Source organism: Victivallaceae bacterium (assembly GCA_036659455.1).
In the GTDB taxonomy this organism is placed as follows: domain Bacteria; phylum Chlamydiota; class Chlamydiia; order Chlamydiales; family Chlamydiaceae; genus JAVXCN01.
Genome location: JAVXCN010000001.1, coordinates 1 through 57,671 on the forward strand (window position 1 = coordinate 1; position 57,671 = coordinate 57,671).

The window sequence follows — 57,671 nt, forward strand, 5'->3', positions numbered from 1 at the left end:
CATCCAATAGCGATTCATGAGACGCATCAAATCTTCATCTCCGATCTGATTTTGTTCAGTTTTTTTTGACTCATTGATTCCTCTCAATGTTTCCGTTATTGTTAGTCCCGGTTAGGGAATGGGTGTGAAGTTCTTAGAATTTCTACAAATTATTTTAATTATCCATATAGCTCCTTCACAAGATATCTTCCATTTTCCGGAATCATCCTTAAAGATCAATGGTCCCATGCCTCCGTAGGCCTGAGCTATAATGACGAATAAAGCATAGTGAGGGTCTGCTTCCGTAGCCGTCGCTGCTCCCGTAACGCCGCTTAAAGATCCTGTGGTTCTTTTGATGCCTTCGGGACTTGACATCCAACGAGTATCCAATACCGCCCCGACTTCCATCCCGCTGATAACCACATTGTTATTGGGGTAGTTGGCAGACGCAATGAATGAAGGGATTTTTTGCAGATCATAAGATAAAATGTCGGGATGTCCCAGTACCCAGTAAGTAGGCTGACGAGCGTTATCGGGTATATGGGACTTTGCGATCTGAATGTCTTTCTCTGTTAAATATCCTGGAGCGGCGGCCGACGCAGTCTCAACCCCTCCTGACGCATACAACACAACCAGAGGAGGCGTCTTCCACAGTTTGTCCAGAGAAATACTATTTTCGGGAAAAATGGGGGTGCCTGATTTTCGGCAGTACTCTTCAAAAGACTTGTCATCCATATCCCAGACTGCTTCTCCCGTAAACTCACCCGATCTTCCTTCTCCTGCTACGGAAGAAAGATTCCCGGGAAGGGAAACATTATTAAGATAAGGTTCGGGAGAGGCTGTCGGAACCGAGGATTTCGCTTTATTCAACATCTGCCGGCTTTTCCCGATTTCATAGGCATATAAAGCCTTGTTGGGAACCCCTTCCAAAGCCGCAGCTAAAATAGGGGATTCTTCGAACGCCTCCTTGGCATATTTGGTGACTACTTCATCGTAATCAGAGTGACGGGCTTTCAGAATCTGTTCCTGAACATACATTTCTTTTTGAGCTAACTCCCTATTCCAATTTTGCCTATCGTACTCTCTGATTTTTTTCAAATCGGCAACGGTAACCATTTCGTGGTCTTCATATCCTTCTAAGGGGTCAGGCTTAATCATCTTTCCTTCAAGTTCTCTGTTTCTTTGTTTGAGAGCCTCGATGCTTTCTCTAGCGGCTCTCCAGTTTATTTCGGTTCCGATTTTATCCTTGTGACTATCGTACTCTCTGATTTTTTTCAAATCGGCAACGGTAACCATTTCGTGGTCTTCATATCCTTCTAAGGGGTCAGGCTTAATCATCTTTCCTTCAAGTTCTCTGTTTCTTTGTTTGAGAGCCTCGATGCTTTCTCTAGCGGCTCTCCAGTTTATTTCGGTTCCGATTTTATCCTTGTGACTGACGACGTCATTTACAGTCTCATCATTCATTTTTTATCCTTTTCGAATGGTTTTCATTGCCTTATCGATGTGAGTCACATCCTTGGCGGTAATAACGGTTTTTTGTTTATAAGGACGATGCTGAGGTGCTGCCTTCAAAGCGATTTCCTGCAATTTTTTTAGGAAATTATCAGTGAATTCTTCAGACTTTTCTTCTATCTCAACATTCATTGAAACCCTCCTTTTGGATGACATTTATAAATTTAGAAATTTTTTGTCAAGCAGATCAATTTATTTTTACGCTAGATTCCGTTTTTTTAATCCCGCAGATGAAAGATTGGTGAGTTGTTAATGTTTTTTGATGTTTGAAGCTAGATCGTTCAACCTTGGCCTTTATTCCAAGAAAAAGGTATCCCCTGCGTTTGGCTAAAGAATAATCATAATCACTTCCCTTTGCTCTGTAAGATTATTGCGATTCCGTTTCCACGAGTTCCTGGAATTCCTAAAAAAGTTCTGATTTTCTCTCCTACCTTAACATACAAGGTCGGATGCCACGTTATTATGACGTTTTTAGGAAAACCTTTTTCCAATTCGTGGCTTTATTTTTGATGGTTCTTTCATTAAAATGAAAACGGAAGAATTCCTTGACTGTTCTTGGACTATGGATAACTGTTTTTTTAAAAGCTCATCTTTCTTTTTAAAAAATTGGGGTTAGAGAGGTCGATCGTTATGTAGATTAAATCAGGATTGTTATGGAATGTTTTTAGATCTGGATTGTGAATATAAGGGACTTCTATATAGAATTTATATTATTAAAAGTTACTTCAAAATCGGATCCTTCCCGCCTGAAACACTTGAAATTTGCAAACCCTTTTTGTTGTAAGTAGAGGACAACTTGAATTTCTGCAAATATGTCTTCGATTGGATCGTCAGGGTTTAGTTGATTTAACACTTCTTTTTTTCGAAAAAAGAGGTTTCCATTTGCTCCGTTTTATTTTGGATTCAGGCGCTTTTTTGCGGTCTAGTGCGTAAAATTTGCTTGAATGATGAAAGCCGACCTGATATTTCTCAATCAAGAAATGTCCTATAAGTGCAGATAAAACCATTAATTTTATAATTAAAACTATGATGAGACCTACTTTTGCTTTGGGCTTTGACTTAGGATGGGAGATTTGTCCGTGAAATTTACTGTCTTTTGCTTTGGGCTTTGACTTAGGATGGGAGATTTGTCCGTGAAATTTACTGTCTTTTGCTTTGGGCTTTGACTTAGGGTGGGAGATTTGTCCATGAAATTTACTGTGGCAATCAGTGCAAAGTACGAACAATTCATGCATACAAGCATGTTCAAAACCATGTATCGCGTAATTTCTATGATGAACGGCTAAATTACAAGAGCTGTCGCATACCTGGCATCTGTATCCGGCTTTAAACTTAGAATAGGCGGTAATGGCTTTCCAGTAAGGTGTTTGCAAGAAATCTTGATACTCCATGCCTTTGATATGGTCCGACACAGTTTTCCAGTTTACGTTAGAGCATCTTATCCGGTTAATTCGCTCTTTTGGGGAGACCCATCTATCCCAATTCTTATTCGGATGCAGGTAGTTTTCAAGATAATAAGAGGTGTATTGTAGAACTTTTTGTCTCTCGGACTCTTCTTTAATTTTCTCGGATTCTTTATCAATCATAGGTTGATTTGCGCCTTGTGAAAAAATTCAAACGCAATATAAACAAAAATTCGATCTAGTCTTCCCGTGTCTTTAGTCCTGAACCGTTTCTTTATTTTTGAAAAAACAAAATTGGTTTCAAATACAATGCCAAGCATCAAGACGGTGCTGATGCTTGCCTTTGGATAATTAAGGAGGGAGCTCCATTGTGTATAAGGCAAAAGCATAACGAAACTATTAATACACAAGATACTATGATTCAATTTTTCTTTAAAAATTCATTTTAGATCCATTTATTTGCTTTTAGCATAAGGCTTCACATAGGTGTATCCCTTACTGGTTTTTTTGACATAACCTGAAATAATCTTCGTTTTAGGTTGTCCATTAAATTTACTTGGTTTTCCATAACCTTCATAAGGTACTTTCTTTACATAAGGCTTTTTTGTTGTAGCTTTGGTGGAGTATGATTTTTGAGTGTATGATTTCTTCGGTGCCGCACTCAATTTAGGTTGTCCATTAAATTTATTTGGTTTTCCATAACCTTCATAAGGTACTTTCTTTACATAAGGCTTTTTTGTTGTAGCTTTGGTGGAGTATGATTTTTGAGTGTATGATTTCTTCGGTGCCGCACTCAATTTAGGTTGTCCATTAAATTTACTTGGTTTTCCACAACCTTCATAAGGTGCTTTCTTTACGTAAGGCTTTTTTATTGTAGCTCTGGTGGAGTATGATTTTTGAGTGTATGATTTCTTCGGTGCCGCACTCAATTCTCCGACCGATAGAATAGTTATCGCTAAAATTGCTAAGCTAAACGCTCCATTTTTCAAATATTTAAACATTGTTTGTTTCCTTTTTAATTCATTTCGTAATAGTTGAATTCACCCGTAGCATAGTCATGGGTTTCTAATTCATTGCCGTAGAATCCTTAAACTTCTTCATAGTGATAGACTTCGATGTCTTTATATTTTTTTACGAGATTGCCTTTTTCGATATATTCATCTTCATTGTAATCGTAGCCGTCCCATCCAAACAAAAAAAGAACTTCCAAAAACCGGAAGCAAGAAAAATAAAATTATTTGTTCATGAATAAATATTCAAAGATAATATGAATCATGCCATAATAATGTAAAATAAAAAAAAGTTAAAATAATAGTTTGTTATTATTAAATAATTTAAACTATATTTAATGGTTAGCTAAGATGAAGTTGTTTTCTGGGAAAAGAATGGTTGAATTATTTACCTTCTTAGGCTTTTCTCCGTAACCGACGAAAGTATGTTTTAGGCCGTATTCATTCAATTTTAGGCTGGACAGTTATTGTTCTGAGGATCATCTTGCTATTGATGGGCGTAATATTTATTTCTTAGAGGCATTAACGCTAGAATCGATGGCATATTCAATGCTATTGTTTCTTTTTCTGTGACATCTCTGAACCATTTAGACTCAAAAAAATAGTACAGCTGTTCGAGGCGGTCGATATAAGTATCGGCTTTGCGGACAGCCGGATAGTGATTAGTTCTCTTTGATAAATCGGACAAATCAAAAGTTTCTTTTGTTTTGCTTAAGGCGTGTAAGTTTAAACGCTGTTTTTTATAAGATCGTATCTTTTTAATATAACGCTCTAGGACGTCTAAGATGTCTAGGGATACCTCCTATAATGATTCTTGTGTTTTGAGAAAAGGGATCAGGCGCATATAAAGCGAATAAGTAAGCGATTTGTCGAGTTCTGCGATAGATATTTTTCTTAGGATTGGAGTGTAGTTTAAGCTCCGGCATCAAGCGCAAAGGTATAGGAGAATTGAGGGGTGAAATCAAAAAGTCTTTACTGCAGGTTCATCTGGTCTAGTGCGTAATTGAGCTTTATGCAACCGAATCTTTCGGTCGGAAATATTGATTGTATGCCACTAAAAACAAAAAGCTTCGGTCTTAAAACCGAAGCCTTAATATGAATTGGAGGTGGAGAGAATCGAACTCTCGTCCTTGGGCAACTCCTTAATAACCTCTACATGCTTAGTTCCTGAAAAGAAATTCGCTCAATCTTAGTCAAGAACGGCTATAACCGAGCGATGCGTTTTTTTAATCTCGAATTCGACACATCAAACGCAAATTTGTCGAATCCTTATCGGATAATCGACGGTATTTTCAAAACCTCCGAAGGAATTTCGAAATACCGGGTCGTCGGTTTAACGCAACGACAGCTTAGTGAAACTAAGCAGCTTTCAATTGACTATCGCTAGTCAAATCGAAGAAGCTGATAACTTCACATTCGGCCTTAGGTTCGGCACTTAATGTTTTACCGGGTGTTTTAGGAGGCCAACCGGAGTCCTCCGCATGCCATTAATAATTCATTTCCAAGTCGAAACCTGTACACCCCCTTATAAATATAGGCGAAATTTTACCGGAATCGTCATAATCCGAACCATAAATTTATTTTTTATTATATGAAGTTTTAATCCGGTCAAGGAAGCCGTCATTGTTTATTGGATTTTTAATGCATTTAAACTAGTATTTTCTTTTGTCTTGTTAATTGTTTAAAGAGTTGTTCATGGTTCATAATAAAGAAAAATCGTCTCTCGCTATTCAAGAAGAAAAAATTTTAGTTTTTTGGAAAGAAAATAATATTTTTTTTAAATCCTTGAATAATCGAAAAGACGGTTCTCCGTTCTTTTTTTATGACGGACCTCCTTTTGCAACAGGGCTTCCGCATTACGGTCATATGTTGGCGGGTACAATAAAAGATACGATCGGTCGTTATAAAACCATGACCGGTTATTACGTTCCTCGTCGTTTCGGATGGGATTGTCATGGCGTTCCCGTGGAGTATGAAGTTGAAAAGGTCTTGAACATTCAGGGCAGCATTCTTGATTTCGGTATCGAGGCTTTTAACGAAAGGTGTCGAGAAGTCGTTTTACGTTACGAAAAAGAATGGGAGTCCCGAGTCGAAAGGATGGGACGGTGGGTCGATTTTCGTAAGACATGGAAAACGATGGATATTTCCTTTATGGAAAGCGTCTGGTGGGTATTTTCCGAACTTTATCGCAGAGGATTCGTTTATGAGGATGTTAAGGTTGTCCCTTTTTCACCGAAATTAAACACGCCTTTATCCAACTTTGAGGCCGGTCAGAATTACAAAGAAGTGGATGATCCTTCCGTAATCGTAAAAGTTGTCTTGAATGATGAATTGCCTCGGTTACTTGTGTGGACGACGACTCCTTGGACTTTGGTTTCCAATATGGCCATTGCGGTTGGTGAGGGTATCACCTATTTAACCGTTAGATCAAAAGAGACCGGGGAATGTTTTATTATCGGAGAAAACAGCGTGCTTCGATGGTTTTCGGAAGGAAGTTTCATTATAGAGAACAAGTGTTTAGGGAAGGATTTATCCGGAAAATCATACCGTCCTATTTTCGATTATTTCGAATCCAAGCAATCCGAAGGAGCTTTTCGGATTGTGTGCGCCGATTTCGTATCGGAAGAAGACGGTACGGGTCTGGTTCATATGGCTCCCGGATTTGGAGAATCGGATTTTTATGCTTGTCGTGAATTGGGAATTCCTTTGGTATGTCCCGTAGGAAGTTATGGAATGTTTACGGAAGCAATTCCCGAATATGTCGGACTTTTCGTCAAAGATGCGGATAAATCAATCATCTCTCGATTGAAAAATTCCGGAATGCTCTTTTTTAGGGGTTCCATTAGGCATAGGTACCCTTTCTGTTGGAGAACGGATACGCCTCTGATTTATAAAGCCGTTAATTCCTGGTTTATTTCCGTTGAATCGCTAAAGAGCGATCTTATTCGTGCTAATGAATCCATTTCTTGGGTTCCTGATCATATTCGATCGGGAAGATTCGGAAAGTGGCTAGCAGGAGCCAGAGATTGGGCAATTAGTAGGAATCGTTATTGGGGAACTCCTATTCCCGTTTGGAAGAATGAGCAAGGAGAATCTTATGTTATCGGTTCGATTAAGGAGTTGGAGGATTTGACGGGATGTGAAATAACTGATTTACATCGTCATCGAATAGACGATCTTACTTTTGTTAAAGACGGCTCCGTATATAAACGCATAGGGCCGATTTTCGATTGTTGGTTCGAGTCGGGAGCAATGCCTTACGGTCAAAGTCATTATCCCTTCGATCAGGAAGCATTTGCAGAACAGGGATTTCCTGCCGATTTCATCGCTGAAGGATTAGATCAGACAAGGGGATGGTTTTATACTCTCAATGTTCTTTCGGTAGCTTTATTTAATCAACCTGCTTTTAAAAATGCCGTTGTTAATGGCATTGTCCTCGCTGAAGACGGTAATAAAATGTCCAAGAGATTGAACAATTATCCGCTCATTGATGACATTATCGACACTTACGGTGCCGATGCCCTTCGGTTATACATGTTGGGTAGTCCTGCCGTTAGCGGAGAAGATTTGAAATTTTCCGTATCCGGAGTTGAGTCGGTCTTGAGACAGGTAATCATTCCTTTACGCAATGCTCTTTCCTTTTTCAAAATGTATGCCGATGTTTGCGGTGTCACGGGATTTGAGTATTCGGACGTTCAGTATACCGTAATAGATCGATGGATTCTTTCCCGATTAAATTCTTTAATCAAAGCCGTGGGAAATGCTATGGAAGCTTACTTTTTAAGTGATGCCGTCGAACCTTTGATTAAGTTTATCGATGATTTAACGAATTGGTACATAAGACGATCAAGGCGTCGTTTTTGGTCCGATATCGATTCGGCCGATAGGAGAGCGGCGTTTGCGACTTTAGCTCAAGTATTGATTACGTTTGGTAAAATAGTGGCTCCATTTATTCCGTTTACGGCTGAGGATCTTTATTTGAAATTGAGGACGTCTGCATCGGAAGAATCCGTTCATCTTACGGATTTTCCTTCTTCCGAAAGTCTTCAAGAGGATCTCGGTTTAGAAAATGTTATGAGAAATGTGCGCTCCGTGGTGGGTATGGGACATTCTCTAAGAAAGGAACATAGAATCAAGGTCAGGCAGCCTCTTCCTCGCTTTTATATAGTCGGTCGTAAGGAAGAGTTAGCGGAATTGTCCGATTTTGTTGACCTGATCTCCGATGAATTGAATGTAAAAGAGATGATTTTTTTGGAAGATAGTCCCGATTTTATTAAAACGACCGTAAAACCTAATTTTAGAATTCTAGGAAAAAAAGTAGGCTCTCTAATCCAAGAAATCGGCCTTATTTTAGAAAATTTGGATGAACAAGCGAAATTGGAACTCTATCAAGGTCGTGCGATTGAGATTGTTTGTCGAGAAACCGTCATCGCTATTTTTTCTGAGGATGTTCAAGTGATCAGAGAAGCTTGTTCCGGTTACATTGCGGATTCGGACGGAGCTTTTACCGTTATTTTAGATATTCGTCTAACGCCTGAATTGGAGTTGGAAGGAGATTTTCGTGAAATGGTCAGTAAGCTGAATAATTTAAGAAAACTTAAAGGGTTTGGAGTAACCGATAGAATAGAGGTTCTTATTCAAAATGTACCTAGAATTCGAGAAGTTTTTGAAAAATACGAAACCGATATCCGTAACGAGATCTTAGCAGTTAACATCGGTTTTTCTGATGATTTTCATGAAGAAGAGCTTGATATTAACGGGAGTCTTGTTTCGGTAAAACTGACTGTCGTTCATTGAGACCGATTCAGTCATTCCGGTAATATTATCAATAAGGTCCTTGAGGTAATTTTATTTATTATGAGTATTTCAGGAGAAAGTTTTCCGGCTATCGGTGTCAGGGATAATTATTCGGTTAATTCCAGATTTACTTTATATAGAAGGAAACCTCTTAGCGATTGCTTGAAATCTATCGGTGTCGTTTGTATCTTAATAGCACTGATCGGTTTAATCGTGTCTTTGGCTATCGGATTACATATTCCTCTAGTGATAGGCGCTGTTTCTTTAGTTGCGGTCGGTATTGTTTTTCTTATAGTTTCTCGTATTGTATTAAAAACAATCGTAACGGAAATCTCTCGACATGAACTCGAATTATTTGAAAAATCGAAGTCTTATGCAACTTCCGTATTAAGAAAATCTGAAGAGGATACTGATACGGAAGAACGCGAAGGAGTTCGTTTAATTGAAACATTAACTCCTCAGCCGGTGTCGGATTCGGAAACTTCGCAAGAGAATTTGATTGCCTCTTTGTCATACAATCTTTTACGTTTATATGATGTAGGGGTTTTTTTAAATCATCGTACTTTAAATGGTGAGCTAAATATTGCAGGTTTATGTGCATTTTTGAGTATGGCGAGTGCTTCTCAGCTTTTCGATTTGATGATATCCCAAACATTTGTTAAGGGCTTCTTAATTACTTCCCATAATGTGGATTATAAACCGCTTACTCAACTTTTATTGTCGAAAGTCTCTTTATTAGCAGAAGAAGAAAAACAAGCCTTGTTAGGCTCCGCAAGGCGGATGAGAAGTTTATATGGTCCTATGCTAGTCAGTGACAATAATGTTTTATTAAATGTTCTTTTTGTTTTGAACATTGATATAACCGATACAGTAGGTCCTGCAGGAAGCATATGGGATTATGTAGTTATGAACGAGAATTTGCACTTTTTGACTTTACTCCTCTCTAAACCGGATTATTTGTCCTGTTGCGATAAACAGAGGAATACCGTTTTGACTTCCCTGATTGAAAAAGGAAGATTTGATCTGTTTTCATTTGTTCTTAGTCGTAACGGTAACCTGGTTTTGGATAAAAAAAATCGTTTAGATATGGGACCCATTGCGACATTATTACACTATGCTCGGTTAAACAATTATGAAGATTCGCTAGTGATTCGTACTCTTACGGATCTTAATCAGTCTGAAAGTTCGGATCATGTATTAGATAAAAACGGGATGTTGGAATTGGCCGAAAGAGAAAATTTGTCTGAAACCGTTAAAGCCGCTTTGCGAGAGATTGGTTGTGTGACTTAATCCGGGCATTGATAAGGAACATACTATATTTTTTTCTAATCCGTTTCATTAGTTACCCCATAATTTTCAAAAAATTAAATATTAACTCGGGATTAAGGGGAATTATTTATTTTTTTTCAATCTACGATTCGTGAAAAATATTAATCCGCTAAGTGTCAAAATTCCTAAAATGGATAGCGTTAGTTTATTTGTAGGATAAGGTACTTGAGGAAGTTTTCCGATAGCATTCAAGGGCCAGAATCGATACAAGGGAGCACCTAATAAATTATCGATGGGAACGCATCCGAAATCTCGACTATCGGCACTCATGGGATAATTATCGCCCAAAACCAAAACGTGTCCTTCGGGTACTTTAAAACCGAAATTTTTGATAAACGATTCGATTTCTTTCGATGTCCCTTTAAATTTACGAGACATATCGGTAAAGCCGATATAAGGATATTCGTCAGAAGAGGTCGTTTCGTGTTTGATTTCATTTTTTACGAATTGCAGTAACCGTGAATCATCTTTTGAGAAAAGCGGCGCATTCATGACATATAAAGAACTGTTATTATAAAACGCGAATCGTTGAGGTAACGATAAACGATAGAATTCGTTTTTTTCGTGATAATTACTGAAATGAATTCCCATATTGAATAGTCGGATAATTTCTTGTTCATTTAATTTGTTTAACTGATGATCGGAGTCGACCGGTCTTCTTATTCCGGCAAAATAAATGCGATAGGGCACTCCGTTTTCGAACTCATAACAACCATCGGAAACGTTGGGTAATGAAATGGCATTTAACATTCTTTGAGAATTTTGATTTTCAAGTTGATATCGAAAAGCCTTGCCGGAGGATACGATGAATCTTGAAGTCGTTAAATGTCGTTTTAAAAGTTCTATGTGGTTATGGTCCAATCCGATAAACGTCGAATAGGGGTTTAGGGAAGGGGAAGTTTCAAAAGCGGTTTTCGATATCAGGGGTGAGGGGTATGTCAGATTAGCCGTATGATAAATTTTCAAATAAGCTATGGGAGAATTTCCGAAAGATTCCTTATAAGTGTTAGGTACTTTATCCGGCTGAACGATATGAACGACCGCATAGTTATTCATTCCCATAAGTTCGGCATAGCTTACAGGTTGATTACGGTTCGTTTTCATTAGGACCGGTTGATCTTCTTCCCAAGAATCTTGAAAGAAAAACCATCCTTTAGTTCGTAAACCCGTAGCCAAAAGCTTGCCCAGAGACTTATCCATCTGTTTAAAAAAAGTCGTTTGATTTCGTGTTTCCGTATTTCCGTCAAAACTAATGAACGGAACATGACGAATGTCTTCTATACGGTTTTTACCAAGATAATTTTCATTGCTTTGTTCGTTGACGAGTTCTCCTTGTCGATCGACAATGTATATATATCCTCCGTAAAAATAAACGGTATCTCCCGGTTTTGCCACGCATCTTTTAACGTAACGTTTTTTTCCGGGAAATATCCCGAAATATCTTGTGTCTGAGTTAGGAATAGACATTCCTTTAACCGTAAATACCACCAAACTGCCTCTTTGGATATCGTTTTCGGAAAAGAAAAAAGGCTTATTTGAAAAAGGTAATCGCAATCCGAAAGTTGTTTTGGATACGACGATTCTATCTTGTTCCCTGATTGTCGGTCTCATGGAACCGGTAGGTACTTCATAAAGCTCGAACCAAAATTGACGAATTAAAAATGCAACTGCAAAAGCAAAAAGAACGGTTTTAATCAATTCTTTGATTCCACAGGAACATTGACGTTGAGATTTTTTCATAAGTAATTTGAGACTATCGGAATAAATGGCTGCCTGTTCGGAATGTTTGGCTTTAATAGCCTTTTCAAGTTTATCCATCAAGGAAGCGATCTCTTTGGTCATATCGGAAGATAATTTGTGTTTTATCTTTTTTAACGCTTTTTGAGATTGAAGGAGAATTTTTTCGTAGGATTTAAAGGAACTGTTAGTATTCATTATTTATTTTCTTAAAAATAGGAACTCTTATAATTTCCGAAAATCTAGTTTATTAAGAAAACAACTGCAAGATAATTTTCCCCGTTTAATGTGGAAAACATGTTCATAGTTTGTTTATTTCTTGTTTCCGAGATGTTGAAGAATATTTGTTTTATCTTTGAATTTCATCAACTTAGGGTACTATGTAAATGTTTGAAAAAAATGTTCATAACTCGTTCTCGTTTTGAAGTTTTCATAGGGCATCGAGACATGAATGATGAATGTCGTAATCCGTTGAAAAGTATTCATGATTTAAAAAATACCTGTAATTCCGGAAATGGCCTGCAAGGATAAAGTCGTCTTTATCGAAGAAAACGAGCCGTTGATGAATGGATTTTCGGATTGAGGCAATCGACTGTGAAGACAGAGTCCTAAGAAGAAATGGTTTAATTGAAAATTGAGATTCATTGAAAGCTTGATCGATATTTGTATCTGCCGCAGCTTTCCGTGGAATTCGGAATGATTTATTTTGAAGATTCTTTTACGGTTTCGACGGAGAGATCGTGATTATATTCTTCAGCGGTTGTGCTTTGATCGTTGTCCATTTGAAATTTATATTGAAAAGGAGTAATCAATTTTTTACCTATTCCAAGAGATCTTATCTTTAGTTGTTCCCCAATTTCTATCCATACCGGGAAAGGTGAGATGTCAGTAGCAGTCAGACGAATTTCAATGCGTTTTTCCGAAAGAAAAGAGTTATCTCTAGGCCAGTAGGCTTCGAGAGCTTCGATATCGCCGGGTTCGAGGTTTTCTTCGGAAATGATTTTAGGATGCCAAATCGAACCGGAACCGCCGTTGATTCGTCTTAATTTGTCTTCAGGAATTTTATCAAAATCTAAAGTTAATAAAGTTGCAAATAGAGGAGAAGAGTTTATTTTTTTCAAGTCACACAATTTTTCACTTAACGAAAAACACTCAACAAGGTCTTTAGATACTCTGAAAATACGTATTTTAGGATGGCCTTTTTTTGAATTTACGATGTTTTTCCAATTTTGAGGAGGACGAAAAGGAGATGTGTATCGAATTTCTTCCACTATTGCAGATTGATTATCCGTCTCTTTTACGACAAAAATAACTTGATTGCCGTTATAGGAAAGTACGGCATAGTCTCCTGCGGAAGATCGTAATAGGATATCCGCAAGACGGGTTTTTGCAAACAAGGGGTGGCACATCGACAGTAACAAAACGGTTAATAATAATATTTTTTTTTTCATTCGTAGGATTATCTCAAGGGTTTCGTGTTTAAAAACAAAAAATATAAGGAAATATTACATTCAAGAAATTTTTATTTGTAGGATAACCTTGTTATTTTTTCAGCATGAGATAAATATTATTGACTTTGTGTTCAAAATCTTTAAAATCTCCTTCTTGAGTTGAGTTCTTTCCCTGTTGCTTTCCGTTCTTGGAAGCGTGCCTTTTTCGGATTGGACAGCGCAAATATTTTGTTTCGGAGGTTAATTATGAAGAAAGATATACATCCTGAGTATCGTCAAGTTCTTTTCGTCGATTCTTCGACGGGATATAAGTTCGTTTGCGGCTCTACGTTGCGCTCGAATAAAACGGAGATTTTTGAAGGACAAGAGTATCCGGTTTGTTATGTCACCGTTTCTTCTTCGTCTCATCCTTTCTTCACGGGAAGCAAGCAGTTTATCGACACCGAAGGGCGAGTCGATAAATTCCTAAAACGATACGGTCCTAAGAAAACCGTTGCCAAACCCGAAGAGGAGAGTGTTGGTGCCGGTTCCCCTGATTCGAAAAAAACCGTCGGTAAATCTAAGAAGAAGAAATAGTTTATAAGTCCGTCTCATGACGGATTGGTAGCATTGTTCCATGGAAGATAAGGTTATTCGATGTTTAGAGAGATTAAAAGATGTGGAAAATCTTTTAGCCTCTCCCGGTGTTTTTGATGATGCAACCGAATATCGACGTTTGACTAAGGAACATTCTTATCTTTCCGACATCCGTACCGTTTATCAGAATTTGCTTTCGATTCGTAGGATTAGGGAGGATGACGTTAAGGCGTTATCCACCGAAAAAGATCCTGAGATCGTTGTTATGCTCGAAGAAGAGATTAAGAAAAACGAGCGTCTTTACGAATCTTGTGAAAAAACTTTGCTTTCTTTGCTTGTTCCTCCGGATCCTGACGATGATCTCGGAGTTATTATGGAGTTGAGAGCAGGAACAGGAGGAGACGAAGCTGCGCTTTTCGTAGCCGATTGTGTGCGTATGTATCAATTATTTGCCATGGTTAGAGGCTGGAAATGTGAAGTATTGGCGGTTCATGAGTCGGATCTTGGCGGGTTTCGTGAGTATATTATGGGATTTTCCGGGGATGGTGTTAAAAGATTTCTTCAATATGAAGGCGGAACTCATAGGGTTCAGCGTGTCCCGGAGACGGAGACGCAGGGACGGGTTCATACTTCCGCTATTACTATAGCTATACTTCCGGAACCTTCTGAAGAAGAAGACGTTAAGATAGACGAAAAAGATCTTCGAATCGATACCTATCGTTCGTCGGGAGCGGGTGGTCAGCACGTTAACGTAACCGATTCTGCGGTCCGTATTACCCATTTACCGACCGGAGCCGTAGCCGCTTGTCAAGAAGAGCGTAGTCAGCATAAAAATAAAGAGAAAGCCATGAGGATTCTCAAAGCAAAAATTCGAGAGGCTGAAGCTAAAAAGCGATCTGAGATTGAATCCGCGTTAAGGTCGAATCAAGTGGGTTCCGGTGATCGTTCCGAAAGAATTCGTACTTATAACTTTCCCCAAAACCGATTGACGGATCACCGCATTAATTTGACTTTATATTCGTTGGATAAAGTTTTGGAAGGAGATCTTGAGCCGATAGTCAGTGCTCTTGTCAGACATTTTTATCAACTCAAGTTAGCTTCGTGACGATTCGTAGTTTAATTGAAGAAGGGAGTCGTTTTTTGGAAAAACAAGGAGTTCCTTTTCCCCGTCGAGAGGCTCGTTATCTTTTAATTGATATTTTAGGAATCGATACGGTTTCGGCATTACTTTCGAAAAATTTGATGCCGGATGAAGAAAGTGTTTCGCAGTACCATGAACGAATTTTCCAAAGAGGTCGTCGCCGACCTTCTCAATACATTGAAGGACGCGTATTGTTTTATGGGCTTCAATTAATGGTTGAAGAGGGTGTTTTGATTCCCCGGCAGGAGACCGAAATTTTAGCATCTTTGGTTAGTGACTTTTTTAACAATAAGAATATTCGTGAAGGGATTCTTTGGGATCTTTGTTGCGGTAGCGGATGCTTAGGTTTATCTTTGAAGAAAAAACACCTGGGTTTAGAGGTCTCTTTGTTCGATATTTCCGATAAAGCGACGACTTTAAGTGCCGAAAATGCTGCTCATAACGGTCTTGACGTTTCAATAAGTAAAGCGAATGTTTTTTGTTCTTTCGACGGTTCTTCAACGTGTGATTATTTGATTTGTAATCCACCCTATTTATCTTTTCGTGAAATTTTGAATACCGCTCCTGAGGTTCGTTGTTTCGAGCCTTGGTTGGCTCTTTACGGTGGAGCTGGGGGATTGGAGTTTTATGTTTTTTTAGCCGAAAATCTTATGTCGTTTTTAAAACCCAAGGGAAAATTATGGCTTGAATTAGGTTTTCGACAGGGCATTGAAGTAAAAGCGATTTTTGAAAAAAATAATTATTTCGGTGAATGTATTAAGGATTTCTCAGGTGTGGATCGGTTTTTTTTCCTTGAAATGGATAAGTAGGATAGTGTATTCTGCCGCCCTGGTATTTTGTTTCGTAGACCGATGTTTGCTTCATTAACGAAAAGATTGGTAGGGGTTGCCGGCTCTCTTGCGAGGGTTTATCGGGTTAGCGAAAAAGACGTTTCCGATGCGATTAGGGAAGTCAGGCTTTCTTTATTGGATGCAGATGTTAACTACACCGTGGTTAAAGAGTTTATCTCTGAGGTCAAGGAAAAGGCTCTTGTTATCGGTGGAATCAAAGGTGTGTCGGCGGGAGATCGGTTTATTGAGATTCTTCATGAAGAGCTTGTTTCTCTTATGACGACGGAAGGAGGTGATTTGGCAATTGCCTCGAAGAAGCCTTCCGTGTATTTGTTATGCGGTTTACAGGGAAGCGGAAAGACTACTAGCTGTGCAAAGTTGGCTTTTTTTTTGAAGGAAGAGAAGCGAATCGAAAAAATTTTACTCGTTCCCTGTGATTTAAAACGTCCCGGTGCTGTTGAACAATTACGGATTTTATCCGAAAAGGCCGGTGTTTCTTTTTATAACCCGGATTCCGCTGATCCGGTTCTTGTATCGGAAAACGCCAAACGATATGCGATTCGTGAAGGGTTTGATGCCGTCCTGTTCGACACCGCCGGAAGACTTCACGCGGATGAGCCTTTAATGAACGAATTAAAAGGAATAAAATCTCGTGTAAATCCCGATGAAGTTTTGTTTGTTGCGAATGCCGCGTTAGGTCAGGATGCCGCTATTTCTTCCGAAGCTTTTGACCGGGGAATAGGCTTAACGGGATTCGTTTTGACGATGCTTGATGGTGACGCCAGGGCGGGGGCTTCTTTATCTATGATTAGACTGACGGGGAAGCCGATAAAATTGGAAGGCTCCGGAGAAAAAATTCAGGATTTGCGTTTGTTCAGTGCTGAATCTATGGCGGATCGTATTTTAGGAAAAGGAGATACGGTTAATTTCGTTAGGGAAGCGAAAAAATTGGTCAATGAAGAGGAAGCTAATGCGATGGCTGAGAAGATACGTCGGGCTTCTTTTGATTATAATGATTATTTGAAACAGATTGCCTTGTTTCGGAAGATGGGGCCGTTTAAAAAGTTAATGCGCATGCTGCCCGGTAACGAAGTATCCGACTTTGATCTTGAAGAGTCTGAAAAAAAATTTATGAGAACGGAAGCGATTATCTTTTCCATGACGCCTGATGAGCGGGTGGAAAAAGTGGATTTATGCATAAGTCGTATTAAGAGGATAGCTTCCGGAAGCGGTGCGTCCATCGGTGATATAAATAAGCTGAAAAAGCAGATGAAACAAGCTAAAGAGTTTTTCAAAGATATGAATAAGGAAAAAATGGAAAAGCTCGAAAAAAAAATGATGGGAGGAAACAGTAAGTGGCTTTGAAAATTCGTTTGAGGCAACAAGGTAGAAAGAATAGAGTCGTTTATCGTCTGGTTTTGACTGATGCCGGTTCTCCTAGGGATGGTAAATATCTCGAGATGTTGGGGTGGTATAATCCCCACGAACAGATTTCTCTCGATGTGAAAGGAGATCGTATTTTTTATTGGTTAAATCAAGGAGCTGAGATTACCGAAAAAGCTATTGCTTTGTTGAAGCAGGGAGCTCCGGGTGTTTATGAAGCTTATACTTCTAAAAAGGTTGCTAAAAGGGCTGTTTTGTGTCAAAAGAAGCGAGCTTATAGAAAGCGATTGAGTGAAAAAAGACAAAGTGCCATTGTCTCCGCTTAAAACGGTTTAGGGTAGTGAAGTTTGACGTTATTTCTTTGTTCCCTGATTATTTCGAAAGTCCTTTGAGTTTAAGTATTCTAAAAAAGGCTGTCGATAATGGATTATTGACGTTTAATTTTTTGGACTTGAGGAATTTCGGAAACGGTCGTTGGCTTAAGGTGGACGACGCGCCTTTCGGGGGTGGTGGAGGAATGGTGATCGGTCCGGAACCTGTGGCCGCGGCTATACGAAGTGTGAAAAAGCCTCAAGACGGAAGTCGCGTTATTTATCTTTCTCCTAGAGGAAGCGTTTTAAATGCTTCCAAATGTCGCGAGTTGGCTTTGTATGATCATTTGATTTTGATTTGCGGACATTATGAAGGGATTGATCAGCGGGTTATTGATCTGGAAGTTGATGAAGAAATAAGCATTGGCGATTATGTTTTGACGGCAGGCAGTGCAGCTGCTCTTGTATTGATGGATGCTGTCAGTCGTTTTGTGCCTGGAGTTTTAGGTAATCCTACCGGATCGGATACGGAGTCTTTTGAGAACGGTCTCTTAGAGTATCCTCAATATACACGACCGGAGAGTTTCGAAGGTTTATCAGTGCCTTCGGTTTTGCTGAGTGGTAATCACAAGGATATTCATTCTTGGAGACTTAAAGAGAGTCTGAAAAAAACCGAAGAAATTCGTCCGGACCTCTATTTGGATTACCTACTTTCTAATGAAAGGGGTAGCGAGGAGCATATCGGGACATCTCTGATATATCGAAACAGTGTTTTCGAAACGGTGATACCGGTTGAGGATATATCGGAAAGCTTGCGATTTTATTCCGGAGTTTTTGGGTTATTAAAACAAGACGTGGAAAGACATACCGGTGAAGAACAGTGTGGTGTGATTGCTCCTAATGCTTTCGGGCGTTTTCGATTGAAACGGGTTTCTTCAAAGAACGGTATGGTTTTCTTCATTTCTTTTGAAGAAGTCGAGTCTTTACAAAAAGCCATCAAAAGGTGGAATAAGTATTCGAAAATGATTGCTTTTCGGAGAGAAGAAAATAACGAAGATATATACGAGGCTCGTTTTGAAGATCTAAATGAGCATCATTGGGTTTTGTTCTTGAAAAATCAGGATAAATAGGAAAGGGTTTATGGGTAATTTAATTAAGAAGATGGAAAAGGAATTATGTCGTACGGACATTCCTAGTTTCGGTGTAGGTGATACCATAAGGGTCGCAACTAAGATTACTGAGGGTGGAAAAGAAAGAATACAGGTCTTTCAAGGAACCGTTATTGCTCGAAAAGGCAGTGGTTTAGGTGAAAGTATATCTTTACATAGGGTAGCCTACGGTGAAGGTATGGAAAAAACCGTTTTATTAAATAGTCCTAAAATAGCTTCTATTGAAATCGTCAAGAGAGGGAAAGTCGTCAGAGCTCGTTTATACTATCTTAGAGGAAAAACGGGTAAAGCAGCTAAGGTGAAGGAATATATTGGTTCGAGAAAACCGGTATCTGTTGCTTCTTAGTCAATTGTATTATTTCAAATGATTGTATCTGAAAACAACGATGATTTTTTGTTCCGAAAATTTTCGGCTATGAGTGTTTTTGAAACGGAGGCTTATAAAGCCGGCTATCGGTATGTGATTGGGATTGACGAAGCGGGCAGAGGGCCTTTGGCCGGTCCTGTATTGGCGGTGGCTTGTTATCTACCTCCCGGAAAATTTTTTCCCGGTGTTGACGATAGTAAAAAAATGACTTCTTCAGGAAGGAAAAAAATTAAGGATTTGTTGTTGTCTGATAAGGAAGTGTCTTTCGGAATCGGGCTTGTCGAAGCTCCGATCATTGATCGGATCAATATTTTACAAGCTACTAAACAAGCTATGAGGGAAGCTGTCGATTCCTGTCGTACGCCTACAGACTTTCTCTTAATTGACGGTATGAATTTTGATATTAACGGTCTGCCTTCCAGAGGAATTGTTAAAGGAGATGCTCTTTGTGTGTCTATTGCCGCTGCTTCCGTTTTGGCTAAGGAATTTCGTGATGAAATCATGTTAAGGTATCATAAAGAGTATCCTGAGTACGGTTTTGAAAGACACAAAGGTTATGGAACTGCGGTACACCTTGCCGCTCTGAAAAAATTCGGTCCGACTCCTATTCACAGAAAGAGTTTTTCTCCCGTAGCGAAATGTAAGTTTCAATCCCCTTCTTATTGCGAGGCATCGGTCTAAAGATGACGGAAATCTTCGAGAACCCGAATTCGATTATGAAACGTCCTTTGATTTTCGTAATCAGTGCTCCCTCAGGAACCGGTAAATCCACTGTTGCGGATCGTCTGGAAATGGATTTAAAGAACTTGTTAAAGAGAGCTCGTTCATGCACTACCAGAACAATAAGACACGGTGAGGTAGAAGGACGAGATTATTATTTCATTGATGAAGAACGGTTTCGAGCGTTGATTGATTCGAGCAGCTTTTTGGAATATGAAGAATTATTCGGGGCTTGTTACGGAATTCTGAAATCTGAAGTCGAAGGAATTTTGGCTTCGGGAAATCATGTGCTGCTCGTTTTGGACGTAAAAGGCGCTTTGAAGTTTCGTAATTTATTTCCTTCTTCGGTCGTAACGATTTTTTTGCTACCGCCGTCTCCGGAAGAGCAACTAAAAAGGTTGTCGAAAAGAGGTTCCGAGAATTCGGATAGTTTACATGAGCGTTTATCAAGAACGGTTGAAGAAGAACGGATGTCGGATTTTTTTGATTATAAAGTGATTAATCAGGATCTTAATGCTACCGCATTCATTCTTAAAAGCATTTTTATAGCGGAAGAACACAGAAGGAGGGATCATGAGTGATCATCATCTTACTAACGAGAATTTAAATAAGAAGTTTGATAGTCCTTTTAGTCTTGTTAACCATGCCATTAAGATAGCCAGATCGAGAATATTGAAAGGTGAGACTTATTCTTCAAACGTGGTTATCGATGTTTTGGAAGATTTAGAGTACGATGACGAGGAAATCGATTGCACCGGTGAAGAAGTTATTATCGTCGTAGAAGAAAAAATCACCGAATAATCCATGAATGAGCGTTTTATGAGTCGTAAAAAAATGCGGGAAAAGGTCTTGATTACGGCTGCCTTGCCGTATGCTAACGGACCGCTGCATTTCGGGCACATAGCGGGAGTCTATTTACCGGCAGATTGTTGCGCTCGTTTTCATAGGCTTATAGGTTCCGATGTAATTTACATTTGCGGTTCCGATGAGTACGGTATTGCTATAACGTTAAATGCCGAACATGCAGGTATTCCGTTTAAGGAGTACGTAGATTATTATCATAATTTGCATTTGGCTTCTTTCCGTGATTTAAACATCGTTTTCGATTATTTTTCCCGAACTACATCAGATTCTCATGCTCCTTTGGTTATCGATTTTTATAACGATTTAAAACGGGGCGGGTATATAGAAGAGAAAGAGACTGAGCAATTATTTTCGGAACAGGAAGATCGTTTCTTAGCCGATCGATACGTTACGGGTAAGTGCCCTTATTGTAAAGCTGACGGAGTCAGAGGAGACGAATGCGGTAGTTGCGGGGCCTCTTATGAAGCCACTGATTTGATTGATCCTCGTTCCAAAATCAACGGAAAATCTTTGGTTCTCAAAAAAACAAGACATGACTTTCTTAAACTGGAATTGTTTAAAGAATTTCTTGAGAAACGTCTTAAGGAAAGACCTTTTCGTCCTAACGTTCAAAAGTTTGTTCTTGAGTATTTAAAAAATCTTCGGTCTCGTGCCATTACCAGGGATCTTAATTGGGGAGTACCTGTTCCCGGAAAAGAGAGTAAGGTTTTTTATGTCTGGTTCGATGCTCCGATAGGATATGTGAGTGCTACTCTTGATTGGGCGGATAAGGTTAAAAATAATCGAGAGTTATGGAAAGATTATTGGTTAAAGGATGACGTTAAATATATCGAATTCATAGGAAAGGATAATATTGTATTTCATGCCGTTATTTTTCCTTCAATGGAAGAGGGGCAAAGCCTTCCTTATAAGCAAGTCGATGATTTGGTAGCTTCCGAGTTTTATACCTTGGAAGGTAAACAGTTGAGTAAGTCCGATGGACATTTTATTGATATCGATGATTTTTTAAGTAAATATTCGGTAGATACCGTTCGTTACTTTTTGGCTTCCGGTGCTCCGGAAACTTCGGACAGTAATTTTTCTTTTGAAGAATTCAAATCTCGTTGTAACGCTGATTTGGTAGGTAAGTACGGTAATTTTATCAATAGAGTATTATCTTTTGCAGATAAAAATGGTTTTAAAACAATCAAAGCGCATTCCCATTTATTGAATGATGAAAACATAGCTTTTATGGAAAGCGTCAAGAACGGGGCGAGAGAGGCTTATGATTGTTATACGGATTATAGCATTCGAAGAGCGACTCAAGCCGTTATGGAAGTTGCTACGTTAGGGAACGTTTATTTCAATAGTGCGGCACCATGGAAATTAATTAAAGACTCGTCTTGTAGGGAGAAAGTCGAAAACATTCTCTTCTGTTGTCTTTTCTGTCAGAAAATTTTGGCGTTGATTTCTTATCCTTTAATTCCTGAGACATCGATTAAGATTTTGAATGCGTTAGGAATCGTAAATAAAGAAAAGACGAATGGGGTGACATTTTCCGATGAATCGATTTTCGATTTATGGAATAAGGACTTTTTGGATTATCGTTCAACCGAATATGCCCCGGTTTGTCCGGACCTGTTGTTTTCGTTGATTGAGTGATCCGATAAAATCATCCGGAAATCGGTATTAATTCGTGATTAATTCGTGTCGCTTTAATCGCTTGTTCCAGTCCCGTAAACCGAGTATCAATTCTATTTGTATTTACCGATATGGCGATAGCTTTTATACTTCCGATTAAAACGACTAATTTTTTTCCTCTCGTAATGGCCGTGTAAAGTAAATTACGGTACAACATCATGTAGTGCGATGTATGTATCGGAATGATTATGCAGGGACTTTCGCTTCCTTGATATTTATGGACGGATATGGCGTAAGCGATAGTTAATTCGTTAAGTTCATTGAAAGTGTAATTTATATACTTGGCATCGAATAGAACGGTAACGGATTTATTCGAAAAATCAATCGATTGAATATAACCTATATCTCCGTTAAAGACCTCTTTCCCGTAATTGTTACGGGTTTGCATAACTTTGTCTCCCGCCGAGTATTTTTGTTGATTTTTCATAATAAAAAGTTGATTGGGGTTTAATTTTTTGCGGATTGACTCATTAAGCGTATGTGTTCCGAGTACTCCTTTTTTCATGGGAGATAAAACTTGAATGTCCTTAATCGATATATGAAATTTTCCGGGGATAACATCCGTTATCAAAGAAACGATTTGTTCCAAGGCTTCTTTGGGATCTTCTTTTCTGAAGAACAAAAAATCTTGTTTCCCGTTTTTTTTATATAATTCGGGAAAGATGCCTTGGTTAATGAGATGAGCATTGGTAATAATCCCTGAATCGTGTACCTGTCTGAATACTTCATTCAGTTCCGTTACTGAAATCAGATCCGATCTAATCATGTCTTTTAAAATATTACCGGGTCCAACGCTGGGTAATTGATGGATGTCCCCTATAAATAAAACAATGGCGGAATCAGGAAGTGCCTGAAGAAAATGTTTCAAAAGAATCGTATCGATCATTCCCGATTCATCGACGATAATAAGGTCACAATCGAGAGGATTTTTTTTATTAATTTTAAATGATCGGTTTTCTCGATCATATCTTAAGAGGCTATGAATAGTAACGGCTCGTTTTCTTGTGACTTCGGAAAGTCTTTTGGCTGCCTTTCCTGTCGGTGCCGCCAATATTATTTTATGCGTTAATTGTTGAAAAATGATAAGAATAGCCTCGGTTATTGTGGTTTTTCCGGTTCCGGGCCCTCCTGTGATGATGTGAATTTTCTTTCTTATCGATAAAGTCAGGGCCTCTTTCTGTTTTTCGGCGAGCGTGAAGCCTAGACGTTCTTCTGCCCAGGGAACGGAGGTTTCAGGTGAAATATTCCGTATATTTTTTGACGAAAAAAGAATGCGTTTAAGGTCGAAGGCAATTGAAAGCTCGTTTTGAAACAATTCTTTTTTCCAGATCATCGGTACGGCATTTAAGACATGTTTTATGAAAATTTCCGTTTTAATCAATATGGAAATTTGTTGGCTAATCTCTTCTTCGGTAACGATATGATCCGTTGATTCGTTATTTAATATTTTATCGGTGCGTTCGATAAGATGGGTAAGAGGTAAACAACAGTGACCGAGATCGGTACTTTCATTCATAATGAATTGAAGACTTGCTTTGATCCTGTATGCGGAATTTTTCGGTAATCCCAATTTTAATGCAATGAGGTCTGCCGTTTTAAATCCGATGCCGCGTATGTTTTTTGAAGCGAGAATAAAAGGATTCGTTCTAATTATGGAGATGGTGTTTTCTCCGAATTTGGCGAATAATTTTTTCGCAAAATAGACGGGTACGTCATATTCCTGTAGAAAAAGAACGGTATCTCGAAGTTGTTTTTGTTCTCCGAGTTGTTTAATGAGTTGATCGCTTTTTTTGTTTCCCAAGCCGGGGACTTCCCTTAATCGTTGAGGATCGTCATTGATGATGTTAAGAGTATTTTCGGAAAATGTTTCAATGATTTTTTTTGCGATTTTGGGTCCGATACCTTTAATATTTTTGGAAACCAAATAATTAAAAATACCTTTATTTCCGGAATTTTTTTCGTACTTGATCTCGGTTACGTTAAAAATTGTGCCGTAATAATGATCTTCCGACCAGTTACCGTAAACGCTGACTTCAGCATTCGGATTGCATTCGAAACGAGAGATGACGGTAATGGGTTTTTCTTGGTAAGGAGTTTTTAACGAGGCTATCGTCAAAGAGTCGGATCTATGAAGGATCTGATGAATTGTTCCGTGAATTCTTTCCATAAGAAGCCCTGACCTTAGGAGCGATTATTATTTCATGTATATGAAAATTCGAGGCAATTAAGGTTTACCCGTTTATTTATTCCCTATTGAAGAAGGACTAGCCTTATCTTTGTTTGCGGACTTTTTTCCGAAAAGAGCCAACCCATATAAGCTGCCTCCGAACATAAGAACAATGCCCAACCCTTCTACGCATGTCGGAAGAGAAGTCGTAATAAAGAAATACATCAAAAGTCCAAACAGAGATTCGAAAATAAGAAGAGAACCCAGAAGAGACGATGAGAGCCTCGTAGAGGCTTTATTCCAACATACGCCAGCTAAAGAAGAGCTGCAAATTCCTAGGATGAGAATTCCGATAATATAAGGAGATCCTCTGCCTTCTGGAGAGAATGAAAGTAAGGTTTTTATATCGATAACCTTACATAGATTCAATACAATGAAAGAGGGGGCTGTTACGAAAAAAGTCGAGACGCCTAAAATGTAACTCCATGCAAGTTCGTTCACTTCAGGATGTTCTTCCAAGAATTTGCCGTTTTTTATGATATAAAGTGTCCAGATAACCGTAGATAAGATAACCGTAGCGGTGCCGACAATGGATTTCCAAAACGACGTTGAAATGATGGGTTGTTCCAATATCGATAGATTAGTTAAAAGAACGCCTCCTATAACGACAACGGATATAATTGCAACGGTAACTTGAGGAACCTCTTTCGATTTTAAATTCGAGTAGAAAAGAACGGTTAGAGGAGTCAGTCCAGTCATTACGACCGTAATCGCAGGACCTGCATATCGTAAACCTATGACTATTCCGAGATAATAAACAGGGTTCGTCAATACTCCCCAAATAAACCCGGTGCGCCAGATCTTAAAAGAATACATTTTAAAGAAATTACGATTACTAATCAAAGCCCCTATTAAAGAGGCTAACCCAAATATCAAATAACGTCCTAAAACGATTTCTATATCCTTGTATTGACTCAAAAATTGGGGAACGACGAACACCAGTCCCCAAAGAAAACAAGCTCCGAGGGAGTATAAAACTCCTGAGAAAAAACAATGTTTATTAGTATTCCGATTTTTAGATATATGCATGAGATTCTAGGTTTTCTTTTCTTAGTAAGATGATGCCTTTAATAGATTGTTTTTTTCAATTTTTCTCTTAGGAACTTTTTTTTTATTTTAATTATGAACAATTATAATCTTGAGGTTCGGATCTTTATTATTTCAGGAGTGAAAATGTTCGAATGTTCTCTTACTTCTTCATTTAATGTAAAATTAAAATTTTTCTTTAAAGAATGGGTAATGGGTATCGATTATCGTTGCCTCTTTATTTTTGGGTCTTTTATCGCAGATCTCTTTGCCCATAGGTCCCGTGCCTCTCACTCTACAGACTTTCGGAATTTATTTGATCGGAGTCTTCTTAGGTGAGAAACGAGGACTTGCAGCTGTTGCCGCCTATCTTATCGAGGGATCCTTAGGATTGCCGGTTTTTGCCGGAGGAAGCTTTGGACTAGTTCATCTTTTCGGTTTGACTGGCGGCTATCTGCCGACTTTCCTTCCGGAATTATTCCTTTTATTATCCCCGAAATCGTCAAGATTGCAATGATTTTATGTATCGTTAAGGGATGTCGTAGATCCGGAGTATTCCGAATGCCATGGATATCCTGATTTATTCGGGAGCAGGTGTTTCCGGTTATTTATTGAGACATGTTTTCCGTTTTTTTTCTCGTTTTATTCTGGATGTAAATCGATACTCTATCAAGAGAGTACAAGCCGATTATTTGATTGGCGGCGGTTTGTTGGTATTTGTACAGGAGGTTATGTTTGTTGTGCCTCTGTCTATTTCGATATTCCGGGTATGATTATTAATGAATCGCGAGACTTGTACTTTTGTCGAGGACAAGCATATGTCCCTGTTTATGCGCGTACGGAGTTTTCTATACCGGATGGGGATTCGTGCCGTTCCTTTAGTAGCTGAACGTCCATTGGGTTTATTTATGTATTATGGGGGAGGGACTTTTTTGAATGTGAAAGATTCATTTCAAGGAGTTTCCGTAGAGGCTTATTATGCGGATTTGGAAAAAGAACCGGCTATATTAATGGCTTCATGCGGCAAGGGAAAAGCCTTATTATCCGGAGTTCACTATGAATATGATCCCGAATATTCCGGTCTTTTCGATCCTTATCTTAAACAGGTTGCTTGTTTGCTTAAAGAAATGAATAATAAAATGATGACGGAAAATTTTCTGAAGGGGTTGATGAAAAAATTGTTCAATGACTAAGCGGAATTGTTAATCGGATCGGCTTTTGATTTTAAAACCTTTTTTTAATTAATGGAAAACCGAAGTATATCCGCCGTCGAGAACTAAATTTATGCCGTTGATGAAATTCGCTTGATCGGAAAGAAGGAATCCGACCGCTTTAGTAAGGTCAAGAGTTTCGGCATGGCGATGAAGAGGGATGTTTTCCGTTTCTTTTCGCATTTGTTCTTCGTAAGATAAACCATTTTCGCCGGCTTGTCTTAAAATCCTTTCCTTATGAGCCTTCGTTAAAACGACTCCTGGAGAAAGAGCATTTACAGTGATGCCAAAAGCTCCTAACCGATAGGATAAAATTTTTGTTAACGTGGTCCATGTTCTGAAAACGACACAGGAAAACCCGTATTGAGGTTGTAATTGCACCGAAGTGGTTCCTGCGATTATAACGATCTTACTTGAAGGATAGAGATAAGGTATAATTGTTTTTAAGGTGTCTAGAGGGCCAGTAATATTAACACGAAATAAATTCAACCAAGCATCTTCGTTGGGTATTACCGATTCGGTATCATTGACCATAGGTCGGGGAGTTATAAGTACGACGCCTGATATGTGAGAAGCGTTATTTTTTAGGTAGTAACCGAAATCTGTTCTTGAAGTAGGATTCGAAAAATCCAGACTACGGATTTCATAACGACCTTGATAAGAATTCGTTAACTCCGACTTTAGATCCTTCAATTTCTTAAAATTTCTTCCTGTTAAGATCAAATCGTGATCGAAAGCCAACGAGCAGGCAACGGCTCTGCCCAAACTTCCCGATGCCGATGTCACAATGATGGTTTTACGTTTCGGAATTGTCAAATCCTGTGAGTGAGCATCTAAGACTAAGACCGAAGACAAACCTAGCACTAATAGGACAATCGATCTCATGAATCGAAGAACTCTTGATTAGGCATGAACTCCGGAGGATGGGTTCGAACCAACGACCAATGGATTAACAGTCCACTGCTCTACCGCTGAGCTACTCCGGAATAAACAATAATGTGCGAATTTTACGGTAGGTAATAAAATTTGTAAATGATTTTAATCAATTTATTTAAAGAAAAGATTTCTTAGAAATAGAGCGATATCTTCCGAATCGGCATTGGGATTAAAAACGATACTTTCAGAATATTTTTCGGAGATGTGTTTGGAATCGGATCGGAACAAAAAATGAGCTTGTTTAGCCAAACGTCCGGAATATTGCGGTTTTAGATTAACTTTGGATAATCCCGATTCAAATGTTAAGTAAATTAAAGAAGAAACGGATTGTAAAAAAGAAGGAACGGCAGCTGATATATTTTTAGAATGACATTCCAAAAAAGGCAATGAAATTAAGGGGAGTTCTTTGCCGTTAGGTTTAAATATTTTGAAACGAACACCCCTAAATAAGCAATTTTTAATCATAACGTCAAAACCAAAGGAATTTTCTCGATACGGTTTTTTAAAAAATTGAGACCAATTGCTTTCGTAATCGTTTTTATCAGAAAGAATGAGATTAAATAAAGGACCTTGTATGTCCAATAAGGTAATTTCCAAGCGTCTTGCAAAAATCAGTTTTGGTATAGATATCCTTGCAGTAATGAAATCCGTTTCTAGAGCATGGCTGTAATCATGATTAAAACGTGAAGGATTATGCAAACAAAGATGTCGAATTTTAATACCGTATTTTCGCATAGATACCTTTCCTATTGATACTTGATATCCAAGTCGATCGGACAGCCAATTTTCAAGGAGGCTTTCTTTGCGAAACCATAGAAAAAGCAAAATCAAAAGACCTGCGGAAAAAATGGTTTTAATTAATTTAAACATAGAAAAAAAATTTTACGGACGGTTTTGACGGCAGGATAATCAAATGAAAAAAAAATTTAAATAAAAAAGACCCTTTCTTTGAAGAAAGAGTCTTTTGACTTAACCGAAACGAAATCTTCGATTAATAATCCATCATTCCTGCTCCAGGCATAGCGGGAGCTGCCGGTTTATCCTCAGGGATATCGGCAATCAGAGCTTCGGTAGTCAACAGCATTCCGGCAACAGATGCGGCACTTTCCAAAGCGGATCTCGTTACTTTCATAGGATCCAAGATGCCTCTTTCAAACATATCGACGTATCTATCATGCAATGCATCATAGCCCTCGTTTGTAGGTAAGGAAGCTACTTTTTGACATATGATGGCGCCTTCTTTTCCTGCATTGATTGCAATTTGTTTCAGAGGAGCGCTCAAAGATTTGAGAATGATTCGAGCTCCGATTTTCTCATCTTCATTTTCGATGGAACCGATAGACTCTTCCAAAGCTGCGGCACATCTAATCAAAGCGGTTCCTCCTCCAGGAAGAATACCTTCTTCTACTGCTGCTATCGTTGCTTGTTGAGCATCGTCAACCCGATCTTTTTTCTCTTTCATTTCGATTTCAGTGGCGGCTCCGACCTTAATAACCCCCACACCTCCAGCTAATTTAGCAAGACGCTCTTGCAATTTTTCTTTATCGTAATCTGAAGTACTGTCTTCGATTTGTTTTCTGATTTGATCACATCGAGCTTGCAAATCTTCTTTGCGACCCAATCCTTCTACGATAGTCGTTTCTTCTTTTTTGACGATAATCTTCTTAGCACGTCCAAGCATATCCAAGGTAACGTTTTCCAACTTCATACCCAATTGCTCGCTAATTAATTGACCGCCGGTTAACACGGCAATATCTTCCAACATAGCTTGACGGCGATCACCGAATCCGGGTGCTTTTACGGCACAAACCTTGAATCCGGAACGCAATCTATTGACGACCAATGTAGCCAGAGCTTCTCCTTCGACATCTTCGGCAATAATCAAAAGAGGACGTCCGCTTTCCGCAACGCTTTGCAACACGGTTAAGAATTCCTTAATCCCAGTAATTTTCTTTTCATAAATCAAGATGAAAGCATCTTCAAGAATGCATTCTTGAGCTTCGGGATTCGTCATAAAATAAGCGGAAAGATAACCGCGATTGAAGTTCATACCTTCAACGACTTCCAAAATCGTCTCGAAACCTTTGGCTTCTTCAACGGTTATGGAACCGTTTTTGCCCACTTTTTCCATAGCTTCGGCAATCATGAGACCAATTTCTTCATCGTTATTCGCGGAAATTGTAGCAACTTGAGCAATTTCGGTTTGATTTTTTACGGGACGACTGATTTTTTTAAGTTCGGCGACTACTGTTTTAACCGCCTTTTCAATGCCTCTTTTCAAATCCATCGGATTAGCTCCGGCAGTCACGTTTCTCAATCCTTCGCCATAAATGGCTTCGGCAAGAACGGTTGCCGTCGTGGTTCCGTCTCCTGCACTGTCGGCCGTTTTACTGGCGACTTCCTTAACCATTTGGGCTCCCATATTTTCGTGCTTGTCTTCAAGCTCGATTTCTTTGGCAACCGTAACACCGTCTTTCGTGACCTGAGGAGAGCCGAACGATTTATCGATAACGACATGTCTTCCTTTAGGACCGAGAGTAACTTTTACTGCATCCGCTAATGTTTTAACGCCTTTAAAAATTTTTTGTCGGGCTTCTTCATTATATTTAATATTTTTCGCTGCCATAGCTAACTTTTCTCCATTTATTTCGTCAAATTAATTTAACTTATTTTACTATTGCCATAATCTCGTCGGCTCGCAAAATGACGTATTCTTCTCCGTCGATCGAAATTTCTTGCCCGGAATATTTGTCCATTAAAACGATATCGCCGTCCCGTACTTCAAAAGGAATAGCGGCTCCTTCTTTCGTTTGCTTGCCGGTGCCGAGAGCAATAACTACGGCTTTTTCTTGTTTTTTCTTTGCTGTATCGGGGAGAATGATACCGCCCTTAATCACGCTTTCTTGTTCAAGACGCTTAACAAGTACTCTATCTCCCAAAGGTTTTAATTTGGTTTTTACGGCTTGCTCAGTCATACGAATATCTCCCATGTTAATGACCATATTTAACTGATTTTTTACTTATTTTTCCTAAATCGCCTCGACGATTCTACCGGAAATCAAGGTGGAAAACATAGCAAATTTCCGGTTTTTCAATCAACATGATTTAGCAGTTTTTATTTTTAAATGCTAAAAATTAATTCTCGATTAATGTCTCTAACAGTTGGATTTGAGTTTCGATAAAACGCATAGTTTCGTTTAAGGCATCGGGTTGAGTCATATCCACTCCGGCTTTCTTAAGTATATCGATAGAGAAAGCCGAACCGCCGCTTTTAAGGAAAGTCAGATATCTATCTACGGCACCGGGTTCCTTATTGATGATTTTTTGAGAAAAACATAAGGCGGCACTGATGCCGGTCGCGTATTGATAAACGTAAAAATTGTAATAGAAATGAGGGATTCGCGCCCATTCCATAGTCGATTCGGGATTCGTAACGATGACGGAACCTAGGTATTTCTTGAGTGTTTGTTCATAAATTGAGGAAAGAGTCATTGCGGTAAGGGTTTCGTTTTTTTCGACTGCATTATGGATTTTCAACTCGAAATCGGCAAACATCGTCTGTCTGAATAAAGTCGAAAAAATCGTATCCAATTGCCTACTGATATAAGAAATTTTTTGTTTGATATCGGTTGAATGTTCCGTGAGATATTTGGAGTAAAAAATTTCATTGAAAGTTGAAGCGATTTCCGCCAGAAAAAGAGGATACCCGGCATCGTGACAAGATTGGTTATGTCGACTTAAATAAGAATGCATGCTGTGTCCCGCCTCGTGAGCTAAAATGGAACCGTCGTAAACGGAACCTTTAAAGTTCAGAAGAATGTAAGGGAGAGTATCGTAACTTCCCGAAGAATAAGCTCCGGATCGTTTGTTTTTATTTTCGTATTTATCTACCCAGCGGTCGGTCGTAATCCCTTTTTTGAGAATTTCCGTATATTCAGGCCCTAAAATACTTAAAGACTTAACTATGATATCTACGGCTTCGTCATAAGTTAAGGTTGCCGCATCTTCGGTCAAAACCAAAGGAGCGTATATGTCATAAGGTTTCATTTCGTCGATTTTCAGATACCTTTTTTTTAGGTTCATATATCGATCAAATAGATGAACGTGATTCTGACAAACGTCGATCAAATTATGATAAACGCTTTCAGGAATATTGTTTGCGAACAAAGATGCAGCAAGACAGGAAGGAAATTTTCGGGCCTGAGCCTTAAAAAAGTGAGCACTTATTTGTCCATAAAGTAATTGAGCGAAAGTGTCCTTATAATTTTGATATCTTGAAAGCATGGACAGATAACAATTTTTTCTTAATTCCCTATCCGGCGATTGCATATAAAGGGTAGCGAAACCGTGAGACATAGGAAGTTCTTCGTTCTTGGAATTTTTTACGATACCAAACGGAATTTCGGAGTCGTTAAGATTGGAAAAAGCACTTTCGAGCGCACTTAACGGGATTTGTGAGGAAGCCAATATTTTTTCTTCATTTTCGGTTCCCGTATGAAGGGCCGTTCTAAAAATCTTTTCGAGAAAAAAGGAATAAGTTTTTAATTGATCCGAATTTTTTAGATGAGTGATTGTTTCTTTCGATAAAGCCGTCAACGCAGGTTTAATCCAGGAAGTTTCCTTAGTGAAATTATTGTGCAGGACTGATATTTCTTGGAAAACCTCTGTATTGACTGAGTTAGTAAGATCTTGATCATGAAGAAGATGAGCGTATATATAAAGTTTATCTAATGTTCTGTCGATCGAAAAAAGTTTTTCGAGCAAGCCTAGAACGGAATCGGGATCGGTTACGTCATAGCATTCCGATTTTAAGGAGGGCCAATAGGGCTCTCTTTTCGATTCCTTAATTTCATCGAAAGCTTTTTTCCATTCGGATAAATTATCGTACAGTACCTCAATGTTCCAGGTATTCGAAGATGAGACCTCATCCCTCGTAATGATTTGATCGATTGCAATTGTCATAGGTTGTGTCTCTCGGAATATCAAAAAGGAAATTCTAACGAAAAAACATTTTCCAATCAATTCAAGGCGGCTCGATTAATCTTCGTAGGGGATTGTTTTTTCGAAAACGTCACTGACGCAATAGATAGGAACATCATATATTAGGGAAAGAATAATACCGTCGCTGGGTCTTGCATCCGTATCGGTCGTATGTAAGATTCCATCTTTGATCTGCTCAACGAAGAGACGTGAAAAAAACACCTTATTTTCGTAATTATTGATAATTAACTGAACGACCTTAGCATCGAGACCGTTTAAAAGATAGTTAATCAAAGTGTGAGTTGAAGGACGTTTTTCTTCGGCAGGTAAGGATTGAATAAGTTGTCCGGCTAAAGGATTAACGTAAATTGCAAATTTTTTGGAATCATTGCCGAGTATAATGCCGGCATGGTTCCGAAACCGGACGAGTTTATGAAAAGCAACCGGAATCAGGATTTTATTTTGCACACTTTCCAAATCGTTAAACATATTCATATCAGACCGATTCAATTTTTAAAATTAAAAGTGCCATCGAAAAAACCGATTAATATATCGGCTTTTTCCAAGAAAAATCCCGTTTCGATGACTCCGCTAACGGTTTTCAGAATAATATCGTCTTCGCCGGGAGAAGGGAAATAGGAAGGAAAATTTACGTCGAATATAAAATTTCCGTTATCGGTTATGAAAGGCCTTCCTGAAGAATGCATACGTTGTTTCCCTTGATAACCTCGTTTGAGCAATTCGTTTACGGTAGCGGCAAATCCAAAAGGCAAAACCTCTAAAGGAAGACCGTTTTTTTCTCCCAATCGTTCGACTTCTTTGGATTCATCGGCGATGATAAGTCTTCGTTTAGCCGAACGGAGGACGACTTTTTCTCGAGTAAATGCTCCCCCCCCTCCTTTAATCAGGTGTCCGTCAGGATCGATTTCATCTGCTCCATCTACTGAAAAGTCTATGTTTACGAATGCATTGTCATCTAAAATTTCAAGTCCTCCGGAAAGAGCCTTCATTTTGGAGTCCTCCGACGATGCAACCGTCTTGAAACATAAACCTTCTTCACGTTTTTTTTCGATTAAGGCCGTAATAAAATATGCACAAGTGGAACCCGTCCCCAGACCTACGATCATACCGTCGGAAACAAAATTTGCGGCTGTTTGACCTAGCTTTCGTTTTATCTCTTGAGTTGTCTCAACACTGCGTTTCAATCGGCACCATAGTAAATATTATCGGACATAACGGAAAAGACGTTCGCAAGGCGAAGTGTAACCGTTTTTTTTCATCGGTTCAACAATTTTTCTATTTAAAAAGGATTATCCGTATCGATAAGCACCAGAGGTATATTCAGGTCACGATTCAAATGGTTCATCAGACCTTTAATGCCGACTTTTTCCGTAGCGGAATGTCCGAAAGCCAAGAAATTGATTTTGTTTTCTTTGGCCAAAGACCATGCGGGTTCGTCGAACGAACCGGTAATATGGCAGTCGCATCCCAAAGAAGCCGAATGCACGATTTCCCTATAACCGTTACCAGCAAGCAAGGACACTTTCGCAACGATTTTATTTCCTTTGAGCACCGCTGTTTTTAAGGAAGTTTCGTAATACCGTTCCAGGATTGAAACAAAATCCTCGATCGGTATCTGAGGTACATTGCCCATGACCCCTAATTGAGGAGAGTCGGAGCCGAAGGCCGTAGGATTTTGCCATCCGAGATCGTGCGCGACTTTCCAATTGTTTCCGAAGGTTAGCTCGGCGTCTAAGGGAAGATGATAAGCAACGAGAGAAAGATTGGCTTGCGATAACCTATCTATCCGAATTTTTTTATAACCGATGATTCGTTGCGGTTCTCCTTTCCAAAACAATCCGTGATGAGTGATCAAAACATCTGCTTGTAGAGAAACGGCTTTTTCGATTGTTTCCAGATCGGCAGTTACGCCTAAAGCTATTTTGTTGATGGTTTGTTCGGGATCGCCGAATTGTATACCGTTTTCGCAGTAATCCTTAAAAAGCGATTCTGCCAGAAGAACATTCAAATAATTGACGAGATCTTTCAATAACACGGTGACCGAAGATTTTTAGGGATTTATGATTTTCTTTCATACGAAGCAACCCGATTGTACTCTTTTGAAATTTCACGATCAATCCGATTTACGGATCGACATTGTCGTTTTGATTTCACTCAATTTTTTTTCTTTGATAAAAGGATTACATTAATGTATTTTTCGTTTTTACCGTGTCTTTCTAACGGTAAACAATGTCTGAAAGAATCGGGAGTTCAGTGATGTCGAAAATTCCGTATGCGTCTTTGGAAAAGGGCGCTTTTTTAGTTGCTTCTCCTGATATGACACAAGGCGTCTTTTCTCGAAGTGTTATTCTGCTCTGCGAGCATAGCTTCGCCGGTTCTTTCGGATTGATTTTGAATAAGCTTTTATCTTTCGATGTTTCCGACGACGTATTTTCTCAAAATAAAGTGACGAACGGTTCCGTCCGTTTCTGTATGGGGGGCCCCATACAAGCCAATCAAATGATGTTATTACATTCTTCGGAAGACAAATCCGCACAGGCTTTGGAAATCTGTCGGGGAGTTTATTTAGGTGGAGATGTTCCCTTTTTACAGGGATCCATGTCCGATCCGAACGGTCCTTCATTATTCCTTTGTTTCGGATATTCAGGGTGGCAAAATGGGCAATTGGAGCGAGAATTTTTGGATGGAAACTGGCTGCTTTCGCCTGCTTCTTCCGAATACGTATTTCAGTCGGATCCGGGTGAACTTTGGTCGATGATTCTGAGGGACTTAGGAGGTAAATATGCTTCTTTTTCAACGGTTCCCGAAGATATCTTCCTGAACTGATGATTAGGAGGTTGTTTTGCCGGTAGCCGATGTTGTCGATTGTTCCGAGAATTATTTTTCCAAAGCCGTTGCCGTGATGCCCGGAGGGGTGAGTTCTCCCGTAAGGGCCTTTATGGGATTGGGTATCATACCTCCCATATTGCATTCCGCGTTTGAAGATCAATGGACGTGTGTTAACGGTAATCGGTATATCGATTATTGCGGTTCTTGGGGAGCTTTGATTAACGGACATGCACACCCTCAAATAATAGATGCCGTTACGGAAGCTGCCGAGAAAGGCACTTCCTACGGTTTGACTTCTCTTAAAGAGATCGAGTTTGCGGAGTACATAGTGAGTTTGCTTCCTTTCGTCGATAAAGTTCGATTTGCCGCTTCCGGAACGGAGGCAGCCATGACTGCTATTCGCATGGCAAGAGCTTATACCGGTAAAAGGCTTGTCGTGAAATTTCAAGGTCATTATCACGGTCATTCCGATGTTTTATCGGAACAGGCAGGTTCCTTTTTGTTGCATAAGAAAGGAAGCGGTACTTTTTCTTCCGAGTCCGAAATCGTAGTGTTGCCCTACAATGATTTCGAAGTTTTTTCATCGTTTATGAGTGAAAGAGGGGATTCCGTTGCCGGAGTGATTTTTGAGCCGGTTTCAGCGAATATGGGTGTCGTTCTTCCCAAACCGGGATTTTTGAAGCATGTTACGGACAGTAATCGAAATTATGGTATCGTGACTATTGCCGATGAAGTTGTTACCGGTTTTCGTTTGGGTCTTTTGGGAGCACGTAGTTGTTACGATTTCACCTCTGACCTTACTCTTTTCGGTAAAATCATCGGAGGCGGTCTTCCCGTAGCTGCGATAGGAGGTAAAGCGGAATTCATGGATGTCTTGATGCCGTTAGGGAACGTGTTTCATGCCGGGACTTTTTCCGGTAATCCTTTAGGAGCCAGTGCAGGGATGGCTAATCTGATGCTTTGTTCGGAACCGGATTTTTATGAATCTCTTGAAAAAAAGACGAATCGGTTTCTTGAACCCATAGAGAATTTTATCGTTGAACGTGATCTTCCCGTTAGAGTCGTCAGAAAAGGTTCCATGTTTTGTTTTCGATTTACTTCGAAAAACGTATCAAATTTTGAAGGAGTTGAGCAATGCGATGCAGGACTTTTTAAAGATTTTTTTTTAAAAATGTATGAAAAAGGGGTCTATCTTTCTCCTTCGGTATTTGAAACCGGTTTCGTTTCGTCAGCCCATTCCGATTTTAATTTGGATTATACGGTTGAAGTCGTTAGGACTTCTCTTGATGAGCTTTTCTTTTAGTCATTTTTTTATTTTAAGAAACTTTTATTATTTTTAATTTTTTAGATATATAATCCCTTATTCTTGTTTTGGTGATTATGTTTTGTTTTATTCGAAAAATTCTTAATTTTATTTTCGATTTAAGCTTTCGCTTTTTTTCTTCCGTCGGCGAGAGATTTCTATTTATTTTTCGTTTGTTTAAAAGAAATCGTTTAGGAGTTTCCAGAGGTGTGATGATCATGGAACAAAGTTTCGAGATCGGCGTTAAATCGATCCTTCCCGTTTCGATCACCGGATTATTCACCGGATTAGTGTTATCGGCTCAATCTTATTGTCAGGTGGGCAGCAGCTTACCGGAGGCGGTGGGATTTTTCGTCACCAAAAGCATGTTAGTCGAAATAGGTCCTGTTTTAACGGCGATGGTTATGGTAGGACGTGTAGGGGCTTCTTTAGCCGCTTTTCTGGGGACTATGTGCATTACGGAACAGGTAACCGCCATGAAAAGCATGGGAGTCGATCCCTTACAATATTTCGTTTTCCCGAGGGTGATAGCCGGTATGATCTGCATGCCCGTTTTATCCGTACTTTCGGCTTGGATCGGTATTCTTATGGGATACGTTCTCTGTATTTCCGCTTTTCGTTTCACTTCCTTAACATACTGGAGCATGGTGATTGGGAAGATCGGTTTTACCGATGTCTTTCTTTTATTTTTGAAATCATGGATTTTCGGTTTATTGATTATCTCAACGGCTTGTTTTCAGGGATTGAGAGTAGGAGAAAGTTCTTCCGACGTCGGGAACGTAACTACCGAAAGCGTCGTTTTTTCTTATATCGGAGTATTGGTCGTTAATTGTATTTTAACCTTTATTTTCAACTCGATATTTGGATGAGGCATGGCACTTAAACCTATCGTTCGCTTAGAAAACATAACGAAAAATTTTCACGGTCGTCATGTGTTGGATGATTTGAGTCTTGAAATTTTCCGGGGAGAAATTTTGGTTATTTTAGGAAAATCGGGTTCCGGAAAAAGCGTTCTTTTAAGACAGATCATGAGTCTGGAAGCTCCGGATTCGGGAAGAGTCGTTTATGATCCCGGATTATTGGATGCTTCCGGTAAGCCGGACTTCGGAAAAATAGGATTGGTTTTTCAGGGGGGAGCACTTTTCGATTTCATGTCCGTTTTGGATAATGTGGCTTTTTATTTAACCGTTCATTGCGGAAAAAAAAATCGCAAATTGAGTGATCGGGAAATCGGTGAGCGTGCTTTCGAAGCTTTAACTTGGGTAGGTCTTCAAGAAGCAGCTACCCTGTTTCCCTCTCAATTGTCCGGAGGAATGAGAAAAAGAGTGGCTTTGGCACGATCGGTGGTTTACAATCCCGAAGTGCTTTTGTATGACGAACCGACGGCTGGACTGGATCCCGTTACGGGGGGGGGGATCGGGAGATTCATTCGAAATTTAAGAGATGAAAAAGGAATTACCGGTGTCGTAGTCACTCACGAGTTGGATTTGGCCATTTTTTTGGCGGATAGAATTGCTTTTCATTCTGAGGGTAGAATCGTTTATTTGTCCGATAAGGAAAATTTTTTTAACAGCAGGGATCCGGCGGTTACGGAATTTCTGTCTAAATATCGTCATGAGACTCTTGTATGAATAATAAGAAGGAATATAAACCGTTTTTTCTGGGAATTTTTTTCTGTCTCGGAGTTTTTATGCTGATTTTGCCGTTAGTCTTGTTTCGATCTTCTTTTGCTACCGGAGGTAACGTCTTTATGGTGAGATTTACGGATATCAGCGGAGTGTCCGAAGGTGCTCCCGTTTATTTTGCCGGAAAACCGGTGGGTAAGGTTGCAGAGATTAAAAACATAATCGATTTAGGTGAGAAAGATTCCGAAGGATATCTGTATTGTCATGAATTGATTTTGAAAATCGAACCGGAAACCGTTATTCTTCCTTTAGATGAAATTACCTTGATTTTTCCCAGACTGATAGGAGAAAAGGTCGTGAATATCTGTCCTAAAGATCCCGGAATACGAAAACTCTCCGAAGCCGTGCGGTTTTACGGAAAAAATTCCGATGTCTTTAAAAAGACGGAAATTTTAATGGAACGTTTGGATCATGCTACAGGGGTTTTGGTTAATAATATCACTCTAATGACCGACGACGTATCCGCTTTGAGTGTCATCTGTTCCGAGTTCATTACCGATTTTAAAAAGAATAAAATACTTAAGGATGTGGCCGGCTTATTGGAAAATCGGAATCAAGATACCGAACGGCCTCTTAAAGGTTCGATAGCAGGTTTTTTGGAATCGATAGATAACATTAACGAGATTACTTCGGATATAAAAGACTACGGGCTGCTCTATCAGTACAATCGTGAATGGAAGAAAAAGAAGCGTTCTTCTTAAAATCTTATCAATCCCGATGCTTTGACCGAATGTTTATTAATAAGGGCGGCTTCAACGTTAACGGAGACCAGGCTATTGGCATAGAGACCGCAACCCACTGTCGTTCCGAAAGAAAAGCGATTTTTAAGAGAATTCAATTTTAACGAAACGTTTGTTAATTGTGCCGTTGCCGTCGGTGAGGGACCTAAAAGGGGATTCGGCATCGTTAACGAAGGATAGAACGTTTTCTTATTCATATCGACCATGGCTTTGGAACAGGTGATTCCTAAATAAGGAGATAAACAGCCTATATTTTCGGATAACGCGAAACCGAAACTCCATTCTTTATAATCCAAGTAGGTTTTTTTGAATTCTTCAAGATTGAATTGTGTGCTTCCCGTGTTCATTCCAATGCGATGGATTCGCGGTTTCGAATGGTTGTAAGCAAAACTCAATCCTACTATCGTATGGCAAATATGTTTGGCATATCTCAATCCCACGGTTTTATGACATCCCGATTTCGTTTCCAACTCGGCCGTACCGTTATTTACGAATACTTGTTTATTATCGAACGTACCGGAAAGATTAAAAAGATCGGAAGTTCCTTTAAGATTGAATTTAGAAGCTCCTAGGTTGAAAAACAAATCGAAATGTTTTCTAACGTTTAGAACAAAGTGACAGGAATTGGTATTAAGAGAAAATTTAATTACGTCTTTATGATAAGCGGGGTTCCATAATCCCGTTTCCGTAGCTTGCGAAGCGGCGGAAATCATTTTTCTGTCGAAAACGTAATCTCCGTGAAAACCCAGGCGGTAATTTATAGTTTCAAACCATTTCGTGGATTCTCCGTAAGGATTTTCAGTTAATGAGCTATTGACATAAATGCTTCTATTTAAATTTAAAGTATCGGAAGGGTTTAAGGACGCGTAACTTGAGATGGGTTTGATTGCCGATAGCAATAACAACAAATAGGTAAACTTTTTCATGAATTGATAAAATTACTAACTTGTTTTTAAAATTCGACTATCTATATGTGTAAGTATTTATTACAAGTTTTTTCCATAAATTCAATGAATAAAATTCCATCCACCTAAGTTAAGTAAAATTCAAGAGAAAGACGACCGGCTTTTATCAAGATTTATTTCGGTAACGAGGAAGATTATGGGATGCTGAAATAAAATCCGATACGGGATTGATTATCGTTGAAAAGTTAAATAATAGATGTTTTATTTTATATAGTCGGGTTGTTTCTCCGATGAATAACCTTTCGTATTTGTGATAAAGTCATTTGAGCAGGGATATTTTAAATGGATAAATTTTCCGATGCCGTTAGAGAAGCTTTTGATGAAGCTTTCGATGAAGCCAAAAAGAGACATAATACCGAAGTATCGGCTAACCGTCTTTTGTGGGCTTTCCTCCAAAATCCCAAAGGGTTGTTTTATCGAGTATTGAAAGAGACTGGGGGAAATATATCTCTTTTATTACAGGCAGTGGAAGACGATCTTTCTCGGTCCGCTTCATATGAAGGTTCCAAAAAAGTTGAACCGAAGCCTTCTTCAAATCTGGTATCCGTAATCGGTGATGCCAGGCAGGAAGCCGATCAACTTGGAGATGAATATGTCTCCGGAGATCATTTATTATTGGCTTTTTGGAAGTCTTCCACCGAACCTTTTTCTTCTTGGAAAAAGATTACGAAAATGACTTATGAGCAATTAAAGGAACTTGTAACGAAAACACGTCAAGGATATCAAATGAATTCTTCAGGAGCCGAGAGCAATTTTAAGGGAATGGAGAAATTTTGCAAAAATCTGACTGCCCTTGCCAAGGAAGGAAAGTTGGATCCCGTCATCGGAAGAGACGAAGAGATCCGTAGAACGATTCAGGTTTTGAGCCGAAGAACTAAAAATAATCCCATGTTAATCGGCGAACCTGGAGTCGGGAAAACCGCAATTGCGGAAGGCTTGGCATTGCGTATAATCCAAGGAGACGTTCCGGAAAGTTTGAAAGGTAAACGGTTGTTTGTTTTGGATATGGGGTCGTTAATTGCAGGAGCTAAATATCGCGGTGAGTTTGAAGAACGTTTGAAAAGCGTATTGAAAGAAGTCGAAGACGCGCAGGGAGAGTATTTACTTTTCATAGACGAAGTTCATACTTTGGTGGGAGCGGGAGCTGCGGAAGGCTCCATGGATGCCGCCAATTTATTGAAGCCCGCTTTAGCTAGAGGGACGTTGCATTGCATAGGAGCAACGACTCTTAATGAATATCAAAAATATATCGAAAAAGACGCGGCTTTGGAAAGACGTTTCCAACCCGTTTTCATTTCGGAACCTTCTTTGGAAGACGCTGTTTTTATTTTGAGGGGTTTAAGAGAAAAATATGAAATTTTCCACGGGGTTCGAATTACGGAAGGAGCCGTTAACGCAGCCGTTTTGTTATCGCATAGATACGTAACCGATAGATTTTTGCCGGATAAGGCCATTGATTTGATTGACGAAGCAGCCAGTTTGATTCGTATGCAAATAGGTAGTTTACCCTTGCCGATTGATGAAAAGGAAAGAGCGTTATCGGCTTTGATTATTAAACAGGAAGCTTTAAAGAGAGAAACGGGATCCGATAAAAAATCCGAGGATACGGTCCTAGCTCGGGAGATAGCGGATTTAAAAGAAGAATTAGCTATTTTACGTTTGGGATGGGATGAGGAAAAAAAATTGATCTCCGGGATCAAAGAGAAAAAAAATACTTTGGAAGCGTTGAGATTTGCTGAAGAAGAGGCTGAAAGAATATCGGATTACAATAAAGTGGCTGAATTAAGATATCATGCCGTTCCTCGTTTGGAAGAAGAGATTATTGCTGATGAGGAAATGTTGAATAAAAGGGATAAAAGATTACTTCAGGAAGAAGTTGATGAAAGATTGATTGCTCAAATCGTTTCCCATTGGACAGGGATTCCCGTTCAAAAAATGTTGGAAGGCGAATCCGAAAAACTTTTGGATTTAGAGAATGCTTTGGAAGAAAGAGTGGTCGGTCAAACTTTTGCCGTTACTGCTGTCAGCGATGCCGTTCGCGCGGCCCGAGTAGGGTTCAATGATCCTTTTCGACCTTTCGGCGTATTTTTGTTCGTCGGTCCTACGGGAGTCGGTAAAACCGAATTGGCTAAAGCTTTAGCTTATCTGCTTTTCAGTAAAGAAGATGCCATAGTTCGTTTCGATATGACGGAGTATATGGAAAAGCACTCGGTAGCAAAGCTTATAGGCTCCCCTCCGGGATATGTCGGTTATGAAGAAGGAGGAATGCTCACGGAAGCGTTAAGAAGACGTCCTTATTCCGTAGTCTTGTTCGATGAGGTTGAAAAAGCTGATAAAGAGGTATTCAATCTTTTGCTTCAAATATTCGATGAAGGCAAGCTGACCGATAGTAAGGGGCGTAAAGTCAATTGCAAAAATGCCTTATTTATCATGACGTCGAACATAGGTTCGGAAGAACTTGTAGGTTTTTGTTTGAAACACAAAGGCAATCTTTTGAAAGAAGATGTTTTGCGTGTAGTCGAGCCTGAGCTGAAAAGGTACTTTCGTCCGGAGTTTCTCAATCGTTTAGATGAGATATTGCCTTTCGTTCCTTTAAAAGAGGAGGACATGATCAAAATAGTCGGGATTCAATTAAAAAGAGTAGCCGATCGAATGAAGGAACGCGGCATAGAGCTTTTATGGGATGATTCCGTGGTTTTATATTTCAGTGAGGAAGGGTATGACGTATCTTTCGGCGCCAGACCGCTAAAGAGACTCATTCAACAAAAAGTGGTGACGCATCTTTCGAAGGCTGTTTTGAAAGGCGATATATCTTCGGATATGACCGTCCGTTTGGAAATGTCCAACGGTGTTCTTGTCTTTAAGAAAGATTAAAAAACAACCTTTTATGAATCGTGTTCGCAAAAATATGAATAAGATTTTTATATGGGTATTTTTTTTTCAAATCGTTTTTGGACATTATTGTTTTTCCTATGGTGATTACGTTACGGTTCCTGACAGTGACTCCTTGGAACGTTTATGTGCTTTTTATGTCATTCATCGAGATCCCGGTTGCTTGTCCAGGATCTTCGATCTTATGGAACTTGAGGATTGCAATCGTTCAGACGATACGGTTCATATGTTAAATAAGCTTCTTCGATGTAAATCCGAAGACTATTCTTCCGAAGAATGTTCTCGATTGCTCGGTTTGGCCTCTTCTTTACGGACTTTTTTGATGAAAGGAAGGTATATTCGGACCTTATCCGAAGTCGATTGTTTAAGTGATTCCGATATCGATATCGGAAGAGCTTTGATTTTAGCTGAATTTCATGATGATCCCGATATTGCAACAAAGGCCGATATTTATTCATATCTTTTGGATATATTGGCTTTAAGAGTAAAAGCAGGTCTACGCGCCGAAAATGTGCCTTCCGACGATCCGAGATGTATAGACATTATTAATAAAGTGTTGTTTGAAGAAATGGGTATACGTTTCCCATCCAAAGGAGAAATGTTTTCCGATAAGTTCACTTTTTTATCTTCATTGATTCAGGACAGATACGGGGTGTGCTTGGGAGTGTCTTCGTTATATTTATCCATTGCCGTTCGAATCGGATTACCTCTTGAGATACGAACGCCTCCGGGTCACATTTATCTGTCTTACTTACGAAAAGACGGAAGTTATTTGAATATAGAGACCACTGCCGGCGGGATACATCTCGATACCAAGAATTATGAAGGATTTTTTCCGGAGAAAAATCGAAAACGAGAGTTGAAAGAAGTTATCGGTTTATCGTTCATGAACAGAGGTTTTTATTTCTTAAAAGAGAAAAAGTACGATCAAGCCATTATTGCTTATCGTCTGGCTTGTCGTTATATTCCCGATGACCATAAATTGAAGGAATTATATGGATGGAGTCTTCTTTTTTCAGGACATCTTTCCGAAGGACGTTCCGTTTTGGAAGAATTATCGGGAATTAACAATCCTTCGATTGCGGAATATCTTCGTAACGAATTGGGAATTGATGCCGTTGAATGTTTATTGTCATATCCGGGCGATTCTTCCGAATCTTTAAACGGCTACGTCGATCGTTTATCCGATTACATAAAAAAATATCCGAAGTCTAAAGAGATTTATCGTCGATTGGCTCATTGTTTGGTTGCTTTAGGAAAATATGGAAAGTCGATTGAGGCTTTTGAGAAAAGTCTTGCTTATACTTGCGATGAAATGGAAGAAGCCGTAATTCTGGCTCAAATCGGTTTAATCAGAATGGACTATGCCTTGGTAAAGAAATATTTTCGTTTAGCCGAACAATGGGCTGTTTTAAAAAATTTTTATCCCGAACCTCTTAAGGAGCTAAGTCGTCAGGTTATGAAGCTTTGTCCGGATTATGACGAAGATTGTTAATTTGAGGAAGATAGGTGAGATTTTCTTGCTTTATTCGATCTTATCGTTTTAGGCTTTAACTCTAACCTTCAATTCGTGTGATGAGTAATGACTTTTTCTATCGATGGGCGTATGTCGAATGCCATTAAACAAGAGTTAGTCGAACAACGGAAAATAAAGGAAAAGATCATTATTTTTTTGATAATGAGTATTTTCGGTTTATTATTGTTTGTTGTTTCCGCATTGCTGTGTGCAATTTTTCTGGGAATAATCTCTTGTATCTTTATATTTTTAGTGTTTGTAGGAATTGTTCTTTTTACGTGTTTTTTCGGCTCGTTCCTGAAAGCTCGGACTGCTCTGAGCCAATCTGAAAATCGTTTTAGGGTTCTCTCTCAGTATAACGAGATTCGGCAAACAACCGGTCTCGATATCGCTCGTTTCGAAAACAAATTGCCGGAATTGATTAGTCGGTTCGAAAAGGAACGAGGTGTGTCTAAGATTGCTTTTTGCGACAAATATTATCGTCATATCGATAACATGAAACGGACGTTGTCCTTGGAAACAATCGATTTGAATCCGGAAAATTTAAGTTGTTATAAAGCGCTTTCGAGAAATATTTTTTTAGGAATCCAAGATCTTGAGCTCTCTTTTAATGAAGAGATGCAAAAATTACGAATCCTTTTGGAAGAGATTTTTTGTAATGACAGTGTTTTGACCTTCTCAAAGAACAGGTTAGATCGAAGTCTTCGTATGAATGGTATCTCTGAGACATTTTTCAATCCTTCTGTGAAATTTTTTGAAAAGATCAAAGAGACTTGTTCGGCTATTCAAGCCGGTATTTTGGATAGATCGGAATTATCCGATGAAGTTACTCGAAGTTATTTGAAAACGATAGCGGAACTGCGACAGGAGATAGAAGAACACGCCGTAGGCGGTATTGCTAAGTTTCTGCGGTTGGAAGATATATTGCAAGGACGAAGCTTAAATGAAGTTTTAACGAATGTTCAATCTCAGCTTGAAGCAACACTAAAGGAGCTGCTAGCTGAGAGGGTTAGTTTCATGAAGAAAGTCGAATTTTTCCAAGGAAATATTCCCGATATAAAGATTCGTAATGATGCTCTCGGTTCATTGATTCGTAATCAATCATTGTTGATGGAGCAAAGGGGGACGATTGATCATGGTAACATGCGTGTTATCGATTTTCAAAGGCACATCGAAACGGAATTGATGAAATGTAGGATAATGAAACTTAAGAAACAATCCGAATTAGATGTTTTGGAATCTTATTTAAGTTATCTTGAACGCGCTTACGATTTACCTTTGGAGCAGTCGGTCATTTTTTGGCAAAAAAATGAAAAAGAGTGTACCGAAGATCAGAGTTTCTTAATAAAAGAAAGCTCAATGATATATCCGTCGGTCTTTGAGTTCATGTCATCCTATTTGAAGTATGTTGCCGAGGATCGATTTTCAATGGAAGACTCTTCGGATACTCTCGTTAGTTTAATAACTGCAGGAGGATTGCTTTGTTCTAATTTGGGTATTGAAGAGTTTGAGTTTTCCTTAGATGAAGAATCGCTTATGTTGATATATCGAAAAATCTTTAATAAATTGAGTGAGATTAGCAGTCGATGCCGTCGCTCCGACAAACTTTTATTCGGTATTGAAGACGTTTCGGAATCCGTTCGACAGGTTATGTCGTTACCAATACATTTCGAGGAAGAGGATTGCCAATATCATGCACGTATATCGAAAGAGTTAAAGAGATATTATTGCGAGAAAAAAATGATATTTTCAACGCAATCGGAGATTATAAAAACGGAGCTTTTAAGTTTGTATAAAACAGAAACGGCAATCTCGAGTGAGAAGTCGAGATTGGGCACGACGTTTGTAGAAACGGATTCCGTGTTTGAAACATCAAAAAGGTTAATATATCCAGACAGCTTACATATAATCAATTTGGAGTTACTAGGTAATTTACGTTATATAATGATTAAAAGAATCGAACAAATGGTAATTGATTTGAGTGTGATTCATAGTAAAAATCAGACAAACATATCTAAAGAATTATCGGAAGTTGTGCTTCCCGTGCTTTCCATTCTTCAAAAGTTAATAGTAGGGGAAATCGGAGATTTTGATCAGCAATTGATGTTTATTGGAATTGAAAAGATAATCGAAGACTTCGGACTTATCGATAGTCAGTTTCAAGAGATACATCATTTGCTGAACAGGTTTAAACAATGGTTGTTTGATTGGAAGATCTCCAACGTATAAGGTGCTAAAGCATTCGATCGGGATGATTCGATGTATGATTGTAAATTCGGTAGGAAGGTGGATAATCGATAAATTATCGTTTTCGGAAATTTTTCAAAAAATTGATCTTTTCTACGCCTAGAGGGAGCCGATTCTTGAGGTAACTATTGAATTTTTTCATCTTACGCGTTTTTTCAATTGCCTCCGCTCTTTATTGAAAGAACTTCGGGAATATTTGGACGGATTTTGCGATATAGGGGGAATAGGATATATCTTTTTGGATATTTTGACGCGATATGACAAGTAAGACCGAATTATAGATAATTTTATGTGATCATTCGATAATCAAACCGTATTATCGCGATTTTTATTTTTGAATTTCGGAAGCTCAGGAAAGTTACCTTATATTATTGTTTGACTTATACTTTATATAGTGTTTACCGGAACTTACTTACTGCATTCCGTAACTAAAATCGGTGAAATTCTTATCGAAGATCATAATTTTCAATTGAAATTACCTTAAAAAACTAATTTAGTTATTATATATATAATTTTTTGATATAATCTTTTTTATTTCAAATAAATATAACTTATGGCTTCTTTTACGACGAATTTAAACGTAGATTATTCGGACGGAACCAACGTTCTAAGGGAACAAGCTTCTTTGGAGAAACATAGAGCCGATAAATATTGCGGTTTTGGAATAGCTCTTATTGTTATCGGTCTTGCTTTGTCGTTGATTGTTTTGGTTATAGGGTTGACGATTCCTGGACTTATGAGCCTTCCTGGTCTTATCGTAACGGGTGTAGTAGGCTTGATTTTAGTCGTTGCCGGCATGATTTTGGTGATAAAGATGTACAAAGCCGGTGTACGAGCCAAATCTCAACTTGAGAGTTTACCCGCTCGACCTATGAGGGCAACCGAGGGTGAAGTAAGTTTTCGATCCGAATTGCAGAGAGGCTATGAATTGCTGCATTCGATAGAATTAGATTTTGCGGCTTATGTTAGCCAAGAGGCTCTACTTCAGCAACGTCCTCAGTTTGAAGCAATGTTCAACAACAGAATGGTGAATTATTATCAGGTTATGCATGATCTGAGTCCCGATGATGCCGATACGGCCGGTATGGATGCGACAGAGTTCCAACGGCGTTCCACATCCTTGAAAGAAAAAATGGATGTTTTACTTGCCGTAATGTATCCAGTTAAAATATTGAATGCGTTTTTGATTGAATATAGAACTTTTCTTTCAGAGCTCGATATACTTCCGGAGATGAAACGCGAGATGCTTCAATTCGATGGGTTAGAGGTCATAAATGGTCAAATTATCTCTGTATTAAGGGAATTTTGTTGTCAGGATCCGCTCCTTTTTTCCGTTCCGGAACGAATTACGGAAGTAAATCAACATCTTCAAGAAGTTATTGATTCAATAAGCGCATGTATAACTCGTTATCAGGAAATGAGTCAGGATCAGGTATTCGGAGCGTCTTTAGTTCGAGTTTTAGACCATCGTTACCGTACCTTTATTCAAGAGGAAAACGATATTGAAGGGCGGGTACATCGCTTCGCCGATCATGTTGAGGCGATAGACCTGAGAGATTCGGTTCGTATGCATCTTGAAGCGTCAACAGAAATAGAGAAACTGAAAAACGAAGCTATTGCATTGGGAATCGGTCTTGAACAGGAGACGCAACGTATAAATGACGTAGAGTTGACCGTATTTGTTGCCGATATGTTGAGATCATTCAGAAACCGAATCGCATCTCTTGAAGTATCGAGTAAGGAAAAAGAAGGTCTATTATGCGGGGTTCGAACTATAGACTATAGACGAGCCTGTTGTTATCTCGAACAATTGAATGCGGTCCAAGATTGGCAGGAATGTCAAAATATGGTCGAAAATATACAAGCGGCTATCGGCACTGCCGTTAATGATAATGAAGAAGCAAGAAACATCTTTCAATCTAGAGCCTCGCGCATTATTGCACTCTTTCTTCAAGATCCTCTGTCAATACAGGATCCCGAAAGAAGGGAATCGATTTTAAATCTATGGAGAGAGTGTGTTCCGGCTTATACCGGAGTCATGTCTGAGGAGGGGGGAAGCATTCCGTGTCTTGAGACGAATGATCCGGATTGTGTTTTACGGAATATTGATTATATGAACGCTATCTTCTTGGAACGGACTGCCCTATTGATCGAGATGACGAGCGTTTTAGGCGAATTATCCGCAGCGGCATTAAGTTATCAATTTATGGATCAGGGTGAAGTAACTGCGTTACAGGACTCGCTTGGCTTATTTCGAGACGCGCTGGGCACCTCAATAACGACTTATCGCGAATTGTTTAGAACAAATAAACTGTCTTTCATCAAATATCAAAAAGAGTCGAATGAAGAGAAAAACCTACAGGAAACGGCAACGTGTAACATTCGAAGAGCTTTAGAGTCCTGTGATCAATGGGGTCAATTATTGAACGCGTGTGCTTCGGCAGAGCAGACCTTGTCTGAGTTTCGAAAAAACGGATTGATGAGATTCGATATGAAACAACAGGAAGTATTAGTAAAAGCTCTTCAGGAAGCCACATTAAATCTGGAAGTATTTAAACAGGGACATTCGGATATCGTAGACATAATTCAGATAATGAAACGCGTGTTCGACCGTTCGGACACTAGAGAAGAGATTGCTGACGTAGTGGCTGTGGTGAATAATCTTCAATTGCTTTGGCGAATATATACTGCTTTATTTACAGACCGTGAATCTTTAATTGAACGTTGTTCCCGCTGCCATGCTTTATCAGTGGCTGCACAAACACTCCGTTCTTATTCGGATGAACTCATTGTGCAACATAGTAGGCTGCAACGGGAGTGTGAAGGGATTTGGTCTTCCGGCCTTCTTATCCAAGAACGCTGCAGGAGCGTTCTAAGCTTATTGATGGATTTAGGTTGTCAAAATTCTCTCGGAGTTCTTGAAGGGATGTCTGAAGAAGTGACCCAAACCCTACTTCGTCTTTCTATTAATATGCGAGAGCATGGAATGCCGGCGGGACAACCGGGTGAGGACGACAATTGTTAAGTTTCGACTTTTTACGAAGGTTTTCGTTGATTTAATGTTTTGAATAACTAGAGTTCTTCTTAGAAAGGATCGTCATGGTTCCTTAAATATTCGTTTAGTTAATCAGTTTTACAATTTTTGTTTTGCAATGGTTTTTTCATCGGACGCTAGTGATATCAATCTTCTGACTCATCACGTAAACATACAAAAAGTGCCTTCCACACGATTATCTTCCGACATAAAGATCGAACGATTGAAGGTGGTCGGAATTATTTTGCTGTCTATCGGTCTTTTATCAATCGTGCTAGGTTTAGCCATGGCCGCAGTCTTATCCAATTTGTTTATAATTCTTGTAGCCGTAATGGGCTTGGTATTAACGGTTTTAGCTGGGATTTTTTTGATAAAAACTAAACGGTTGGAGAGCCAATCCGGAATATCCGAGTTGTTGGCCGACCCCTTAAGGGACGAACCGATTGGAAAATTCGATAGCCCTATCCCCGAAGTTAAAATCGTACACGATTTTTCTCCGGAACGGTCGGTGGCGATTTTGAAACGATATTTTCCTCGAGTAATCGTAGTTGATAAAACATACTCACTGAAGAGAAAATTAGTAAGAAAAGTTTTGAGTAACGGAAGAGGCTGTTATCTGACTTTTGCCAAAGGCACTATAATGAAGATTCAATATAGTCCATGCCAAACCCCGAACAAGACCGCTCTTGTTTTTTGCGACCGGTATTCGCAATCTGTCGGAGCCGCCTTGATACGCCGATGCACCGATGAAGAGGTTTTTAAGGAGTTTGAACGAGAGCGAGCTAACAAGTTACAAGGCGAGTTTTTGTTGGCTAAGTGGAGCCCCTCGTCCACGTGGGTTCCTTCATCATCTCAAGAGCGCGGACTTTTTTTGAAGTGGGATTTCCTTTATAGACTTAATGTACCGAATACACCCATGGACCCGCAATCAAAATGTGTTTCTTTAAAAGTTTCATTCAAAAACCTCTTTATCGATTGTATCGAACGAGGGATAACCGTTTTACAAATGCCTCTGGTGTGTTGTGAACCTGTGTATCAACAAGACACTCAGTGGGGACGGGCAGTCATTCAGGCTATTACGGAAGCTTTGGCTGAGGCCGGAGAAAGAGTCAGTTGTGACACGCCCTTTTGTGTTAATATCGTCAGTAAAATCGAAATATCGTGTTCTGAACTTGTAAAAGATCTGTAATTCGGAATCTTTATCTTTTTTAAATATAAAAATGACTACTTTTTTGAATAACGATCATCCCTTTTCGTATCAAGGTGTTAATGGTGCTATAGACGCGGAAGATAGGTGGTCTGTCAGATCGTTTTCCGACTCAAAAGTTCAGAGATTGAACATTCTCGGTATTGTTTTATCAATTGTCGGTCTTTTATTGGTTGCTATGGGTATTGCTATGACCGTAGCTTTATCCGGTCCTTTATTTGTTGCGATATTCGTAATCGGAATGGCATTAACGGTTATTTCCGGAATATTGTTGATTAAAGTTCAACGAATAGGGCAGTTAGCGGAAGAATCCGTAGACCCGATCGAAAAGAACGAACTACATCTCGAAGAATTTGAAGAATGCGAAAGAATCGGATCTCAAATAGAGCCGAAATCGGAAGTCCGGGATAATTTTTGATTAGAATTTATGTAGAATTCATGTCAGGGTTGCAAGAATTTTTAAAGATAACCATTCCCGAATTGCTCTTGGTATTTATCGGTGTAACTGCTTCGGATAATCGCAGTGAGATTGGCAGGAAGTGTTTTATTAACGGAAAAAGGGTCTTCATCTGAGTTTTATTCATGGTGACATAATGAATCTTGGTTATAATCCGTTCGGAGACCAAGCTAAAACCTGCGTTGCTTACGAACCGGATTTCGATATTTCGCTGCTGAAGCTATTTTATATGGAATTATTTTGATAGCGACAACCTATCATTATTTCAATTTCGTAACCTTGAATTTTCTATGAACATACCGTATATATGACTCTTTTCGATGCATGTATGACTAGAAGCATAAACGTGCTTCATCCGGCTTTATTTTTCGATGTTCCCGGAATACCGAAAATCAAACAGGATCTCTTGGATATGTTTTTCTGGGGGTGATTTCGGAGAGTCCAAATTTGTTGCATGAGAAAAGAAACTCGGTTGATCTTTCCGTGTTAATATCGTTAGTTTTAATCAAATACTTGTTTTTGAATCTTTAAAAGATATGTAATCCATGAATCTCATTTCCGAAATAACATATTGTTAATTAATTAGTTGATTTTTATTTTACTGATTGCAGGATTTTTTAATTTCTAGTGATTTTAAATTCGATTTGCACTCGGAATGAAAAGTTTACGATATTTTATTCTTGGAAGCTGCACGTGTAGCAATTTTATTATCTTTATCTCATGCTTCCTAATTCCCGAGAATTTATTTCGAGGACTTCGATTCCTTATGTTTAAGATAATGAAAGGACTCGGTCTTAATCATCCTTTTCGCTTCCGAGTTTTTATTTCTTGTTAATATTTATAGATGATGATGTTTTAGAATTTATTTTTTATACAAATAAAAATAATTTATAATTAGTTTAGTTAATTATTTTTTTTTGTTTTAAAAATTTGGGGTTAAAATGGCTTTTCCTACGGAATCCGGAACCGGCAGTTCCCCTTTCGTTAAGCAACTTGATAATGAAGCCACATCCGCAAATGTATTCTCCGAATTCGCAATTAAACGATTAAAAGCCCTAGGTATTACTCGTTTAGTTATCGGTCTCTTATTAATCGTGGCAGGTTTAGCTACGGCTTTGTCTTTAGCAAATCCTTTGATGCTTTTAATAGTTGCCGGAGGATTGGTGTTAATTTGTTCCTGCAGGAATTTTATTGGCAAAAGCCACAAGACTAAAGGAGGAGCATGAGTATTCCCTCACACCTATTGATGTTACCACTCCTCTAATCAAGCTGCCAAAAACGGAAGAGTCCGAAACGGAAAGGTCTAGAGTGTATTCGGAGCACGAAGACGAACTCGAAAATATCGAAGATTCTTTCGGACCGAAAGAAGAAGGACAAGGTAGTCTTCCGTTCGATGAAGGTAGTACATCCCTCATAGAACCTTTGCAAGGGACAGCATCAGGACTCGGTACAAATGAGGATAATATAACTTCTGAAGACGAAGTCGTAAGTTGCGGAGAAAATCAAGAGTCGAAGTCATTCGGAGCAACTTCCGAACCTGTATCTATTTTTATAACGGAAAGTAAGGATGAACAGGATTGGTCGCTTTTGGTTGATGCTGCCGAAAATAAATTGAGAGAAACATTTAATGAGGTTTTCGATATAAATACCGTCACTATAATTAAAGGGAATCTTTTACGAGACCAAAAGAATTTGTATCTAGCCGCTATTGAAGGTTTTATAACAAATCTTCAATTTAATCCATTCAAAAATACCTCTAAAGAAGCGCACTCCGAATCGGAAGGCGCGATGAATATATATATTGGCGAAATGGAGTCGAATCTACCTGACTTGCCTCCCGGAAAATTTGTCGTATCGAATCGATGTTCTTCAATAGCTTTCAGAAGCGTACATCCCCATCTAACTCATTGGGATCTCGTTTATCGATTATCGGGACCTTTTTTAGGAAGCGAAGGTTTCGATCCCAACGTAGAACCGGAAGAGGTTTATGGTGCTCTAATCACTGCATTTTCACGTCTTTTTGATTCCTGTATCAATAAAGGGATCACTGTCGTGCAACTGCCTTTATTATCTTGTCGTCCCGAAATGCCGGAAATCAAACAGGATGTTTTGGATTTGACGACTATTACGGCTATTTCGGACTCTCTGTCGTCTTTACAAGCATCCGTATTAAAAGCGTCAATATCGTTATGCCCGAACAGAAACCCTGCAGTGAAATCATTAAAGGCCTATAATTCATGAATATAAAAATCGGTTATAGTCGATCGATTACTATTAGACTTAATCAAAGGCATATTTTTGATAGCCACATATATAATTTATAATATCCTGTTCACCTGAATAAAAATCGACTATAACTATCCGATATCTTTTAACATTTTCGGTTTGGAATGTCTTCTTATTTAAAAATTGGTTTCGATAAGTTTTGTTTGCATCGAACCGATAACGATGCCAAAGACGTAAAAACAACGTCTTCGATGCAAATTCAAGTATTGAAAATCCTCGGAATTGTTCTATTATTTATTGGTGTTTTGTTAATGGCGGGGGGACCCTGCATAACCCTAATCTTATCCAATCCCTTACTCCTTTTATTGGCCTTAGCCGGGTTGATATTAACGGTTCTTGGAACAATCATTCTGATGAAGGCCAAAGGATTGCAGGAACGATCGAGATTAACCGGTGCTCCTGCACACACACCATCGATGAAAAGTAAGGATGAACAGGACTGGTCGGAAATTGTTTCGGATTTTCGAATATTTTTAAGAGAAAAATTTCCGGTCGTTATCGATGAAACCCTCCGAGATGAAAACGGGAAAATCAAGAGAAAGGTTTTTGCCGACGAGAAAGGTTGCCGGTTGGCTTTTGTCAGGGGATCTCCGGAAAAGCTCCGGTATAATCCATTCGGAGATCAAATTAAAACGATCATCATTTGTGAAGCTTACTCAGAGATGGAGGTTTTTATGCGGAGGCATATTGACACAGCCACCTTAGAATTATTTAATTCTACACCTGCTATGCCACCCGGTGAATTTGCTTGTCTGCATTACGGTTCTTCGAGTACATCCGATCAAGGGATCTCTTGGTCTTTTCTGTGTCGATTCGGTGGACCTTTCTTAAGTGAGAATGCTTTTGAAGCTGATGTAGATCCGAAAATTATCGGCGACGTTTTGTTTTATGGATTTAAAAATCTTTTTAATTTCTGTATTCAACGAAATATAAACGTTGTGCAAATCCCGTTATTTTCTTTTGCTCCCGGAATGTCGAAAATACAACGGGATTTTTTCGAGATGACAATCGTTATGGTTATTTCGGATGCCTTGGAATTGTTAAATGAGGATAGAGAGGACTTCGGAAATTCTGAAGCTTCTTTATGTGTAAATATTGTTAGTCTCGATGAACCGAATATTTATAGCATCATAGCAAATATTTAATTCAAAAATACTCTTTTTACAATGTAAGAAATCGGAATTATCGTTAATTCCGATCAAATACCCGTTTATAGGGTTGTAAGAGACATGTAGTGCAGAAGCAAAGATCATTCTGCAATTCATATTCATTTGAAAATTTTATGAAATACGATGATTTTTTGTTTAAAATCAGCAGGAATCAACCTAAAATTCACTGAGATCATAAGCCGAAAAAAAAATGTGTTTCCGATCGAAATTTTTTATTATTTATAATGCCTTAAACAATTATTTTCATAAATTTAATTTTAAAAAAATAAAAATAGTTATATTATAATTATAATTAATATTTTATTTGGCATGACTTATTTTTCGAATATCGACGGTAGTACTCCTTTTCCGGGGCAAGCCGGTGATGATCTCGTCATCCGAGAAGAAACGACCTCCGAACGACCCTCAGTCGTTGAAAAAACGCAAAGATTGAAAGCAGTCGGGATCACTCTGTTGATTATCGGTCTTTTATTAATCGTAACAGGCGTGGTTGGGGCTGCGGTTCTCTCCCAACCTTTGTTTTTCCTGTCGTTAGCGACGGGATTAGTGTTAACGGTTGTTGCCGGAGTTTTATTAGCGAAAACCAAACGATATAGGACTCAACTCGGAGAGGAAGTGTCCGTTATTGTGCCGGAACCCGGATCTCAATCGATCTTGGGGCGGCTCCCTGAGGAAGTGTCTGTCATTTTGCCGAGACCGGAACCTCAATCGGTCCCGATACAACCTGATCCGGAAGTGCCCGCTATCAGTACCGATCCCCGGTTACATATGGAACAACCCAAAGCAGAAGCACCCGTTCGTTATCGACCGGGATTGCGTAGAACTCTTTCGCAGGAGAAGTTTTTTCATAGCTTCTTCGCAGCACCGGTGAGATCCGACAGGGAACCGCCGGATCATACATTTAAAGACAATTTTAATTATAAATATTTGAAAAACTCTTTGAGACAGTGCCTTCCTCAAGTGGTTACCGATGCGACTGATTATGACGCCGGCCGGCTTGTTCAAAGAATGGTATTTAGTAATGGTAACGGACTTTATTTGTCTTGTTCTCAAGGAGATATAGGCAGACTTGCTTACAATCCGTTTCAAGAAAGACCACCGATCACTGCCATTGTTTATGAAGCGTATTCAAAAAAGTTTTATACGCCGGATAATGTTTCTCTCGATACTTCACAGGCACTTAAAAATTCCTTGCTCATGAAACCGGGTGAATGTTGTAAAGCCGACTGGTTGCCTTCAAAAAGCACTATGAGCGCATTTCATTGGAACTTTTTTTACAAGTTTCGAGGAGAGGAAGTTTCTTATGTCAATAACAAACCTCAGAAAGGTTATGAAGTTATGAAAATCGGATTCAAAAATCTCTTCGCATCTTGTATTGATAGCGGTATAAGTATTCTACAGATGCCTTTATTATGCTGTGAGAAATTCGATTTTTATATGGGTCAGAACAGGAGATGGGTTAAAGCGGTCGGAGCGGCTCTTCTTGAAGTTTTGGGTGAGATTAGCGAACGCGTTGATTCCGAACACCCTTTTTGTGTTAATATCGTCGGTAAAGATAGTGTGCCTTTTTATATGCTCCTAGCAGACATTGAAAGGCGGGGTTTTTTAACGGATTTTGAATGAGACCGGTGGCATCAATATCGTCGGTCACTATAGGCTTTTTGTATTGGATTTGACAAAAAACCCGTTAACTCTTTTTAAGTATTGTTATCGTTGATTTTCAACTCTATACAAGTAGGACTATGAGATTTTGGCAATATAATCGAGTGTTTTATATTGAAATCGGTGGATAACAATGATTTATGCGGATGGAGCCGCATCCGGCAACAATTCCTCAATCGGTGAAGTGACGGAGTCTGTCGAGCGTTCAAGATCTTTCAAAAATGAGCGAATCATTCTTATAGGTGTCATTATAACGGTACTCGGTTTGATATTGACGGGAGTGGTTTTCACTTTAACCGGCTATTTCTTCCAACCTTTTTATCTTCTGATAGTTGCGATTGGGATAATTGGTGTGATTATGGGAATAGCCGTAGTCATCCATGTCAATTCTCGTACCAAACAACTAAGTAAATCGGGCGAAGCACCGGAAGAATCATTCAGAGATTCTTTAACGGGCTTGGCAAATATATTAACACCCACTTTTGCTCAAATGTCTGCTTGGTAACGTTATCCGGTTTTGAATAAAATCAAACCTAGGGAAGTATTCTTCGAAGCACGAATCAATCGACTGAGAACCTTCGGAATTAATTTTTTTGATGGATCATCTTAGGTTTAGCCGTAATCGAAGCTTTTAATCTGAATCCCTTGCTGCTTTTATTGCTGGGAGTAAGAACGACATTAAGGAAACGGCTTCCTGTTAACATTACATTTTCGATTCCGACCTGGACAAGATTCGATAAAGGTAGAGCGAAGTAAATTTAGTCCTGGTTTGTTAAGATTTTTGATATTTTGTACATGTTTATTTATTAATTTGATTTTAAGTATAAAATTATTATAATAGTTTTAAGTAATTCACATTAAACCTGAAAAATATACAATGTCTGCTCCGGTAAATAATGGGAATAATATCCCCCCCAACGGGAATAATATCCCTCCTTCGAACAATGTTCCGATTAATCGGGTAAGATCTTTGATCAACAGATCAAGAGCTGCCGTCAATAGAATGACTCCTGAAACAA

Annotated in this window: 51 protein-coding genes, 1 tRNA gene and 1 other RNA gene (1 of these 53 running past the window's edge); 33 read left to right on the forward strand and 20 right to left on the reverse strand. The window is 39.0% G+C overall.

What is annotated here, in order from left to right; translation table 11 throughout:
- Positions 1-111: 111 nt before the first annotated feature.
- The 6 genes from RSA43_00005 to ssrA form a co-directional block, all read right to left on the reverse strand.
- A complete protein-coding gene (locus tag RSA43_00005) occupies positions 112-1,443 on the reverse strand; it encodes a hypothetical protein (GenBank protein ID MEG2495677.1) in 1,332 nt (443 codons plus the stop codon).
- 3 nt (positions 1,444-1,446) lie between these two features.
- The gene (locus RSA43_00010; GenBank protein ID MEG2495678.1) at positions 1,447-1,623 is read right to left on the reverse strand and encodes a hypothetical protein; all 177 of its coding nucleotides are present in this window, start codon (positions 1,621-1,623) and stop codon (positions 1,447-1,449) included.
- A 698-nt stretch (positions 1,624-2,321) separates the two neighbouring features.
- Positions 2,322-3,077: a hypothetical protein gene (locus tag RSA43_00015; GenBank protein MEG2495679.1), complete on the reverse strand. Its 756-nt coding sequence runs from the start codon at positions 3,075-3,077 to the stop codon at positions 2,322-2,324.
- 272 nt (positions 3,078-3,349) lie between these two features.
- Positions 3,350-3,895, reverse strand: a complete 546-nt coding sequence (locus tag RSA43_00020) for a hypothetical protein (GenBank protein ID MEG2495680.1) — start codon at positions 3,893-3,895, stop codon at positions 3,350-3,352.
- Between the two features lie 86 nt (positions 3,896-3,981).
- Positions 3,982-4,104, reverse strand: a complete 123-nt coding sequence (locus RSA43_00025; protein ID MEG2495681.1) for a hypothetical protein — start codon at positions 4,102-4,104, stop codon at positions 3,982-3,984.
- An 898-nt stretch (positions 4,105-5,002) separates the two neighbouring features.
- Positions 5,003-5,429, reverse strand: a transfer-messenger RNA (tmRNA) gene (ssrA, locus tag RSA43_00030).
- A 170-nt stretch (positions 5,430-5,599) separates the two neighbouring features.
- Here ssrA and ileS point away from each other — a divergent pair.
- Positions 5,600-8,701: an isoleucine--tRNA ligase gene (gene ileS / locus RSA43_00035; protein ID MEG2495682.1), complete on the forward strand. Its 3,102-nt coding sequence runs from the start codon at positions 5,600-5,602 to the stop codon at positions 8,699-8,701.
- A 60-nt stretch (positions 8,702-8,761) separates the two neighbouring features.
- A complete protein-coding gene (locus RSA43_00040; GenBank protein ID MEG2495683.1) occupies positions 8,762-9,991 on the forward strand; it encodes a hypothetical protein in 1,230 nt (409 codons plus the stop codon).
- A gap of 102 nt (positions 9,992-10,093) precedes the next feature.
- On the opposite strand, the gene lepB is transcribed toward RSA43_00040, so the two are convergent.
- Both lepB and RSA43_00050 read right to left on the reverse strand, forming a co-directional pair.
- Positions 10,094-11,965, reverse strand: a complete 1,872-nt coding sequence (gene lepB, locus RSA43_00045; GenBank protein ID MEG2495684.1) for a signal peptidase I — start codon at positions 11,963-11,965, stop codon at positions 10,094-10,096.
- Between the two features lie 503 nt (positions 11,966-12,468).
- Positions 12,469-13,218, reverse strand: a complete 750-nt coding sequence (locus RSA43_00050; protein MEG2495685.1) for a hypothetical protein — start codon at positions 13,216-13,218, stop codon at positions 12,469-12,471.
- A 246-nt stretch (positions 13,219-13,464) separates the two neighbouring features.
- Between RSA43_00050 and RSA43_00055 the strand changes: the two genes are divergently transcribed.
- From RSA43_00055 to metG, 11 genes are read left to right on the forward strand one after another with little or no spacing between them, the layout of a single operon-like run.
- Entirely contained in the window at positions 13,465-13,794 is a 330-nt protein-coding gene (locus tag RSA43_00055; GenBank protein MEG2495686.1) for a type B 50S ribosomal protein L31, read from the forward strand.
- Positions 13,795-13,834: 40 nt separating this feature from the next.
- Entirely contained in the window at positions 13,835-14,899 is a 1,065-nt protein-coding gene (prfA, locus tag RSA43_00060; protein MEG2495687.1) for a peptide chain release factor 1, read from the forward strand.
- Complete coding sequence (prmC, locus tag RSA43_00065; protein MEG2495688.1) at positions 14,896-15,744, forward strand: peptide chain release factor N(5)-glutamine methyltransferase; 849 nt, start codon at positions 14,896-14,898, stop codon at positions 15,742-15,744. The genes prfA and prmC overlap by 4 nt, the downstream gene beginning before the upstream one ends.
- A gap of 42 nt (positions 15,745-15,786) precedes the next feature.
- Positions 15,787-17,130 carry a signal recognition particle protein gene (gene ffh / locus RSA43_00070; GenBank protein ID MEG2495689.1) on the forward strand — a complete coding sequence of 448 codons (1,344 nt, stop codon included), beginning with the start codon at positions 15,787-15,789 and terminating at the stop codon, positions 17,128-17,130.
- Positions 17,121-17,474, forward strand: a complete 354-nt coding sequence (gene rpsP / locus RSA43_00075) for a 30S ribosomal protein S16 (protein MEG2495690.1) — start codon at positions 17,121-17,123, stop codon at positions 17,472-17,474. The genes ffh and rpsP overlap by 10 nt, the downstream gene beginning before the upstream one ends.
- Before the next feature lie 14 nt (positions 17,475-17,488).
- Positions 17,489-18,589, forward strand: coding sequence for a tRNA (guanosine(37)-N1)-methyltransferase TrmD (gene trmD / locus RSA43_00080; GenBank protein MEG2495691.1), 1,101 nt, complete (start codon positions 17,489-17,491; stop codon positions 18,587-18,589).
- 10 nt (positions 18,590-18,599) lie between these two features.
- Complete coding sequence (rplS, locus tag RSA43_00085; GenBank protein MEG2495692.1) at positions 18,600-18,974, forward strand: 50S ribosomal protein L19; 375 nt, start codon at positions 18,600-18,602, stop codon at positions 18,972-18,974.
- A gap of 18 nt (positions 18,975-18,992) precedes the next feature.
- Positions 18,993-19,676, forward strand: a complete 684-nt coding sequence (locus RSA43_00090; protein ID MEG2495693.1) for a ribonuclease HII — start codon at positions 18,993-18,995, stop codon at positions 19,674-19,676.
- A gap of 2 nt (positions 19,677-19,678) precedes the next feature.
- On the forward strand, positions 19,679-20,296 hold the full coding sequence (gmk, locus tag RSA43_00095) for a guanylate kinase (protein MEG2495694.1): 618 nt from the start codon (positions 19,679-19,681) through the stop codon (positions 20,294-20,296).
- Entirely contained in the window at positions 20,289-20,516 is a 228-nt protein-coding gene (locus tag RSA43_00100; protein ID MEG2495695.1) for a hypothetical protein, read from the forward strand. Before gmk ends, RSA43_00100 begins: the two co-directional genes overlap by 8 nt.
- A gap of 3 nt (positions 20,517-20,519) precedes the next feature.
- Positions 20,520-22,220, forward strand: coding sequence for a methionine--tRNA ligase (gene metG / locus RSA43_00105; GenBank protein ID MEG2495696.1), 1,701 nt, complete (start codon positions 20,520-20,522; stop codon positions 22,218-22,220).
- Between the two features lie 10 nt (positions 22,221-22,230).
- Here metG and RSA43_00110 read toward each other — a convergent pair whose 3' ends face one another.
- Positions 22,231-24,426 carry an ATP-dependent RecD-like DNA helicase gene (locus tag RSA43_00110; protein ID MEG2495697.1) on the reverse strand — a complete coding sequence of 732 codons (2,196 nt, stop codon included), beginning with the start codon at positions 24,424-24,426 and terminating at the stop codon, positions 22,231-22,233.
- Positions 24,427-24,498: 72 nt separating this feature from the next.
- Complete coding sequence (locus RSA43_00115; GenBank protein MEG2495698.1) at positions 24,499-25,515, reverse strand: DMT family transporter; 1,017 nt, start codon at positions 25,513-25,515, stop codon at positions 24,499-24,501.
- A gap of 241 nt (positions 25,516-25,756) precedes the next feature.
- On the opposite strand from RSA43_00115, the gene RSA43_00120 reads away from it, so the two are divergent.
- From RSA43_00120 to RSA43_00130, 3 genes are all read left to right on the forward strand, one after another.
- A complete protein-coding gene (locus RSA43_00120; GenBank protein MEG2495699.1) occupies positions 25,757-26,029 on the forward strand; it encodes a biotin transporter BioY in 273 nt (90 codons plus the stop codon).
- Positions 26,030-26,078: 49 nt separating this feature from the next.
- Positions 26,079-26,285, forward strand: coding sequence for a hypothetical protein (locus RSA43_00125; protein MEG2495700.1), 207 nt, complete (start codon positions 26,079-26,081; stop codon positions 26,283-26,285).
- 84 nt (positions 26,286-26,369) lie between these two features.
- On the forward strand, positions 26,370-26,705 hold the full coding sequence (locus tag RSA43_00130) for a BPL-N domain-containing protein (GenBank protein ID MEG2495701.1): 336 nt from the start codon (positions 26,370-26,372) through the stop codon (positions 26,703-26,705).
- 48 nt (positions 26,706-26,753) lie between these two features.
- Here RSA43_00130 and RSA43_00135 read toward each other — a convergent pair whose 3' ends face one another.
- From RSA43_00135 to RSA43_00175, 9 genes are all read right to left on the reverse strand, one after another.
- Positions 26,754-27,608, reverse strand: a complete 855-nt coding sequence (locus tag RSA43_00135; GenBank protein MEG2495702.1) for an SDR family oxidoreductase — start codon at positions 27,606-27,608, stop codon at positions 26,754-26,756.
- Between the two features lie 29 nt (positions 27,609-27,637).
- Positions 27,638-27,709, reverse strand: a tRNA-Asn gene (locus tag RSA43_00140).
- Positions 27,710-27,770: 61 nt separating this feature from the next.
- On the reverse strand, positions 27,771-28,529 hold the full coding sequence (locus RSA43_00145; protein MEG2495703.1) for a hypothetical protein: 759 nt from the start codon (positions 28,527-28,529) through the stop codon (positions 27,771-27,773).
- A gap of 121 nt (positions 28,530-28,650) precedes the next feature.
- Complete coding sequence (gene groL, locus RSA43_00150) at positions 28,651-30,285, reverse strand: chaperonin GroEL (protein MEG2495704.1); 1,635 nt, start codon at positions 30,283-30,285, stop codon at positions 28,651-28,653.
- A gap of 40 nt (positions 30,286-30,325) precedes the next feature.
- Positions 30,326-30,661: a co-chaperone GroES gene (locus tag RSA43_00155; protein MEG2495705.1), complete on the reverse strand. Its 336-nt coding sequence runs from the start codon at positions 30,659-30,661 to the stop codon at positions 30,326-30,328.
- Positions 30,662-30,794: 133 nt separating this feature from the next.
- A complete protein-coding gene (gene pepF, locus RSA43_00160; GenBank protein MEG2495706.1) occupies positions 30,795-32,621 on the reverse strand; it encodes an oligoendopeptidase F in 1,827 nt (608 codons plus the stop codon).
- Between the two features lie 75 nt (positions 32,622-32,696).
- Positions 32,697-33,134 carry a DUF151 domain-containing protein gene (locus RSA43_00165; GenBank protein MEG2495707.1) on the reverse strand — a complete coding sequence of 146 codons (438 nt, stop codon included), beginning with the start codon at positions 33,132-33,134 and terminating at the stop codon, positions 32,697-32,699.
- An 11-nt stretch (positions 33,135-33,145) separates the two neighbouring features.
- Complete coding sequence (gene rpiA / locus RSA43_00170; GenBank protein MEG2495708.1) at positions 33,146-33,844, reverse strand: ribose 5-phosphate isomerase A; 699 nt, start codon at positions 33,842-33,844, stop codon at positions 33,146-33,148.
- Positions 33,845-33,939: 95 nt separating this feature from the next.
- Positions 33,940-34,689, reverse strand: coding sequence for a Nif3-like dinuclear metal center hexameric protein (locus RSA43_00175; GenBank protein ID MEG2495709.1), 750 nt, complete (start codon positions 34,687-34,689; stop codon positions 33,940-33,942).
- A gap of 200 nt (positions 34,690-34,889) precedes the next feature.
- Between RSA43_00175 and RSA43_00180 the strand changes: the two genes are divergently transcribed.
- From RSA43_00180 to RSA43_00200, 5 genes are all read left to right on the forward strand, one after another.
- Positions 34,890-35,486 (forward strand): YqgE/AlgH family protein, encoded by a 597-nt coding sequence (locus RSA43_00180; GenBank protein MEG2495710.1) that lies wholly within the window; start codon positions 34,890-34,892, stop codon positions 35,484-35,486.
- A 16-nt stretch (positions 35,487-35,502) separates the two neighbouring features.
- Positions 35,503-36,792, forward strand: a complete 1,290-nt coding sequence (locus tag RSA43_00185) for a glutamate-1-semialdehyde 2,1-aminomutase (GenBank protein MEG2495711.1) — start codon at positions 35,503-35,505, stop codon at positions 36,790-36,792.
- Positions 36,793-37,010: 218 nt separating this feature from the next.
- Positions 37,011-37,661 (forward strand): ABC transporter permease, encoded by a 651-nt coding sequence (locus tag RSA43_00190; protein MEG2495712.1) that lies wholly within the window; start codon positions 37,011-37,013, stop codon positions 37,659-37,661.
- Positions 37,662-37,664: 3 nt separating this feature from the next.
- Complete coding sequence (locus RSA43_00195) at positions 37,665-38,423, forward strand: ATP-binding cassette domain-containing protein (GenBank protein MEG2495713.1); 759 nt, start codon at positions 37,665-37,667, stop codon at positions 38,421-38,423.
- Positions 38,424-38,482: 59 nt separating this feature from the next.
- Complete coding sequence (locus RSA43_00200) at positions 38,483-39,178, forward strand: MlaD family protein (protein ID MEG2495714.1); 696 nt, start codon at positions 38,483-38,485, stop codon at positions 39,176-39,178.
- Here the strand turns inward: RSA43_00200 and RSA43_00205 are convergent.
- On the reverse strand, positions 39,175-40,143 hold the full coding sequence (locus RSA43_00205) for a hypothetical protein (protein ID MEG2495715.1): 969 nt from the start codon (positions 40,141-40,143) through the stop codon (positions 39,175-39,177). The genes RSA43_00200 and RSA43_00205 overlap by 4 nt on opposite strands.
- A gap of 321 nt (positions 40,144-40,464) precedes the next feature.
- On the opposite strand from RSA43_00205, the gene RSA43_00210 reads away from it, so the two are divergent.
- From RSA43_00210 to RSA43_00265, 12 genes are all read left to right on the forward strand, one after another.
- Positions 40,465-43,056, forward strand: a complete 2,592-nt coding sequence (locus RSA43_00210) for an AAA family ATPase (protein MEG2495716.1) — start codon at positions 40,465-40,467, stop codon at positions 43,054-43,056.
- Positions 43,037-44,569, forward strand: a complete 1,533-nt coding sequence (locus RSA43_00215) for a transglutaminase family protein (GenBank protein MEG2495717.1) — start codon at positions 43,037-43,039, stop codon at positions 44,567-44,569. Before RSA43_00210 ends, RSA43_00215 begins: the two co-directional genes overlap by 20 nt.
- An 87-nt stretch (positions 44,570-44,656) precedes the next feature.
- Positions 44,657-46,819 carry a hypothetical protein gene (locus tag RSA43_00220; GenBank protein MEG2495718.1) on the forward strand — a complete coding sequence of 721 codons (2,163 nt, stop codon included), beginning with the start codon at positions 44,657-44,659 and terminating at the stop codon, positions 46,817-46,819.
- Positions 46,820-47,390: 571 nt separating this feature from the next.
- Positions 47,391-49,862, forward strand: a complete 2,472-nt coding sequence (locus RSA43_00225; protein MEG2495719.1) for a hypothetical protein — start codon at positions 47,391-47,393, stop codon at positions 49,860-49,862.
- A 127-nt stretch (positions 49,863-49,989) separates the two neighbouring features.
- On the forward strand, positions 49,990-51,060 hold the full coding sequence (locus RSA43_00230) for a hypothetical protein (protein ID MEG2495720.1): 1,071 nt from the start codon (positions 49,990-49,992) through the stop codon (positions 51,058-51,060).
- A 31-nt stretch (positions 51,061-51,091) separates the two neighbouring features.
- Positions 51,092-51,496, forward strand: a complete 405-nt coding sequence (locus RSA43_00235) for a hypothetical protein (GenBank protein MEG2495721.1) — start codon at positions 51,092-51,094, stop codon at positions 51,494-51,496.
- A gap of 980 nt (positions 51,497-52,476) precedes the next feature.
- Positions 52,477-52,761 carry a hypothetical protein gene (locus RSA43_00240; protein MEG2495722.1) on the forward strand — a complete coding sequence of 95 codons (285 nt, stop codon included), beginning with the start codon at positions 52,477-52,479 and terminating at the stop codon, positions 52,759-52,761.
- On the forward strand, positions 52,727-53,776 hold the full coding sequence (locus tag RSA43_00245) for a hypothetical protein (protein MEG2495723.1): 1,050 nt from the start codon (positions 52,727-52,729) through the stop codon (positions 53,774-53,776). The genes RSA43_00240 and RSA43_00245 overlap by 35 nt, the downstream gene beginning before the upstream one ends.
- A gap of 149 nt (positions 53,777-53,925) precedes the next feature.
- On the forward strand, positions 53,926-54,966 hold the full coding sequence (locus tag RSA43_00250) for a hypothetical protein (GenBank protein ID MEG2495724.1): 1,041 nt from the start codon (positions 53,926-53,928) through the stop codon (positions 54,964-54,966).
- Positions 54,967-55,299: 333 nt separating this feature from the next.
- Entirely contained in the window at positions 55,300-56,613 is a 1,314-nt protein-coding gene (locus RSA43_00255; protein ID MEG2495725.1) for a hypothetical protein, read from the forward strand.
- Between the two features lie 172 nt (positions 56,614-56,785).
- Entirely contained in the window at positions 56,786-57,157 is a 372-nt protein-coding gene (locus RSA43_00260) for a hypothetical protein (protein ID MEG2495726.1), read from the forward strand.
- Between the two features lie 465 nt (positions 57,158-57,622).
- Positions 57,623-57,671, forward strand: the 5' end (the start) of a protein-coding gene (locus RSA43_00265; protein ID MEG2495727.1) for a hypothetical protein. Its footprint extends 1,151 nt past the window's final position; 49 of the gene's 1,200 nt are visible here — the first part of the coding sequence; it begins with the start codon at positions 57,623-57,625; its stop codon lies off the right edge, out of view.

What these genes read in the sequence shown, in the direction of transcription:
- RSA43_00005 (MEG2495677.1), bottom strand. Translation starts at nt 1,443, where the DNA reads ATGAATGATGAGACTGTAAATGACGTCGTCAGTCACAAGGATAAAATC.
- RSA43_00010 (MEG2495678.1), bottom strand. Translation starts at nt 1,623, where the DNA reads ATGAATGTTGAGATAGAAGAAAAGTCTGAAGAATTCACTGATAATTTC.
- RSA43_00015 (MEG2495679.1), bottom strand. Translation starts at nt 3,077, where the DNA reads ATGATTGATAAAGAATCCGAGAAAATTAAAGAAGAGTCCGAGAGACAA.
- RSA43_00020 (MEG2495680.1), bottom strand. Translation starts at nt 3,895, where the DNA reads ATGTTTAAATATTTGAAAAATGGAGCGTTTAGCTTAGCAATTTTAGCG.
- ileS (MEG2495682.1), top strand. Translation starts at nt 5,600, where the DNA reads ATGGTTCATAATAAAGAAAAATCGTCTCTCGCTATTCAAGAAGAAAAA.
- RSA43_00040 (MEG2495683.1), top strand. Translation starts at nt 8,762, where the DNA reads ATGAGTATTTCAGGAGAAAGTTTTCCGGCTATCGGTGTCAGGGATAAT.
- lepB (MEG2495684.1), bottom strand. Translation starts at nt 11,965, where the DNA reads ATGAATACTAACAGTTCCTTTAAATCCTACGAAAAAATTCTCCTTCAA.
- RSA43_00050 (MEG2495685.1), bottom strand. Translation starts at nt 13,218, where the DNA reads ATGAAAAAAAAAATATTATTATTAACCGTTTTGTTACTGTCGATGTGC.
- RSA43_00055 (MEG2495686.1), top strand. Translation starts at nt 13,465, where the DNA reads ATGAAGAAAGATATACATCCTGAGTATCGTCAAGTTCTTTTCGTCGAT.
- prfA (MEG2495687.1), top strand. Translation starts at nt 13,835, where the DNA reads ATGGAAGATAAGGTTATTCGATGTTTAGAGAGATTAAAAGATGTGGAA.
- ffh (MEG2495689.1), top strand. Translation starts at nt 15,787, where the DNA reads ATGTTTGCTTCATTAACGAAAAGATTGGTAGGGGTTGCCGGCTCTCTT.
- rplS (MEG2495692.1), top strand. Translation starts at nt 18,600, where the DNA reads ATGGGTAATTTAATTAAGAAGATGGAAAAGGAATTATGTCGTACGGAC.
- RSA43_00090 (MEG2495693.1), top strand. Translation starts at nt 18,993, where the DNA reads ATGATTGTATCTGAAAACAACGATGATTTTTTGTTCCGAAAATTTTCG.
- gmk (MEG2495694.1), top strand. Translation starts at nt 19,679, where the DNA reads ATGACGGAAATCTTCGAGAACCCGAATTCGATTATGAAACGTCCTTTG.
- RSA43_00100 (MEG2495695.1), top strand. Translation starts at nt 20,289, where the DNA reads ATGAGTGATCATCATCTTACTAACGAGAATTTAAATAAGAAGTTTGAT.
- metG (MEG2495696.1), top strand. Translation starts at nt 20,520, where the DNA reads ATGAATGAGCGTTTTATGAGTCGTAAAAAAATGCGGGAAAAGGTCTTG.
- RSA43_00110 (MEG2495697.1), bottom strand. Translation starts at nt 24,426, where the DNA reads ATGGAAAGAATTCACGGAACAATTCATCAGATCCTTCATAGATCCGAC.
- RSA43_00115 (MEG2495698.1), bottom strand. Translation starts at nt 25,515, where the DNA reads ATGCATATATCTAAAAATCGGAATACTAATAAACATTGTTTTTTCTCA.
- RSA43_00125 (MEG2495700.1), top strand. Translation starts at nt 26,079, where the DNA reads ATGGATATCCTGATTTATTCGGGAGCAGGTGTTTCCGGTTATTTATTG.
- RSA43_00130 (MEG2495701.1), top strand. Translation starts at nt 26,370, where the DNA reads ATGGGGATTCGTGCCGTTCCTTTAGTAGCTGAACGTCCATTGGGTTTA.
- RSA43_00135 (MEG2495702.1), bottom strand. Translation starts at nt 27,608, where the DNA reads ATGAGATCGATTGTCCTATTAGTGCTAGGTTTGTCTTCGGTCTTAGTC.
- RSA43_00145 (MEG2495703.1), bottom strand. Translation starts at nt 28,529, where the DNA reads ATGTTTAAATTAATTAAAACCATTTTTTCCGCAGGTCTTTTGATTTTG.
- groL (MEG2495704.1), bottom strand. Translation starts at nt 30,285, where the DNA reads ATGGCAGCGAAAAATATTAAATATAATGAAGAAGCCCGACAAAAAATT.
- RSA43_00155 (MEG2495705.1), bottom strand. Translation starts at nt 30,661, where the DNA reads ATGGTCATTAACATGGGAGATATTCGTATGACTGAGCAAGCCGTAAAA.
- pepF (MEG2495706.1), bottom strand. Translation starts at nt 32,621, where the DNA reads ATGACAATTGCAATCGATCAAATCATTACGAGGGATGAGGTCTCATCT.
- RSA43_00165 (MEG2495707.1), bottom strand. Translation starts at nt 33,134, where the DNA reads ATGAATATGTTTAACGATTTGGAAAGTGTGCAAAATAAAATCCTGATT.
- RSA43_00180 (MEG2495710.1), top strand. Translation starts at nt 34,890, where the DNA reads ATGTCTGAAAGAATCGGGAGTTCAGTGATGTCGAAAATTCCGTATGCG.
- RSA43_00190 (MEG2495712.1), top strand. Translation starts at nt 37,011, where the DNA reads ATGGAACAAAGTTTCGAGATCGGCGTTAAATCGATCCTTCCCGTTTCG.
- RSA43_00195 (MEG2495713.1), top strand. Translation starts at nt 37,665, where the DNA reads ATGGCACTTAAACCTATCGTTCGCTTAGAAAACATAACGAAAAATTTT.
- RSA43_00200 (MEG2495714.1), top strand. Translation starts at nt 38,483, where the DNA reads ATGCTGATTTTGCCGTTAGTCTTGTTTCGATCTTCTTTTGCTACCGGA.
- RSA43_00205 (MEG2495715.1), bottom strand. Translation starts at nt 40,143, where the DNA reads ATGAAAAAGTTTACCTATTTGTTGTTATTGCTATCGGCAATCAAACCC.
- RSA43_00210 (MEG2495716.1), top strand. Translation starts at nt 40,465, where the DNA reads ATGGATAAATTTTCCGATGCCGTTAGAGAAGCTTTTGATGAAGCTTTC.
- RSA43_00220 (MEG2495718.1), top strand. Translation starts at nt 44,657, where the DNA reads ATGACTTTTTCTATCGATGGGCGTATGTCGAATGCCATTAAACAAGAG.
- RSA43_00225 (MEG2495719.1), top strand. Translation starts at nt 47,391, where the DNA reads ATGGCTTCTTTTACGACGAATTTAAACGTAGATTATTCGGACGGAACC.
- RSA43_00230 (MEG2495720.1), top strand. Translation starts at nt 49,990, where the DNA reads ATGGTTTTTTCATCGGACGCTAGTGATATCAATCTTCTGACTCATCAC.
- RSA43_00235 (MEG2495721.1), top strand. Translation starts at nt 51,092, where the DNA reads ATGACTACTTTTTTGAATAACGATCATCCCTTTTCGTATCAAGGTGTT.
- RSA43_00240 (MEG2495722.1), top strand. Translation starts at nt 52,477, where the DNA reads ATGGCTTTTCCTACGGAATCCGGAACCGGCAGTTCCCCTTTCGTTAAG.
- RSA43_00250 (MEG2495724.1), top strand. Translation starts at nt 53,926, where the DNA reads ATGTCTTCTTATTTAAAAATTGGTTTCGATAAGTTTTGTTTGCATCGA.
- RSA43_00255 (MEG2495725.1), top strand. Translation starts at nt 55,300, where the DNA reads ATGACTTATTTTTCGAATATCGACGGTAGTACTCCTTTTCCGGGGCAA.
- RSA43_00260 (MEG2495726.1), top strand. Translation starts at nt 56,786, where the DNA reads ATGATTTATGCGGATGGAGCCGCATCCGGCAACAATTCCTCAATCGGT.